Origin of the sequence: Blautia faecis (assembly GCF_027662325.1) — a bacterium.
In the GTDB taxonomy this organism is placed as follows: domain Bacteria; phylum Bacillota; class Clostridia; order Lachnospirales; family Lachnospiraceae; genus Blautia_A; species Blautia_A faecis.
In genome coordinates, this window is the sequence record NZ_JAQDKY010000025.1 from 1 (window position 1) to 57,671 (window position 57,671).

48 protein-coding genes, 4 tRNA genes, 4 pseudogenes and 1 riboswitch (1 of these 57 running past the window's edge) are annotated in these 57,671 nt (G+C 43.1%); of the genes and pseudogenes, 32 read left to right on the forward strand and 24 right to left on the reverse strand.

Annotation, left to right across the window (positions count from 1 at the left end):
* The first annotated feature begins 41 nt into the window (after nucleotides 1-41).
* From PGQ38_RS12005 to PGQ38_RS12015, 3 genes are all read left to right on the forward strand, one after another.
* Nucleotides 42-115: transfer RNA gene (locus PGQ38_RS12005), tRNA-Met, on the forward strand.
* A 5-nt stretch (nucleotides 116-120) separates the two neighbouring features.
* Nucleotides 121-193: transfer RNA gene (locus tag PGQ38_RS12010), tRNA-Phe, on the forward strand.
* Nucleotides 194-264: 71 nt separating this feature from the next.
* Nucleotides 265-337 (forward strand) — tRNA-Lys (locus PGQ38_RS12015).
* A 329-nt stretch (nucleotides 338-666) separates the two neighbouring features.
* On the opposite strand, the gene yedF is transcribed toward PGQ38_RS12015, so the two are convergent.
* The 4 genes and pseudogenes from yedF to PGQ38_RS12030 all read right to left on the reverse strand — a co-directional run bounded on the left by yedF (nucleotide 667) and on the right by PGQ38_RS12030 (nucleotide 3,876).
* On the reverse strand, nucleotides 667-1,293 hold the full coding sequence (yedF, locus tag PGQ38_RS12020) for a sulfurtransferase-like selenium metabolism protein YedF (RefSeq protein ID WP_173717493.1): 627 nt from the start codon (nucleotides 1,291-1,293) through the stop codon (nucleotides 667-669).
* 73 nt (nucleotides 1,294-1,366) lie between these two features.
* Nucleotides 1,367-1,576, reverse strand: a pseudogene (locus PGQ38_RS20045) (DUF6783 domain-containing protein).
* 46 nt (nucleotides 1,577-1,622) lie between these two features.
* On the reverse strand, nucleotides 1,623-1,859 hold the full coding sequence (locus tag PGQ38_RS12025) for a putative Se/S carrier protein (RefSeq protein ID WP_118583176.1): 237 nt from the start codon (nucleotides 1,857-1,859) through the stop codon (nucleotides 1,623-1,625).
* Between the two features lie 73 nt (nucleotides 1,860-1,932).
* Nucleotides 1,933-3,876, reverse strand: a complete 1,944-nt coding sequence (locus tag PGQ38_RS12030; protein ID WP_173717492.1) for a serine hydrolase domain-containing protein — start codon at nucleotides 3,874-3,876, stop codon at nucleotides 1,933-1,935.
* Between the two features lie 441 nt (nucleotides 3,877-4,317).
* Between PGQ38_RS12030 and PGQ38_RS12035 the strand changes: the two genes are divergently transcribed.
* Nucleotides 4,318-4,743, forward strand: a complete 426-nt coding sequence (locus PGQ38_RS12035; protein WP_118583182.1) for a hypothetical protein — start codon at nucleotides 4,318-4,320, stop codon at nucleotides 4,741-4,743.
* A gap of 201 nt (nucleotides 4,744-4,944) precedes the next feature.
* On the opposite strand, the gene PGQ38_RS12040 is transcribed toward PGQ38_RS12035, so the two are convergent.
* Nucleotides 4,945-6,135 (reverse strand): metallophosphoesterase, encoded by a 1,191-nt coding sequence (locus PGQ38_RS12040; RefSeq protein WP_173717491.1) that lies wholly within the window; start codon nucleotides 6,133-6,135, stop codon nucleotides 4,945-4,947.
* 239 nt (nucleotides 6,136-6,374) lie between these two features.
* On the opposite strand from PGQ38_RS12040, the gene PGQ38_RS12045 reads away from it, so the two are divergent.
* Complete coding sequence (locus PGQ38_RS12045) at nucleotides 6,375-7,340, forward strand: SpoIID/LytB domain-containing protein (RefSeq protein ID WP_173717490.1); 966 nt, start codon at nucleotides 6,375-6,377, stop codon at nucleotides 7,338-7,340.
* Nucleotides 7,341-7,547: 207 nt separating this feature from the next.
* Nucleotides 7,548-8,210 (forward strand): PAQR family membrane homeostasis protein TrhA, encoded by a 663-nt coding sequence (trhA, locus tag PGQ38_RS12050; protein WP_118583187.1) that lies wholly within the window; start codon nucleotides 7,548-7,550, stop codon nucleotides 8,208-8,210.
* Nucleotides 8,211-8,284: 74 nt separating this feature from the next.
* On the opposite strand, the gene PGQ38_RS12055 is transcribed toward trhA, so the two are convergent.
* Both PGQ38_RS12055 and PGQ38_RS12060 read right to left on the reverse strand, forming a co-directional pair.
* Entirely contained in the window at nucleotides 8,285-8,527 is a 243-nt protein-coding gene (locus PGQ38_RS12055; RefSeq protein WP_148463437.1) for a GIY-YIG nuclease family protein, read from the reverse strand.
* 535 nt (nucleotides 8,528-9,062) lie between these two features.
* Nucleotides 9,063-9,920 (reverse strand): M23 family metallopeptidase, encoded by an 858-nt coding sequence (locus tag PGQ38_RS12060; protein ID WP_118583191.1) that lies wholly within the window; start codon nucleotides 9,918-9,920, stop codon nucleotides 9,063-9,065.
* Nucleotides 9,921-10,213: 293 nt separating this feature from the next.
* Between PGQ38_RS12060 and PGQ38_RS12065 the strand changes: the two genes are divergently transcribed.
* The gene (locus tag PGQ38_RS12065) at nucleotides 10,214-10,621 is read left to right on the forward strand and encodes a hypothetical protein (RefSeq protein WP_226837975.1); all 408 of its coding nucleotides are present in this window, start codon (nucleotides 10,214-10,216) and stop codon (nucleotides 10,619-10,621) included.
* A 153-nt stretch (nucleotides 10,622-10,774) separates the two neighbouring features.
* Here the strand turns inward: PGQ38_RS12065 and spoVT are convergent, their stop codons facing one another.
* Entirely contained in the window at nucleotides 10,775-11,323 is a 549-nt protein-coding gene (spoVT, locus tag PGQ38_RS12070) for a stage V sporulation protein T (RefSeq protein WP_270431895.1), read from the reverse strand.
* 430 nt (nucleotides 11,324-11,753) lie between these two features.
* Here spoVT and PGQ38_RS12075 point away from each other — a divergent pair, with 430 nt between their 5' ends.
* Entirely contained in the window at nucleotides 11,754-13,178 is a 1,425-nt protein-coding gene (locus PGQ38_RS12075) for a GGDEF domain-containing protein (RefSeq protein WP_270431897.1), read from the forward strand.
* A 125-nt stretch (nucleotides 13,179-13,303) separates the two neighbouring features.
* On the opposite strand, the gene PGQ38_RS12080 is transcribed toward PGQ38_RS12075, so the two are convergent.
* The 3 genes from PGQ38_RS12080 to PGQ38_RS12090 all read right to left on the reverse strand — a co-directional run bounded on the left by PGQ38_RS12080 (nucleotide 13,304) and on the right by PGQ38_RS12090 (nucleotide 16,191).
* Nucleotides 13,304-13,852 (reverse strand): transcription repressor NadR, encoded by a 549-nt coding sequence (locus tag PGQ38_RS12080; protein ID WP_148463441.1) that lies wholly within the window; start codon nucleotides 13,850-13,852, stop codon nucleotides 13,304-13,306.
* Nucleotides 13,853-14,003: 151 nt separating this feature from the next.
* Nucleotides 14,004-14,861, reverse strand: coding sequence for a carboxylating nicotinate-nucleotide diphosphorylase (nadC, locus tag PGQ38_RS12085; RefSeq protein ID WP_270431899.1), 858 nt, complete (start codon nucleotides 14,859-14,861; stop codon nucleotides 14,004-14,006).
* On the reverse strand, nucleotides 14,854-16,191 hold the full coding sequence (locus PGQ38_RS12090; RefSeq protein ID WP_270431901.1) for an L-aspartate oxidase: 1,338 nt from the start codon (nucleotides 16,189-16,191) through the stop codon (nucleotides 14,854-14,856). Before PGQ38_RS12090 ends, nadC begins: the two co-directional genes overlap by 8 nt.
* A gap of 354 nt (nucleotides 16,192-16,545) precedes the next feature.
* Between PGQ38_RS12090 and nadA the strand changes: the two genes are divergently transcribed.
* The gene (nadA, locus tag PGQ38_RS12095; protein WP_207741802.1) at nucleotides 16,546-17,466 is read left to right on the forward strand and encodes a quinolinate synthase NadA; all 921 of its coding nucleotides are present in this window, start codon (nucleotides 16,546-16,548) and stop codon (nucleotides 17,464-17,466) included.
* Nucleotides 17,467-17,582: 116 nt separating this feature from the next.
* Here the strand turns inward: nadA and PGQ38_RS12100 are convergent, their stop codons facing one another.
* Both PGQ38_RS12100 and PGQ38_RS12105 read right to left on the reverse strand, forming a co-directional pair.
* Nucleotides 17,583-18,884: a sensor histidine kinase gene (locus PGQ38_RS12100; protein ID WP_270431906.1), complete on the reverse strand. Its 1,302-nt coding sequence runs from the start codon at nucleotides 18,882-18,884 to the stop codon at nucleotides 17,583-17,585.
* A gap of 12 nt (nucleotides 18,885-18,896) precedes the next feature.
* On the reverse strand, nucleotides 18,897-19,637 hold the full coding sequence (locus PGQ38_RS12105; RefSeq protein WP_118583205.1) for a LytR/AlgR family response regulator transcription factor: 741 nt from the start codon (nucleotides 19,635-19,637) through the stop codon (nucleotides 18,897-18,899).
* Between the two features lie 260 nt (nucleotides 19,638-19,897).
* Here PGQ38_RS12105 and PGQ38_RS12110 point away from each other — a divergent pair, with 260 nt between their 5' ends.
* Complete coding sequence (locus tag PGQ38_RS12110) at nucleotides 19,898-22,876, forward strand: glycoside hydrolase family 3 protein (RefSeq protein ID WP_270431908.1); 2,979 nt, start codon at nucleotides 19,898-19,900, stop codon at nucleotides 22,874-22,876.
* Nucleotides 22,877-22,973: 97 nt separating this feature from the next.
* Here PGQ38_RS12110 and PGQ38_RS12115 read toward each other — a convergent pair.
* Nucleotides 22,974-23,405 (reverse strand): annotated as a pseudogene (locus PGQ38_RS12115) (DUF4143 domain-containing protein); the annotation flags it as partial.
* Nucleotides 23,406-23,831: 426 nt separating this feature from the next.
* On the opposite strand from PGQ38_RS12115, the gene eda reads away from it, so the two are divergent.
* Together eda and PGQ38_RS12125 are read left to right on the forward strand one after the other, a co-directional pair.
* Nucleotides 23,832-24,470 (forward strand): bifunctional 4-hydroxy-2-oxoglutarate aldolase/2-dehydro-3-deoxy-phosphogluconate aldolase, encoded by a 639-nt coding sequence (gene eda / locus PGQ38_RS12120; RefSeq protein ID WP_195391715.1) that lies wholly within the window; start codon nucleotides 23,832-23,834, stop codon nucleotides 24,468-24,470.
* A 4-nt stretch (nucleotides 24,471-24,474) separates the two neighbouring features.
* A complete protein-coding gene (locus tag PGQ38_RS12125; protein ID WP_204454067.1) occupies nucleotides 24,475-25,497 on the forward strand; it encodes a sugar kinase in 1,023 nt (340 codons plus the stop codon).
* Nucleotides 25,498-25,500: 3 nt separating this feature from the next.
* Here PGQ38_RS12125 and PGQ38_RS20725 read toward each other — a convergent pair.
* A pseudogene (locus PGQ38_RS20725) lies at nucleotides 25,501-25,578 on the reverse strand (DUF6783 domain-containing protein); the annotation flags it as partial.
* A 10-nt stretch (nucleotides 25,579-25,588) separates the two neighbouring features.
* Entirely contained in the window at nucleotides 25,589-26,716 is a 1,128-nt protein-coding gene (locus PGQ38_RS12130) for a glycerate kinase family protein (protein ID WP_270431911.1), read from the reverse strand.
* A gap of 199 nt (nucleotides 26,717-26,915) precedes the next feature.
* On the opposite strand from PGQ38_RS12130, the gene PGQ38_RS12135 reads away from it, so the two are divergent.
* The 8 genes from PGQ38_RS12135 (at nucleotide 26,916) to PGQ38_RS12170 (ending at nucleotide 33,291) form a co-directional block, all read left to right on the forward strand.
* Nucleotides 26,916-27,872 (forward strand): ketopantoate reductase family protein, encoded by a 957-nt coding sequence (locus tag PGQ38_RS12135; protein ID WP_226855546.1) that lies wholly within the window; start codon nucleotides 26,916-26,918, stop codon nucleotides 27,870-27,872.
* A 291-nt stretch (nucleotides 27,873-28,163) separates the two neighbouring features.
* Nucleotides 28,164-28,664, forward strand: coding sequence for a DUF3990 domain-containing protein (locus PGQ38_RS12140; protein ID WP_270431913.1), 501 nt, complete (start codon nucleotides 28,164-28,166; stop codon nucleotides 28,662-28,664).
* Nucleotides 28,642-29,283 (forward strand): helix-turn-helix domain-containing protein, encoded by a 642-nt coding sequence (locus PGQ38_RS12145; protein ID WP_195992626.1) that lies wholly within the window; start codon nucleotides 28,642-28,644, stop codon nucleotides 29,281-29,283. The genes PGQ38_RS12140 and PGQ38_RS12145 overlap by 23 nt, the downstream gene beginning before the upstream one ends.
* Nucleotides 29,284-29,796: 513 nt before the next feature.
* Nucleotides 29,797-31,185, forward strand: coding sequence for an alanine/glycine:cation symporter family protein (locus PGQ38_RS12150; protein WP_055174131.1), 1,389 nt, complete (start codon nucleotides 29,797-29,799; stop codon nucleotides 31,183-31,185).
* A gap of 137 nt (nucleotides 31,186-31,322) precedes the next feature.
* On the forward strand, nucleotides 31,323-31,604 hold the full coding sequence (locus PGQ38_RS12155) for a hypothetical protein (protein WP_118583217.1): 282 nt from the start codon (nucleotides 31,323-31,325) through the stop codon (nucleotides 31,602-31,604).
* Nucleotides 31,601-32,062, forward strand: a complete 462-nt coding sequence (locus PGQ38_RS12160; protein ID WP_118583219.1) for a hypothetical protein — start codon at nucleotides 31,601-31,603, stop codon at nucleotides 32,060-32,062. The genes PGQ38_RS12155 and PGQ38_RS12160 overlap by 4 nt, the downstream gene beginning before the upstream one ends.
* Nucleotides 32,063-32,692: 630 nt before the next feature.
* Nucleotides 32,693-32,971: a type II toxin-antitoxin system Phd/YefM family antitoxin gene (locus PGQ38_RS12165; protein ID WP_270431915.1), complete on the forward strand. Its 279-nt coding sequence runs from the start codon at nucleotides 32,693-32,695 to the stop codon at nucleotides 32,969-32,971.
* A 2-nt stretch (nucleotides 32,972-32,973) separates the two neighbouring features.
* On the forward strand, nucleotides 32,974-33,291 hold the full coding sequence (locus PGQ38_RS12170; protein ID WP_270431918.1) for a type II toxin-antitoxin system RelE/ParE family toxin: 318 nt from the start codon (nucleotides 32,974-32,976) through the stop codon (nucleotides 33,289-33,291).
* Between the two features lie 471 nt (nucleotides 33,292-33,762).
* Here PGQ38_RS12170 and PGQ38_RS12175 read toward each other — a convergent pair.
* Nucleotides 33,763-33,834 (reverse strand) — tRNA-Gln (locus tag PGQ38_RS12175).
* A 428-nt stretch (nucleotides 33,835-34,262) separates the two neighbouring features.
* Between PGQ38_RS12175 and PGQ38_RS12180 the strand changes: the two genes are divergently transcribed.
* From PGQ38_RS12180 to PGQ38_RS12205, 6 genes are all read left to right on the forward strand, one after another.
* Nucleotides 34,263-35,738, forward strand: coding sequence for a nicotinate phosphoribosyltransferase (locus PGQ38_RS12180; RefSeq protein WP_173719198.1), 1,476 nt, complete (start codon nucleotides 34,263-34,265; stop codon nucleotides 35,736-35,738).
* Between the two features lie 156 nt (nucleotides 35,739-35,894).
* Nucleotides 35,895-40,550, forward strand: a complete 4,656-nt coding sequence (locus tag PGQ38_RS12185; RefSeq protein WP_270431920.1) for a leucine-rich repeat protein — start codon at nucleotides 35,895-35,897, stop codon at nucleotides 40,548-40,550.
* Nucleotides 40,551-41,012: 462 nt separating this feature from the next.
* Nucleotides 41,013-42,419, forward strand: a complete 1,407-nt coding sequence (locus tag PGQ38_RS12190) for an MATE family efflux transporter (protein WP_270431922.1) — start codon at nucleotides 41,013-41,015, stop codon at nucleotides 42,417-42,419.
* A gap of 6 nt (nucleotides 42,420-42,425) precedes the next feature.
* A complete protein-coding gene (locus PGQ38_RS12195; RefSeq protein WP_270431924.1) occupies nucleotides 42,426-42,740 on the forward strand; it encodes a hypothetical protein in 315 nt (104 codons plus the stop codon).
* Nucleotides 42,731-42,943 carry a GHKL domain-containing protein gene (locus PGQ38_RS12200; RefSeq protein WP_270431926.1) on the forward strand — a complete coding sequence of 71 codons (213 nt, stop codon included), beginning with the start codon at nucleotides 42,731-42,733 and terminating at the stop codon, nucleotides 42,941-42,943. The genes PGQ38_RS12195 and PGQ38_RS12200 overlap by 10 nt, the downstream gene beginning before the upstream one ends.
* Before the next feature lie 3 nt (nucleotides 42,944-42,946).
* A complete protein-coding gene (locus PGQ38_RS12205) occupies nucleotides 42,947-43,954 on the forward strand; it encodes a GTP-binding protein (RefSeq protein WP_270431928.1) in 1,008 nt (335 codons plus the stop codon).
* Between the two features lie 74 nt (nucleotides 43,955-44,028).
* On the opposite strand, the gene PGQ38_RS12210 is transcribed toward PGQ38_RS12205, so the two are convergent.
* A complete protein-coding gene (locus PGQ38_RS12210) occupies nucleotides 44,029-45,357 on the reverse strand; it encodes an amidohydrolase family protein (RefSeq protein ID WP_270431931.1) in 1,329 nt (442 codons plus the stop codon).
* Between the two features lie 146 nt (nucleotides 45,358-45,503).
* Nucleotides 45,504-45,600, reverse strand: a riboswitch (purine riboswitch).
* A gap of 88 nt (nucleotides 45,601-45,688) precedes the next feature.
* Nucleotides 45,689-45,799, reverse strand: a pseudogene (locus PGQ38_RS21015) (DUF6783 domain-containing protein); the annotation flags it as partial.
* Between the two features lie 29 nt (nucleotides 45,800-45,828).
* On the opposite strand from PGQ38_RS21015, the gene PGQ38_RS12215 reads away from it, so the two are divergent.
* The 3 genes from PGQ38_RS12215 (at nucleotide 45,829) to PGQ38_RS12225 (ending at nucleotide 48,410) form a co-directional block, all read left to right on the forward strand.
* Complete coding sequence (locus tag PGQ38_RS12215; RefSeq protein WP_118583562.1) at nucleotides 45,829-46,539, forward strand: acyl-[acyl-carrier-protein] thioesterase; 711 nt, start codon at nucleotides 45,829-45,831, stop codon at nucleotides 46,537-46,539.
* A gap of 122 nt (nucleotides 46,540-46,661) precedes the next feature.
* On the forward strand, nucleotides 46,662-47,630 hold the full coding sequence (locus PGQ38_RS12220) for a Gfo/Idh/MocA family protein (protein ID WP_270431934.1): 969 nt from the start codon (nucleotides 46,662-46,664) through the stop codon (nucleotides 47,628-47,630).
* 81 nt (nucleotides 47,631-47,711) lie between these two features.
* Nucleotides 47,712-48,410, forward strand: coding sequence for an L-ribulose-5-phosphate 4-epimerase (locus tag PGQ38_RS12225; protein WP_118583558.1), 699 nt, complete (start codon nucleotides 47,712-47,714; stop codon nucleotides 48,408-48,410).
* 133 nt (nucleotides 48,411-48,543) lie between these two features.
* Here PGQ38_RS12225 and PGQ38_RS12230 read toward each other — a convergent pair whose 3' ends face one another.
* The 4 genes from PGQ38_RS12230 to PGQ38_RS12245 form a co-directional block, all read right to left on the reverse strand.
* The gene (locus PGQ38_RS12230) at nucleotides 48,544-50,706 is read right to left on the reverse strand and encodes a glycoside hydrolase family 3 C-terminal domain-containing protein (protein WP_173719192.1); all 2,163 of its coding nucleotides are present in this window, start codon (nucleotides 50,704-50,706) and stop codon (nucleotides 48,544-48,546) included.
* A 116-nt stretch (nucleotides 50,707-50,822) separates the two neighbouring features.
* A complete protein-coding gene (locus tag PGQ38_RS12235; protein WP_173719191.1) occupies nucleotides 50,823-51,677 on the reverse strand; it encodes a carbohydrate ABC transporter permease in 855 nt (284 codons plus the stop codon).
* A gap of 12 nt (nucleotides 51,678-51,689) precedes the next feature.
* Nucleotides 51,690-52,577: a carbohydrate ABC transporter permease gene (locus PGQ38_RS12240; RefSeq protein ID WP_118583552.1), complete on the reverse strand. Its 888-nt coding sequence runs from the start codon at nucleotides 52,575-52,577 to the stop codon at nucleotides 51,690-51,692.
* A gap of 217 nt (nucleotides 52,578-52,794) precedes the next feature.
* Nucleotides 52,795-54,087, reverse strand: a complete 1,293-nt coding sequence (locus tag PGQ38_RS12245) for an ABC transporter substrate-binding protein (protein ID WP_118583550.1) — start codon at nucleotides 54,085-54,087, stop codon at nucleotides 52,795-52,797.
* A 420-nt stretch (nucleotides 54,088-54,507) separates the two neighbouring features.
* On the opposite strand from PGQ38_RS12245, the gene PGQ38_RS12250 reads away from it, so the two are divergent.
* From PGQ38_RS12250 to PGQ38_RS12260, 3 genes are all read left to right on the forward strand, one after another.
* Complete coding sequence (locus tag PGQ38_RS12250) at nucleotides 54,508-55,392, forward strand: AraC family transcriptional regulator (protein ID WP_173719190.1); 885 nt, start codon at nucleotides 54,508-54,510, stop codon at nucleotides 55,390-55,392.
* A gap of 228 nt (nucleotides 55,393-55,620) precedes the next feature.
* The gene (locus tag PGQ38_RS12255; RefSeq protein WP_270431938.1) at nucleotides 55,621-56,475 is read left to right on the forward strand and encodes an alpha/beta hydrolase; all 855 of its coding nucleotides are present in this window, start codon (nucleotides 55,621-55,623) and stop codon (nucleotides 56,473-56,475) included.
* Between the two features lie 259 nt (nucleotides 56,476-56,734).
* Nucleotides 56,735-57,166 (forward strand): hypothetical protein, encoded by a 432-nt coding sequence (locus PGQ38_RS12260; RefSeq protein ID WP_270431941.1) that lies wholly within the window; start codon nucleotides 56,735-56,737, stop codon nucleotides 57,164-57,166.
* Nucleotides 57,167-57,611: 445 nt separating this feature from the next.
* Here PGQ38_RS12260 and PGQ38_RS12265 read toward each other — a convergent pair whose 3' ends face one another.
* On the reverse strand, nucleotides 57,612-57,671 hold the final stretch of the coding sequence (locus tag PGQ38_RS12265; protein ID WP_270431944.1) for a type II toxin-antitoxin system antitoxin. It continues 156 nt past the right edge of the window; only the last 60 of its 216 coding nucleotides appear in the window; its start codon lies off the right edge, out of view; the stop codon is at nucleotides 57,612-57,614.

Consider the following 57,671-nt stretch of genomic DNA (forward strand, 5'->3'; position numbering starts at 1 on the left):
TTCGAGTCCGATCATCGGCTTTTGGTTTTAAAAGAATATATCGCGGGATGGAGCAGTCTGGAAGCTCGTCGGGCTCATAACCCGAAGGTCATAGGTTCAAATCCTATTCCCGCTACTTATGCCCAGATAGCTCAGTTGGTAGAGCAGAGGACTGAAAATCCTCGTGTCGCTGGTTCGATTCCGGCTCTGGGCATTTTAAATGCCGAAGGTTGTTTAGAAAAAAACTTGGCGTTTAAGATGTGAAATATATGACAAATTTAATATGGAGCATTAGCTCAGTTGGTAGAGCACTTGACTTTTAATCAAGTTGTCCGGGGTTCGAATCCCCGATGCTTCACTTCATAGAATGCCGGAAATCCTTTATTTATGAGGGTTTCCGGCATTTTTATATTTTCTTATAATTCTCAAATAACTCTAATTAATCAAAAGCATATGTCCCATTTGTATCCCATTGAAAATAAGATGTCTCAGATATGTCTCATATAATAGTAAAAATCCACGCTTTAATTTTGAAATTTTCTTAAGGCCAAAAATTTGATTACTGAGAAAATTAGTGATTTTAAAGCGTGGATTTTTATTATTTAGAAGTTATTTAGAGAGTTATAGGTTTATTGTTCACTGGTAATGTTCTGCAAGGTATTTTGTGAACGGAGTAAACAGTAATTATTATGGGCGCACGATAGTTCCTGCGCTTTCCATAATTTCTACAATTTCGTACATATTAGTAACGCCACCAACTGCCAGTTTTTCTTTTAAACCATAGAAATCAAGGCAGGTACCGCAGGTGAGAATCTTTACACCCTCGGCTTCCAAAGATTTCAGATCTTCCAGGGAATCGGAGTCTTCGCAGGTAAGGGATGCTCCGGAGTTGTAGCACAGAATGATCTCTGGGAGCTGATCCTGTTTGGTGAGAGCGAAAATGAAGGATTTCATAAGAATCTTTCCAAGCTGTTCTTCACCATTTCCCATGGTATTGGCGGAAAGGACGGCTACAAGACCATGTTTCTTGGAATCCGGGGTGCAGGCTGGAACGGCAGATTCAGCTGCTGGTGTTGAGGTTGTGCTGTTTTCCGGAATCTGGAAGGTTACGGTGAAATCTTTCTTTGTTTTTTTCTCAGAAGAGACTGTAAAGCCTTTGCTGTTGCCAAATTTGGTAAGGTTCTGGACGGCAATTTCATTGTCAACGAGAATGATAAGGGTGCCGCCATTTGTCATTTCTTCGGATTCTTTCTTTGCGTTTACAACTGGGAGTGGGCAGGCCATTCCTCTTGCGTCAAATGTTTTTGTTTCCATGTAATTCCTCCTACTATCTATATTGTATTTTTTGAATTGACATTTTTCAACAGACTCTATAATACAGCAAATATTAAGTAATGGATACTCTGACACAGTAAATTTTTAATATATTGCGTGAGTAATGCTGAAAATTAATTTGTACTGCATTAGAGCCTGTTTGAAAAATCATTCCCGCAATCTGCACATCCCACTTTGCGGTATATTTCGCCCGAATTCAGTTGCCGTAGCCCGCTACGGCGCCCTCATCCGGGCGAAATCTCCCACAAATTGTGACGCACATCTTGCAGAAAGCCTTTTTCAGACACGCTCTAGAGCCTGTTTAATAATTAAATTATACACTCATATATGCCCTCTGGATCCAGGTCTTGCTCCTGAAGTAGTTTCTCAAGGGCAGTGCGGCTTGTGGGGGGCGCACACCAGGAAAGTCCGCAGCTGGCAGAGATACTTCTTGGAACCGGAATCAGTCTTCCTGGAGCACCAGTGGCTTTGCAGGATTTCTCCATGGCGATGGCGTCGGTGGTGCAGCGAAAGGTGATGATTAAGCGTTTTTCCTGGGAAATCATGGGGTACCTCCTGATTGACCGCATATTTGGTCGAAAAAAATTTTATTGCTATTAAAGTGCGATATATGGTGCATTACAAACTTTCTGTAGAATAGGAAGTGGTCGTTATTTCACTGGGTTCTGCTGAAAGTTCTCTGCAATCTGATTCATTTAAGGATGAAACTGATCCCTGTTCCGGAGCCACTTCAGCAGGTGTCACCAGATACCCATGCGAAACCGGTTCAATAGTCTGTTCCATTACCCTGTGAAGGAGCTCCAGGCCGCCTGTTCCCTTGAAGGCTCCATAGAGAAAGTTGTTGGAGATTTCTTCGGTGATGGATTCCAGACCTTCCATGATCATGCCTTTGCCTGGTGTTTCGTACCAGCGGATGAGAATTTCATCTTCAGGCAGGAAGAAAATGTTGATTTTTCTTCGAACACATTCTTCAAGGAAAGTGAAGTCCAGCTTTAGGACGGCGGTTCCGTTTTCATCTGTAGTGAAATCTCCGGAGGCTGCAATCAGATAGCTTTCCTCGTGGAGGGTAAGCCAGGATTCTTTGAATTTTCCAAGTCCGGTCGGGATGCTGTGCCATTCGCCGGATTCCAGAAAGTTTACGGAGAAATTGCCTTTTTCACAGGCGAATGAAATCTTTTGCACACCTTCCGTCATATTATTGTGGAAAATCTGGATAAACAACGGGAAAAGACCAATGCTCTGTGGAGAAAGTTCTAAAATTTTGCCATTAAGCTGCTGGGTGAACTGGTAAGGATTCGGTTCAGGAAGTCCTTTCACGTAATTCCAGGTATTCGGTCTGGCGTTAGTACTGTGGCGGAGCCCAGATGGATTTTTTTTCCAGCCGCCTTTTCGGAGGGCAGGAAGTGTCTGAGGCGCGTGAGTGCCGTTTTCAAGCTCGGCAGTCAGGCGGTTCAGGAGTGTCTGGGCACATGGGTTTTCAGGCAGAATATCTGCAGGATGAAAGTTGCGCGGAAAATGCTTGCGGATAATGTTCAGCATGACGCAGTTCTGGAAAAGTTCGTTATTTCCGGCGTTTGTGACGACTACCATGTTCATGTCAGGGTAAACGATTACATTCTGACCAAGCATTCCATTGAATTCAAAGCTGCCCGGGCGGGCTTCCATCCACAGCTGGTAGCCATAGCCGAAAGTACCTTCAATGCTTTCCTTATGCTTGGCGGTGGAGACTTCAACCCAGAATTCTGGGATAATCTGTTGACCGTTCCATTTACCTTTTTGTAGATAAAGCTGACCTAATTTTGCCATGTCTTCGGTGCAGAGGAAAAGTCCCCAGCCGCCTTTGGTAATGCCCTTAGGGCAGGTTTCCCAGAAATATCGGGTGATTCCAAGGGGAGCGAAAAGCCGTGGTTCCAGGTATTCGGTAAGTGACTGGCCGGTGCGTTCCGTGACGATGGCGGACAGAACGTAGGTATTCAGGCTGTTGTACTGGAAATTTTCCCCGGGGGTGCCGCTGATGGAAGAATTCAGGTAGCTGGTGAGCCAGTCGTTTCCAGAGACGATCCCGGATTCGTTGAAAGTGACGCCACTGGTCATTGTGAGAAGATTTTCTACAGTGACTTTAGGGCGGAAAATCTTGTTAAAGGTGTTCAGCTTTTTCTGGAAAATGTCGTAAATGTTCTCGTCCAGAGAAAGCTTGCCTTCCTCAACCAGAAGACCAATTGCCATGCCGGTGATGCTTTTGCACATGGAATGGGTCACGTGCCAGATCCGGCTGCGGTAGGGGGCAAAATTGGCCTCGCAGATGACCTTTCCATTTCGGAGAACCATGAAATGGTGCATGTCTGTATAGTGTGAAGTGTCCAGCTCCCGCAGCAGGTCGGCCAGCATGTCAGAGGAAATACCCTGGCTCTCCGGCGTGGCGCGGGGAAATGGCTGCTCGTATGGTTTGTCAAATGGAAATTTAGTTTTTTGCGGGAAGAAATCTACCCGGCTGGCTCCGTCCGTTTTTCCCAGAATAATGTTTGTAATCAGTTCTGCAACTGCAATCTGTTCTTTTGCCATAAGGTGCTCCTTTCTTTGGGAAAGCGGTAAAAGTTGTTGTTAGGGTTATTGTAGCAGTGGGGGACAAGTGTGTCAATAAGGGGTGAAATGGGGAAAATTTATAAAAAATGGTTCTATGGGTTGTATTGGCAGACATAAATATTACTAGTACATCGAAAATTAAGTATCTGCTATATTGACGCAGCAGATGAAAAATCAGACAAGTCAATATGGCAGTTACTTAATATTTGATGTACTAGACCCTGCACAATCACGAAAAGTGCGCAGTTCGCAGAGGAGTTTTTTCAAACATATTCTGGCGGCTGTTTGCTGTGAGCTGTCCGTGCAGTCTGCCGGAGGCAGAAAAAGTGCCCGAAATGGTACAAAGTTAATTGCATTAGGAGACAGCAGCGGTGATAAGCTTTTGGATTTTGGACAGGCATGACAAGAAGGAGGGCCTTTATGAGATTATTGAAAAAATATTTCAATCGGGAAAATAAATTCAGTTTGAAAGAACGTTTCAATATGGTGATGACCGTGGTGACTTGTTTTTTCATGGGAGTGATGAGTGAAAATGGACGGGGTATGCAGGGAATAAAGGGACTGATTGATGGAATCGGCGGACTGGCTGTAAGGATGAATGGATGGCTGAGTGTGGTGACTGGCTGGGAGCTGGGCGCGCATGAAGCTTATGAGATATATGAAAAAGGTATAGTGGGAAGATTTTTCCAGGGAAAGATGCTGGAAGGAATAGATGTGGTGAAGCGTGGACAGGCTTTAGTGGAAAGGGCTGGGCTGCGAGGAAGAAGGGGAAATCGGATACGGGATGTTTCACATGAGAAAGGACTGCCTTGCATGGAACGATGGGGGTGCAGAGGCAGTCCGTAGAGGCATAATCGGTTGATTTAATGTAACTATGAAACCTATATTGTCAGGTGGATATGTAATGGTTGGCTCTGTATATAAATACAGTGAAGCATGGTTGGAATGGCTTAAAATCTGAACCGGCAATATTTGAAAAATTAATTGGTAACTGTGAACTATGTTCACGAAAACATCTCGCGGTATAGCATCTGCGGAATAGTTACATTAATTGTTAAAATGAACTGTAATCGGACAGATTTCGCTGTTGGTGCCGACTCTCATGTTCGGTCCCCAGATTCCGGCTCCGGAAGTGACGATGTTGTGCATAGTTCCTTTTCGAAGGTAGCCACAGGAATTTTCCCAGAATAGATGGATAATCAGGTTTCCGGGGAAAATCTGACCGTCATGGGTGTGACCACAAAGGTCAAGGTCAACACCGGCAGCAGCTGTTTCGTCTAATTCTTTTGGCTGATGGTCAATAAAAATAATTGGTTTGTTCTGATCCAGCGATTCGGTAAGCTGGGATGGAGTGGCTCTGGAGCCTTCTACTTTTTCACAGCGGGAGGCATCCCGGCGGCCGACAATATAAAATTTGTTGTCGATCAGAACAGCTTCATCGTCTAGCAGGTGAATTCCTGCGTCTGTAAGAAATTCTTCCATTCTGGGATCGTTGTAGTTATCTTCTGTTCCGTTGAAGGTGAAACCTGCCAGGATTGGTTCGTTCAGGTCGTGATTGCCCCAGCAGGCGTAAACTCCATATTTGGACTTAATTCCTTTTAAAATTTCTTTTAATTTATCTGGTTTGGAAATGGCGTCATATTCATTATCGAAAATATCACCTGCGATACAGACTACATCTGGATTTTCAGTATTGATCTTTTTCACAATTCGTTTTGCCTGGGCGGTTCCCATGCTGTAGCCGAAATGGGTATCAGCGAGAAGGACTATTTTCAGGGAATCCATGCCGTCAACTGTTTTTTCAACGTTTATCTCATAAGGTGTAGTTTTCACATGGGTTACATGAAGGATTCCGTAAACACTGAGGCTGATGATCAGTATGGTGCAGATCAGGCCTGTGATGACGAAAGTGCTGCGGTGCCCGATAAACGGGGCATGGAATATGTATTTCAGTATCAGACGGCCAAAATCAACGACAGCGATTACCAGCAGAATATAGATGAAAGTTCCGAGAAAATAGTTACCTGTATGCTTGAGAATACGGTGCAGGTTGGCCGGCTTTTTGATGAGAAAGCCGGTGAGCAGGGCTGTTGCTAATATTATGTAAACTCCTATAAAGGAAGCGCGAAATGCCATTGTCTGAAAAAGTCTGTGACAGGCGCCCATCCATCGTATCATCCAACGGACAACGTATGCATTGATCAGGATGTATAGGGGTGCGAGAAAGAGTGCGGCCATGAAAAACCTCCGTTATATTTACTTTGAAAATTAGCAGTTACACGCTTTGTTACCGTGTCTGCGCAACAATGGGTACAGTATACTACGGTTAATAAGTTTTTGCAATTGTGCATATAATAAGGAGAAATGAGATAGACAGGAGAGCTGTTGCTTATGCGGGCAAAGCGAGAAAGATTCCTGAAACCTGGAACATCAGGTATGCCAATTATTTTTAAGCAATGGCAAAGGGCAGGAAATATATGAGAAAATGGTTTCGGAGCTTTTATTCTTCAGGGCTGTTTATTCCATTCATTTTATTACTACCGTATATGTGTACAATTGCCTTGAATGGGGCTGATAAAGCACTTTTACTGCATTCTCCGGGGGTGGAGGATATGGTTCCGCTGATGTTGATGGTACAGATGAAAGGGGATTATGCGGAGGAAGCGGTGAAAGCTCAGGCGGTGATTGCAAGGTCGGAGGTGTACAGGCGGCTGGAGGAGGGGGAAAGTGAAGGAGAAATTCTGGATGAAGTAAGTGAAAGTATCGCAGGGAAAAACAGGGAAAGAAGAGTTGAGCAAATGATAGCTGCGACAGAAGATGAAGAGGTGTTATCCTTCCGAATAGCAGAATTAAATAGTGGCAGGAGTTTTGTTGTTGGGTATGGAGGTGTCTGGAAATTACTGAGTGCGGTGGATAAGCTGCAGCAGTATGGAGCAGCGGCAGAGGCAACAGTCGGGCAGGTTCTTACATATAATGGAAAGCTGAAATTAGTTCCCTATCATGAGATCAGCAGCGGTAAAACCAGGGATGGGAAAGAGGTTTTTCACAGTGCAGATTATGGCTATCTGAAATCAGTGGAAAGTAGTCAGGACAGGGAGGCACCAGATTATGTAAACAGTACATATGTGCCTGCCAGTCAGCTTCCTGCGAAGCTGGTGGTCAAAAAGCGAGATAGTGCCGGTTATGTGACTGCGCTGACAGCTGATGGAAACTGGCTTGAGGGTGAGACTTTTCGCCAGGGCATGCATCTGGCTTCCGCAGATTTTTCAGTGCAGAAAGTAGGAAAAATGGTGCGCTTTTTATGCAAAGGAAAAGGACATGGAATTGGATTTTCCCAGTATGGGGGGAATGAGATGGCGAAGAAAGGGAGTAGCTGGGAGGAGATATTGGAGACATATTTTCCGGAGATGGAGGTTGAGGCAGTGATGGAGATGGAGAGGTGAAAAATGTTGCTGAAAATCGAAAAATTACTTTTATTATAAAAGTTTTATAAAACCCCTTGAATTTTTCAAAAAAAGTGTTATAGTATAACACATACTTGATGACGTAGTAATTAAAACTACATGGTAAAGTTTACAAAAACATTGCAGCTCAGGGGTCAAACTGATTGCTTGCAAAGTTGCTTTGGAAAAGTTCTAGGAGGTGCTATCATGAAATTTAAATTAAAAGATCCGGGAAGTGCGATTACACATGGGATTGCTTTTCTTCTGGCAGCAGTGGGAGCAGCGCCTTTATTGATTCGCTCGTCAGAGTGGAGCGATCATATTCATATTGTGGCACTGGGAGTGTTTATTCTTACGATGATGCTGCTTTATGCGGCAAGTACTCTTTATCATTCCGTTGATTCTACGGCGAAGGTGAACCGCAGACTGAAGAAGCTGGATCATATGATGATCTTTGTAATGATCGCTGGAAGCTATACGCCGGTGTGCCTGATTGTTCTTCATAACAAGATTGGATATATACTTTGCGCACTTGTGTGGGCGACAGCAATTCTGGGAATTGTATTTAAGGCATTCTGGGTGACTTGTCCGAAATGGATTTCTTCTGTGCTGTATATTGGAATGGGCTGGTTGTGTGTGCTTGCGTTCATGCCAATTATTCATGCATTGCCTAAGGCTGGATTTGGCTGGCTGCTGGCGGGGGGAATTATTTATACGATTGGCGGTGTGATCTATGCACTGAAGCTTCCCATCTTTAATGCGAAACATAAGAATTTTGGGTCACATGAGATTTTCCACGTATTTATTATGCTGGGAAGCGCGTGTCATTTTATTGTGATGTATTGTTTTGTGGCGAATATGCCGATTTGATGATATGGTAAGGTAAAATATTTTAGACAAGTTTTTTAATAACTTTTAATATTTAGAGGGAACTGTGACCTCCTTTAAAATTCCATCAGGGCTAATTTTTTCGCCCGGGTTAATTGTTTGATTGCATATTCCCGGCTCATGGCTTCTTCTTTGGTGGCGTAGCCTTCGTAGTAGACAAGAGTTACCGGACGTTTGGTTTTGGTGTATTTGGCTCCGTTTTTGCCGCTGTTGTGGGCTTTCAGGCGCTTTTCCAGACAGTTTGTCCATCCGGTGTAAAGAGTACCGTCGGCACACTGGACGATGTAGGTGTAATTCATGGGGCTCCTTTTTGGGTTGTAAGGTGAAAGTTCTTAATGTTTTACTATGAAAGTCACGGACGGCAGCCAAGAATGAGCCATGCTTGCATGAGCGAATTATTGGATATCGGACGGGCTAGAGCGTATGAGTAAGTAGGGTGATAGCCCGGATTACGAATGCGGTCGGCAGCTGTGGGAGCGCTATAGGCGCGGAACAGCTGACTTTCATATATGGTGATGTCGCCAACAGGCGACATGTCCGTTTAGGAATTAAATAAATATTTATGTAAAGGAGTATCGTCATGCTGTTAACTGGCTGACAATGCTCCTTATTTTTATAAAAAGCAATCGGTAAGCTGGTATATTATTTGCAGTCCAAAAGAATACTATAGCGTGTCAGAATGGCTACCATGGCGGGTTCCGGGCTCTTAGCTGCCTGGAAGGACTGGAAAAAGCAGGTAGGATTTAGGTACCGACTGCGGATTTTCCCACCTGCTTTATTATACGTTGTTTTTTTACTTTTGTGAATGTTGATATTTCATGGACTGAATTTTTTTTACGGCAGATACGTGATCGGGTCGATTGGTTCTCCGTCTTTTTTCATGGCGAAGTACAGGTTACTGCCTTCTTCGCTGTAATAAATGGTAGGAGCTGCGACATAGCCTATGATGGAACCTTTGGTGACGGTATCGCCTTCAGCAACGTCCAGATCAGTAAGCTGACCATAGATTGCCTGGTAGCCGTTTCCAAGCTCCATGGTGACGGTAGTGCCAGTTTGGGCATTATTTTCAATCGAATATACGGTTCCGTTTACTGCGGAAACTACAGGGGCACCTTCCACTGCTTGTACGGAAATTGCAGGGCTCAGTTTATACTGATCCAGAGTTGGGAAGTAAACACTCTGATCCATGCTGTAATCAATGAGAACATGTCCGTTTACCGGCCACTCCATTAATGTATCTTCCGAGAAGTTGATTTCCGGTCCTTTGTGCAGGGAGATCTGGGCGTTTACGCTGGTACTTTCTCCAATGTCAGAGGAGCTGGAAATATCAGCGGTATCGTTAATGTCAGCAGAATTGGTTAAGTCCACGGTATTGTCAAGGCTTGCCATGTCTGTTGCGGATGAATTATCTGATTCGTTTATCAAAGACTCACTGTCTAGGATTCCGGTATCGGAAATTCCGTCCAGATCTGCTTCTACCATGTTAGTACCTGCTTCTGCAAGGGACGAATCATCAGTTGAGTTGGCTCCATCTGCTTTGGCAGTGTCATTTTCCTTGGTGCTTTCCAATGGAAGCACTTCCTGAATATGTTCTGGTTTGTTTGCAACCTGGTAAGCGGTCACTCCGAGAACTGCCATAACTGCAAGGAGAGCGCCGTTGAAAATAAATTTTGCTGTTCTGTTTTTCCTCATATTCTTTTCACCTCTACATACATTCTGTTCACAGCTGTTGTACCTGTCTGTATTTATAGGGTGTCCAGAAAATTGGAGGTTATTCATTAATTCATGAAAATGAGAAAATTTAAATTGGTGGCACTTATATAAGCGGCATGGTATAATAGGGGAAAACATGTGCGGTGCTGTGAAAAATAAATGATGTCGGCAGCTGTGGGAGCGCCATAGGCGCGGAACAGCTGACTTTCATATATGGTGATGTCGCCGACAGGCGACATGTCCGTTAAAAAATAATTTACAGGGGGTAACTTGTGGTGAAGATTACAGAGGAGCTTTTGCAGAAAGCTGATCAGATTCCGAATTTCTCAGATGGAGTTATTATGCCGGATGGGGATTACAGATTGATTGAGGAGAAGGGCCATCTTCAGACCATGATGGCGCTTTTGCCATATCCGGAGAAGGAGATTTGGAAGATGATCCCGGAGAATGATTCGGCACTGTTCTGGATGATCGAGAAGACAGGATGTGTGCTTACAGATTATAATTCAACTGTGGGTATGGTGATGACGCGGTCGCAGAAGGAGGTTTTTGATGCACTGGTTGCCCGTGGGATTATTTCGCCGGAGTATTTTGATATTACCAGGCAGAGGCAGAAGATGCGGGATCAGGGCAAGCAGGGTAGCACTGTATCTGAAGAGAAAACAGAACAGGATTGTTGAGGTATATAAATTCGAAAACTGCTGTACCATTTAATGGACTTTGAAGAGGGGCTAAATGGATACAGCAGTTTTTTAGTTTCTGTTCACTGGCAGATTGCGGGAATAATTTTTCAAACAGGCTCTATCGAGACGTTGACTGCAGCGATAACAAAATTATTGTTCCATCTGTCGTCCAAGAAACCCGGCGGCGGTCTGCGCCAGAAGCTTTTCGCTGGCGCCGGGAATGTCTTTGTCTGTTTTTCCTATGAGGATGACACTGCCGATAGCATCTCCGGCGGCTATGATGGGCTGGATGACCTGGGATGTGGATGGAGCTGGCTGTTCATCCACCACAGGGACTTTGCCACGGTCTTTGGCACTAAGACATTTGGCTTCTCTGTCATTGATAACAGCTTCCAGCTGGCTGCTGATCAATTTTCCAATGAATTCCTTACTTCCCGGACCGGCAGCAGCTACTACCTGGTCGTGGTCAGTGATGCAGGAAAGCATGCCGGTGGAATAGGAGAGGGACTCGGCGTATTCTTTTGCAAAAAGGCTAAGCTCTCCGATTGGGGAGTATTTTTTCAGAATGATTTCACCTTCACGGTCGGTGAAAATTTCAAGTGGGGTACCTTCTTTGATTCGCAGGGTCCGACGGATTTCTTTTGGGATGACCACCCGGCCCAGATCATCTATTCTTCTTACGATTCCTGTGGCTTTCATTTATCTGTTCCTCCTGTACTTTATGATGCAATTGTGGGAAACAATTGACTTTTTTAAACACACTATAGAGCTTGTTTGTTTTGTGGGTTTCCATATTTTGTAGTGTATGGATAGTATGTGAAAATATGGGGGAATTATGCGCACGAGATGAGGTAATTTTTTTGCTCGTGACAATAAGAAGGTATCATATTCAACAGTTTTTGAAAGGCAATTAGGCGAGTATGATTGGTTTACATAACAAAAAAATCTTATGAGTTGCCGGCCAGGTTGTGAACGCTACTTCTTGTGCTTGTCACAAGAAGGTTCGTCTTTTTGTGCATCGCAAAGCGCATTACTGTGAATGGAGTGAGCAGTAACGAACGGTAATTTCGGAGAAAATTCATGCAAATTATGTATGGTTTACATATGGAAATTATGATAAAATATATTTATGAAAAAAAAAAAGCTTGTTTTTTTAGCGTTTGCAACCATTGCGATTGCATTATTGCTTGAAGCCGGAATTTTAAAGTATGTCAATGACAGTAATACATACAGGATGTCAAAAGTACTGCTGGATCGTGTTATCACCGTGCTCAATAAAAATGATGATAGTGAAAATGGACTCATCGAATCGCTAAAGGACGATTATATAGTAAGAGCAAAGGCTGTATCCTATATTATAGATGCAAAACCACAGGTGGAATATGATGTAGAAGAATTGCAGAAAATAGCAGATTTGATATTAGTAGACGAAATTCATTTGTTTGATAAAAACGGATATATCTACAGTGGTACTTTGCCTAAATACTATGGCTTCAGTTTTGACTCCGGAGAGCAGATGGAATATTTTAAGCCTATGCTTACAGATAAAAAGCTTAACATGTGTCAGGATGTTACTCCGAATACCGCTGAAGGAAAGGAACTGATGTATGCCATTACATGGAACGAAGCCGGTACCAGAATGATCCAGATCGGCATCGAACCAAAGCGTCTGCTTAAAGAACTAAAGCAAAACGAAATCTCCGCTGTAGTAAGTGATATGCCTGTTTATAAGGGAATCGAAATTTTCGTGGCAGACTCCCAGACAAAAATTGTAAAAGGTGCTACGGATTCCAGACAGATAGGCGTGAAACTGGAAGGGCTTGTTGTATCATCTGATAAAAAAAGCGGCGAGACAGATGTCCGACTCATAAGGATAGGTGGAAAACGCTGCAAATGTTTACTCAGTCAGTATGATGACTATATTGTAGCTGTAACTATAGACAGTTCCTTTTATCGGCAAGGAAATATTTTTGCGGTTCTCATAGTTGGCGTGTATCTTGTATTGGCTTCCTGCTGTATGTTCTACATGCTTTCAAGAGTTATGAAAGAAAAATATGAAAAAGAAAAACTGCTGTACATATCAAACACAGATGAACTTACAAGATGCTTTAACCGACATGCATACGAAGAAAGGATAAACAACCTTGATCTCCGCGAGGAATGGATATATATTTCCATGGATCTTAATAACCTGAAATATACAAATGATTCTCTTGGACATGCTGCAGGCGATGAACTTATATGTGCAGCGGCCGATTGTATGAGGGAAAGTTTTGGAAAGTATGGAAATGTTTACAGAATCGGAGGAGATGAGTTTGTTGTGATCATCACCGGAAATACAAAGGAATTTCAAAGCATAATAGAAAGCTTTGACCGGCGTGTTGCACAATGGCATGGGAAACTGGTGGATTCTATGACAATCTCATGGGGATATGTTTTCAGTTCTGAGAAAGAATGGGATAACATCTATGACATTGCCAAAGAAGCAGATGAAAGAATGTATAAGAACAAGGAACGCTATTACCAGGAAAGCAAAATAGTCAGACGAAGGTAACAGATTGCTTTTTCCTTATATTTTCAAATATTCTAAATACAACAGAGTTGATTGAAATTTTTTTGGAATAACAAGAACCAGGATGAGACGTGTGCTCAGCCTGGTTCTTGAACTTTTTTTTGTTTTTATTCCTGACCACCCCAGAAATCTACGGGCTCGTAGTCCTGTAATTTCGCAAGGAACCCCTTCTGCTGAAGTTCTTCCTGAATGGCATCCAGAATTTCTTCGCTTTCGGCGTCGATGGTGTGATAGTGGTAGCCGGAGGTTACATTTTTCAGAAGGCTGGATTTGCCAGTGCTGATTTCCTCCATGTAGGCGCGGATGTCGCGGCGGGATTTGATTCCCATGTCAGCTTTCAGCACGCCGTAGACCTTGTGGTAGACGAATACGTCGCGAATCTGGCCGCCGGCGTCTACGATGGTGCTTAATTCCTCTTCAACCTGATCATCTGTGTGATAAACCTTAAAAACTCTGGAATATTTCCTGTCCTCCTGGAGCAGATAGCCTTTGTTGGTGGAAAAAATGGTAGCTCCGTTGGCACGCAGGAGAGAAATATCCTGGACAATAATCTGGCGGCTTACATTTAATTCCTTAGCTAAGGTACCGCCGGAAATGGGATTATTGCTGGAAGATAGGATATTCAGAAGTTGTTTTCGTCTTTCTTCACCTTTCATTTTTTATCTCCTGTCTGCTGGTTTGTGATGAAAGTTACCTGTTACCGTGTAGAGCCTTTGTCAAACATGTTTGGGGACGTGTTGATGGCAGGAAACAGGTGACTTCCATTCTGATAATTACTGTCGGTGGGGGAGTTCAGCCGAATAGGGCTTACTCCACCGGATGAAGATTCTTCATAGATAAATCCATAATAGGAGCAGAATGTGTAAGTGCTCCGCTTGATACATAATTTACACCCAAACCAGTGAGTCTGGCAATATTTTCTTTTGTTATATTTCCGGAAACTTCAATTTCGGCACGTCCGGCAATGTAGTCGATGGATTCTTTCAGCTGTTCAGTGGTCATATTATCCAGCATGATAATGTCCGCACCAGCTTCTACTGCCTCTTTTACCATATCCAGGTTTTCTACCTCTATTTCAATTTTGCGGACAAAAGGAGCGTAGGCTTTTGCCATGGAGATGGCCTGTTTTACGCCTCCTGCGGCACCGATGTGATTGTCCTTGAGAAGAACGCCGTCGGAAAGATTATAGCGGTGGTTATTGCCGCCGCCTACACGAACGGAATATTTCTCGAAAATACGGTTGTTCGGGGTGGTTTTTCTGGTGTCAAGAAGCTTGATCCCGGTTCCCTCAAGAAGAGCTGCAACCTGGCTTGTGTAGGTGGCGATTCCGCTCATTCTCTGGAGATAGTTGAGGGCGGTTCTTTCTCCGCAAAGGAGCACACGGATATCTCCGTAAATTTTTCCCACAAGCTGTTTATTTTCTACGTGGTCTCCGTCTTTTACATAGAATTCAGTTCTGGTGGATGAATCCAGAAGTGTGAAAACACGCTCAAAAACCTGGAGTCCGCAGATGATTCCATCTTCTTTGCAGATAAGATCTACAACGCCTGGGGTGGGATTGGGCATAACGCTGTTAGTGGATACGTCTTCGCTTGTGATATCTTCTTTTAATGCGCTTAAAATGAACGGATCAACATTTAATCCGAGAGTTACCTGATCATACATATAAAAATTCCTTTCTGCCTTCTGGATTTTGGCCAAGGGTGATGGCCTGTGTGGCAAGATGGTGATAAGTTTTGGCCAGAGTCTGGATGTCCTGGTATGGGGTGAAGTCTACGTGGGAAGCAAGGTAATCAGCAACTTCGATGGCATTCTGGGGTGAAGCATTCTTAAGATCGTGCTCTGCCATATCCTGCGCTGCCCGTCTTGCGAAAACAAGGCTTTCCAGCAGGGAGTTGCTTGCCAGGCGGTTTTTGCCATGGACACCGTTGCAGGCAGCTTCTCCTACTACATAGAGATTTTCCATGGAAGAACGGCTCTGATAATCCACTTTTACGCCGCCCATGAAATAATGCTGTGCCGGAACAACCGGGATACATTCCTTGAAAACATCATAGCCCATTTCCCTGCAGTGTTCAACAATGTTTGGAAAATGGTGGCGAAGAGTTTCTGCCGGGATGGTGCGCAGGTCTTCCCAGACAAAGTCGGTGCCGTCTTTTGCCATCTGTTCGTGAATTTTCTGGGAAAGAAGATCACGGGGCAGCAGCTCGTTTACGAAACGGTTCATGTTTTTGTCGTAAAGTCTGGCACCTTCGCCACGGACAGATTCGGAAATCAGAAAGCTGCGGTCTTCCGGATGTTTGGTGTAGAAGGTGGTAGGGTGGATCTGCACGTAATCCGGGTTCTGCAGTTCAATATTATGCTTACCTGCAATAGCAAGTGCGTCGCCGGTAAGGTGGCGGAAGTTGGTGGAATGTCTGTAAAGTCCACCTACCCCTCCGCTGGCCAGAACGGTATAGGTTGCAGTAACGGTGTCAAGGGAACCATCTGGACGGCGGATCACAGCGCCGTAGCAGTGGTTGTCTTTTTCCAGAATATCAACCAGGGTGGTGTATTCCAGAAGTTCTACATTGGAAAGCTTCTGGACTTCGCGGAGCAGGGTGCTGGTGATCTCTTTTCCGGTTACATCCTCGTGGAAAATAATACGGTTGGTGGAATGGGCGCCTTCTTTGGTGTAGGCAAGACTGCCGTCTTCGTTTCGCTCGAACTGGGCACCGTAAGAAACAAGATCCCTGACAACCTCCGGGGAGGTTTTAATCATGATCTCTACGGATTTTTTGTCATTTTCGTAGTGTCCGGCTTTCATGGTGTCTTCAAAAAAGCTGTCATAGTCGGACTGTTCTTTCAGCATGCACATGCCGCCCTGGGCGAGAAAGGAATCGTTACTGGTAAGGTCGGACTTGGTGATGACGGTGATTTTTTTGTCGCGGGGAAGCTGGAGGGCACAGTAAAGACCGGAGCAGCCGCTTCCTGCGATGAGGATATCTGTTTTCATAATTGATGGTCCTTTTTTCGTGGATAAATTTGGTGTACAGAGAAATTTTGCAAAAGTAATCTGAAGCGCAGGCTTATGAAATTTCTCTGTGAATGATTACAATGGTGCGTGCGGATTCAAATTTTCCGAACGACATGCCCTGTAGTATATCACTAAACTTTACAATTGACAAGATAGCTGTAAACTTTTTTGTTGACAGTGAGGACGGCAGGTAATATAATCCTAAGAAAATGTCCGAAAAGAGTGGAGCTATTAGCAGCCAATGAGGGTAAGAAGATATTTAAGAACACATTCGGGCATACATGGAAAATTAAAGTTCCGGAATAAATGAAAACACAGGAGTGAAAAACGATTATGATGACAACAAGACAGCTGCAGGATGAAATTCTGCGTTTAAAGAAGGAAAAAGATATCTGCATTCTGGCGCATGCATACCAGAGCCATGAGATTCTGGAGGTAGCAGATTACACAGGTGATTCTTATGGACTGAGCCAGCAGGCGGCTAAGGCTCCGCAGAAGAACGTGCTGATGTGCGGCGTGCGCTTTATGGCCGAGACTGTGAAGATTCTTTCCCCAGAGAAAACAGTTTACCTTTCCAACAGTGGTGCAGGATGTCCAATGGCAGAGCAGCTGGATGTGGAGATGCTTTCCGCACTGAAAGAGTCCAATCCGGACTACACAGTTGTGGCTTATATTAATACCACTTCCGAACTGAAAACAATCTGTGATGTGTGCGTAACTTCTTCTTCTGCGTTGAAGATTGTGAACAATATCGACAATGACAAGATCCTGTTTATCCCGGACTGCAACCTTGGCGCATGGGTGGAGAAGCAGGTTCCGCAAAAAACGTTCAAGTTCGTTCACGGGGGATGTCCAACCCATCTTAGAATGTCTGTAAGAGATGTGAAAAAAGCCAGAGGCGCTCACCAGGAAGCGAAGTTACTGGTTCATCCGGAGTGTCTGCCAGAGGTTTCTGCAATGGCAGATTATATCGGAAGTACAACTGGAATTATGAAATATGCCAAGGAAAGCGATGCCAAAGAATTTATTATCGGAACAGAGAACAGCATTGTTCAGCATCTTCAGTACGAGTGCCCGGACAAGAAATTTTATCCGCTGTCAAAGGACTGCGTATGCCACAATATGAAACTGACAACCTTGATGGATGTCTATAATTGCGTCTGCGGTCAGGGCGGAGAAGAGATCAAGCTGGATGAGAATGTGAGAGTGAAGGCGAAGGCTTGTATTGATACTATGTTGACGCTGGGGGAATAAAGATATTGACATACAGTAGAAGAGATTTTGGTACGAATATCCCAAAATCTCTTCTATAATGTTATGAATTTCTTAATTACTATTCTTTTTTGGTAAAAATAAGTCTGAAAACGTATCTATAATGTCAGCATAATATCTACGACATACAGCCCATTTTCCCAGTGGTTTTGAAAGTAGCCCTGATATTTAGTGACAATGGAGCGGATTACACGCATTCCAATGCCGTGGTTGCCGGAATCTTTTTTTGATGTGATTAGAAGCGGATTGCTTTTTAATACGTCAACTGAGGAACAGTTTTTTATGGAAATATAGAGATACTGGGAATCAGTGTGGATTTGCAGCTGAATGTCGCCATTTTTTTCCTTGCGGCAGGCATCGATGGCATTATCCATAAGATTCATGAGAAGACTGCACAGGTCATTTTCTTCGATGGAAATTTCAGGTGGAAGCTGAACATCTGCCATAAATTTAATATTGGAATCCTTTGCCTCATTTGCTTTTTGAGTCAAAAGATAGTCTACAAATTTGTTCCCGGTATTAAATTCTTCCAGGCGATCATAACGCTGTGAAAGGTTATGCTCTACAAATGTTTCCAGGTCATCATATTTTTTTAGTTGAAGTTCTGCCTGCAAATAAAAAAACAGGTTTTTCATCTCATGCTTATCGCGGTGCAGTTGTTCTACAAGCGCGGCAGAGCGTTCCAGATGTTCCAGTTGAAGTGCCTGTCTTTGATTGAGCATGGAAACCTCCATGAAGTGATCAAAGTTTCGGATCATCAGATAGGAAAGATAATATACAAGTACGATTAAAAAGCACAGCACAAATTCCTGTAAAAGTCCATAAAACGACTGAACCCGGTAACTTCCCCAAATAGAGAAATAAGATAATATCTGAAGTCTGTCTGCTGTATAGATAAGAACTGGTGCGAGAAACATGAAAAACCAGTAGGAATAAGGCTGTACAGATGTACTTTTTAAGGCATGGCGCTTATAGAAAGCAGATACTGCAATGATTGCCAGATAGTATAATAATGCGGAGAAAAAATTAAAACTATATTGGCTTACATAGCTGGAAAGCATCAGTGAAAAAAGAATACCAATGCAGCCCTTTATGCTGACGAAAGTAAAAAGGCAGGAAACAAAAGTTGTCATAACATTTTTCAAATCGTAGTTCACAAAAAGCAAGGCATATAGCAGGCCACATCCGATTAACATAATGAGATAGAGATTAAATTCATCATAAAACACGTCAAACACATTAAATGGAATGGCAAAAATAATAGTAAACAGAATAATAGAAGCCCATTTGTTTATGTATTTATTTTCTTTAAAACTATAAGCGGAAACTAATGTAACCAGAAGGACGAAAAAAGTGATAACATCTTCCGGCCAGCTGACGATAATGCTTAATATTTCCATAAATAACTCCTCTTAATGCTGCATTTTCAATGAAATAAACTGAGCTCGTGTTTCAGTGATCCGATTTCTGCTTAAAGGAAGAACAGCGCCATTTTCCAATACAATCTGATTTTTTTCAATCCGGGAAATATAGCGGTGATTTACCAGATAGCTTCGATGAGGCTTTATAAATCCCTGATTGTTTAATTTGGTTTCAAAAAGGGAAAGGGTCTGGCGTAAAGAAACAGTTTCCTTGTTAGTGATAACTTTGCAGTGTTTTCCGTTTACTTCAATATATTGAATTTCGTTACAGTGAAAAGAGTAAACGGCAGTGCTTTTTTCTTCCTCTATTGTGATTGCTTTTTCTTCGTTGCGGGTCATTTCATAGATCAGATCACGGGTTAAAGGGGCAAGTTCTTCCAGAAAATGATTTTTGCGGATAAATCGAAACGGTCTCACTTCGAAAGACTGAAACACAAGCTCAGATTTGTTGCTGATAAATACGATCAGGGTTTGCAGACCAAGCTCACGTATTTTTGAGCTTAATTTTATGCCGTTTAATCCAGGCATTTCAATATCCAGAAAAAGAATATCGTAGGTGTTTCCTTTTAGAACAGACTGAAGCAGTGAATTGCCATCTGAAAACTCAGCACAGTCTGTTTGGTAATTGTGCTTTTGAAATGCTTCTATAATGTGAAGCGTCAGGTAATTTCGTATTGCCGCTTCGTCCTCTGCAATTGCAAAACGGACGGATTTGTTGATTACAGAATTCATAAGACCTCCCCATATTTATAAAACGCATTGCGTATTTGAAAAAGTTTCAAATTTTATATTCAGTATAGCACAATCCATTTCCGAACGTCATTGGAATATCTACATTTCAAGCCCTATTTTTACATTTCATGCCCCGTCCGAAACATCTGGAACCCCTATTTGACAATTGGTGCCACACTACTTCCTTTTTGAAAAAAAGTCTGTTATCTTCTCCTATACCAAAAGACATTGGGAAATGCAAAGAAAGAGAGGAAAGAACTATGAAAGAGAAGCTGAGAACAATATTTCTTAGCAGCAGTGTGTCCTTGTTGTGTTTTACATCAAAAGTAAGTGCGGCTGGCTTAGAGGTGCAGACAAGTGACGTAATAACGGTAGTAAAAAACTGTATTCCGTATGTGATCGGAATGCTTGCAGTAATTATAATTGCAATTGCAGTTGCTGTTGCTGCAAAAAAACAGGATTTAAAGAAAAAATTTATGATCAGAAAACAGTGCTTATGTGCAGGAATCCTTTCCTTTGTACTGTCCTTTAACTTAATCTGTAACGGACCCCTTAGTACGTTGCTGGATGTGCTTGTAAATCCGGTAAAAGAGGTTTCAGCAGAGACAAAAGAAGAGGCAAATAACCTGATTACAGATATTGCAGGAGAAGGTTCTGTTCTGTTAAAAAATGATGGAACCTTACCCCTTTCTTCCGACGTGAAAAACCTGAATGTATTTGGCTGGGCGTCTACCAATCCGTGTTATGGCGGAACCGGTTCAGGTGCAGTTGATACATCAAACTGCGTATCACTTCTGGATGGAATCCAGGCAGGTGGATATACTTTAAACCAGACTTTAATTGACATGTATACTTCTTACGCGGAAGAGAGGGGCGAAGCTGGAATGACAGCTGTTGATTGGACTTTGCCTGAACCTACAGCAGATTATTATACAGATGAAATTTTGGATGAAGCAAAAGAATTCTCTGATACAGCAGTGATCGTGCTTTCCCGAATTGGTGGCGAGGGAACCGATCTTCCTACTGACTTTGGAGCAAAAGATGCTGAAGGAAATAAAATTTATACATACAATGATAACAGCAGCGAATACAGCGATTTTGAAGAGGGACAGCATTACCTTGAACTTAGCCAGACTGAGAAAAATATGATAGACATTGTGTGTGAAAATTTTGCTCATGTAATTGTGATCTGCAACAGCTCAAATGCAATGGAGCTTGGGTGGGTAGAGAATTACGACCAGATCGGCAGTGTGATCAGTTGCCCAGGCGCTGGAGAAACAGGTTTCGCTGCACTGGGAAAAATCCTTAATGGAGAAGTAAATCCCTCTGGAAAACTGGCTGACACTTATGTATATGATCTGACAGCAACACCTGCATTCAACAATTTTGGTGATTTCACTTATGAAAATATGAATGAATTCGGCTGGGAAGAGGCCAATCCATTCAGCGGTGAGACAAAGCAGAACGATGTAAACTTTGTCAACTATGTTGAGAATATTTATGTTGGCTATAAATTCTATGAAACAGCATATGCAGAAGCGGAAGCTGGAAATATGGATTTTGACTATGATAAAGTAGTTCAGTATCCATTTGGCTATGGTTTATCTTACACCAGTTTTTCCCAGAAAATCGTAGATTCAAGCGAAACAGATGAGGGAATCAAGCTTACTGTCGAAGTTGAGAATACTGGTGATGTGGCAGGAAAAGATGTAGTAGAGGTTTATTATAATCCGCCATATACCAATGGCGGCATTGAAAAGTCAGCTGCTAATCTGATTGACTTTGGAAAAACAGGTGTGTTAAATTCTGGTGAGAAAGAAACTCTGGAGTTTACTATTAACAAGGAAGATATGGCATCTTATGATTATAAGAACGAAGGCTGCTATGTTCTGGATGAAGGCGACTATGAACTGAGTATTCGTTCAGATGCACATACGATTCTGGATACTGTAGAGTATAATGTGCCTGAAACCATCGTTTATGATGAGGACAATGCAAGAGAATCTGATCAGCAGACTGCAACAAATCAGTTTGATTTTGCAGAAGGAGATGGTGTTGTTTATCTGAGCAGAGAAAATGGCTTCGAGAATTACGATGAGGCAACAGCAGCTCCGATTGATTTCACAATGGATGAGGATAGAAAAGCAAATTATCAGAATATCACCAATTATGATATTGATAGTATGAATGATAATTCAGAGGAAATGCCAACTACAGGCGCTGATAATAAAATTAAGCTTGGTGCCCTCAGAGGAAAAGATTATGATGACGAAATGTGGGACAGCCTTTTGGATGAGCTTTCTATTGAGGATATGACCACATTGATTGCAGGCGGTGGTTATCAGACAACTGCAATTGATTCCATTGATAAAGCAGCAACAACGGACAATGATGGTCCGGCAACTATTTACAACAACTATACGGGAGCAACCGGAAGTGCATTTACAACAGAGGTTATGCTTGCAAATACCTGGAATAAGGATATTGCTTATGAAATGGGTAAGAGCGTAGGAAAAGAAGCAGACGAGATGGATGTTTCAGGATGGTATGCACCTGCAATGAATATTCACAGAACTGCTTTTGGCGGAAGAAACTTTGAGTACTATTCAGAGGACAGCGTACTTTCTGGAATTATGGCAGCAAATGAGATCAAAGGTGCTGATGAGTATGGCGTATACAGTTATGTGAAGCATTTTGCCCTGAATGACCAGGAGACAAACCGAATTTACCAGCTTTGCCTGTGGAGTACAGAGCAGGCAATCCGAGAGACTTATTTGAAGGCATTTGAGATTGCTGTAAAAGAAGGTCATACAGGTGCAGTAATGGATGCACATTGTTTTATTGGTGATAAGTGGGTCGGCGCAAGCAGTGAGCTGAATAACACAGTCCTTAGAGATGAGTGGGGCTTCCAGGGCTTTGTTTCTACAGATATGTTTGCTGGATATGGCTATTATGATGCGGATATAGCAATCCGTTCCGGTGTGGACAGTATGTTGAATCCAATGAATTCCCCAGACGCAACTGTAACGGATACACAGAGCGCTACTTCTGTGAATGCAATGCGTAAAGCCTGCCACAACATTTTATACACAGTGGTAAACAGCAGAGCATATAATGAGGAGAATGCATATTTTATGGTTCTTTGGAAGAAGATCCTGATTATGCTCGATGTGTTGGCAGCAGTTATTCTTGTTGTGATTGAGATACTTACAGTGAGAAAATATCGTAAGATCAAATAAAATGTTTTAATAATGATAAGGTCCTGCACCTGTGGAGAAATCTTCAGGGCAGGATCTTTTGTGCTTCCACAGCAGAAGGAATTCGGCAAAATGGGGGAATAATACCCACATCAACATTGTAACCGCGCATGCGAAGCTCATTATAGATGACATTTTCCATAGAATGAGTCTGTTCAAACTGGCGGAAATTGATCCTTGCATTGCGGAGTCCTAAATCTGTAAAATAATATTTTTTCGGCGTTTCGATATATGCTTTTCCCTTAATGTTATAACGACCGGCTGCTTCAATTAGAAAAGAATCTTCAAAATAATCCAGATATTTCTTTATAGTACTGGAAGTTATTTTGGATTTTTTTACTGTTCTGAAGGTGTTTTTCAGTTTTTCATCCATATTGTCTTTTCGGAGATAACCGTTTAGAACGGATTCGAAACAATCCAACATTTGCACTTCGTCCAGGAGAAGATAATACATTTTATCGTCTACAATCTGAGTACGAATGTAAGCCATAAATTTCTCTGGATCTACACCTCCTTGTAGAAGAGATTTTTGGTAATATATGTAAAATCTCTTTTAGAAAGTTCGTGCTTCGCTGAAAGATAGCCAGCCGTTTCGGCAGACTTTTTTCTTCATCTGCAACTGTCATCATACGTTTTCACACAAAGCAAAAGACTATAGTTGCAGGAAACTTGCAAAAAAGAACTGCCAAAATGGAAAAATAACCTAAAATTGAAGGAAATAATTGGTAGTAATTACATATTGCAAATAGAGTATGGTGAGATATATTATAAGCACATCAGATGAATTTTATAATAAAAAAGAAATATCTGCTAAAAAATGGAGGTTATCTGTTAAAAATAAAAAAATGGTATGATGAATTTGATGCGTTCGAAAAACGCTCATGTCTATTGTTAGACAGGATTTTCGTAGTAATTAAGTGGTGAAAAAGGAGAAAGTATGAACACAGTATTGGAAAAAATTAAAAAAATGGGAATTGTACCGGTTGTAGTAATTGAAAATGAGAAAGATGCAGTGTCGCTGGCAGATGCACTTTGTAATGGCGGACTTGCCTGCGCAGAAGTAACTTTCAGAACTGCAGCAGCAGGTGAAGCTATCCACCTCATGAAAGAGGCACATCCAGAAATGCTAGTGGGTGCAGGAACCGTACTCACTGTAGAGCAGGTAGACCGTGCTGTTCAGGCAGGTGCTGAATTTATTGTAAGCCCTGGTTTTGACCCGGAAATTGTCGATTACTGTATTGAGAAAAAGATTCCGGTGCTTCCAGGCTGCATTACACCATCTGAAGCTGCACGGGCAGTACGCAGAGGTCTTTCTGTAATCAAATTTTTCCCGGCGGAGCAGGCTGGTGGACTGGCATTTATTAAGGCAATGGCAGCACCGTATACTTCCTTAAGTTTTATGCCAACAGGCGGAATCAATCCGGAGAATGTAAAGAAATATCTGGAATACGATCGTATTTTTGCCTGTGGAGGAAGCTGGATGGTAAAAGGCAAACTGATCGCAGAAGGCAGGTTTGACGAAATTGAGAAGCTGACCAGAGAAGCCGCAGAAATCGTAAAGAATATAAGAGGATAATAAAATGGGAAAAAAATTTGATATGCTGGCATTAGGCGAAGTGCTTCTTCGTTTATCACCAGAAGGAAACGAACGTTTAACCCAGGGTACCAGGTTTGAGAAACAGCTGGGTGGGGCAGAATTAAATGTAGCTGTTGGCGCAGCCAATCTGGGGCTTACTACAGGTGTTATTTCCAAGATTCCCTCTCACGCCATTGGAAATTATGCGAAAAGGGAGATTAGAAGAAACGGTGTTGACACGGATTATCTGGCTGGAGATGACAGTGCAGATTCCAGACTGGGAATTTACTATTACGAATATGGTGCAGATCCTCGTAAACCTCAGGTGGTTTACGACCGCAAGTATTCTTCTGTGAATAAATTATCTTTAGAAGATTTTCCAGAAGAAATGTATGAAAATACAAGATGCTTCCATACCAGCGGAATCACCTTGGGACTTGGCGGTCCGGTAAGGGAAAATGCTATTGAAATGATGAAAAAATTCAAAGAAAAAGGTGCATTGATCTCATTTGATGTAAATTTCAGGGGGAATTTGTGGACTGGAGATGAGGCAAGAGACTGCATTACAAAGATTTTGCCCATTGTAGATATCTTTTTCTGCTCAGAATCCACAGCTAATCTCACATTTGGAAAAACAGGGGATATAAAAGAAATCCTGAAAAGTTTTTCTGATGAATATGATATTGCTGTAGTTGCAGCAACCCAGAGAATCGTGCATAGTCCAAAGTCTCATACTTTTGGTTCCGTAATTTATGAGAAAAAAACAGACAGCTATTATGAAGAAAAACCTTATGAGAAAATTGAGGTTGTAGATAGAATCGGAAGCGGAGATGCGTATATTTCCGGTTTCTTATACGGATTATTAAAAGAAAATGGAAACTGTCAGGATGCGTTGGAGTATGGAAATGCAGCCAGTGCTATGAAAAATACCGTCAGTGGGGATATGTTATGGACAGACCCTCAGGAAATTCAACAGACAATCGAGATGCATCATAGTATAGGACAGGATTTTGAAATGAAGCGTTAGATAGCCAGTAGAGCGTGTTTGAAAAATTATTCCCGCAATCTGCACGCCCCACTTTGCGGTATATCCAGAGCAGGAAAAGATTAATTACGCTTTAAAGCAGCCGGAACACCTGCTCGGCAGTGGCAGTCATATTGGCTTTTGCAGTGGCTGAATCCATAGCTTCCGCAAGTGTGCAGATATTTCGTAAAATTGGGAAAAAAGCATCAATTCCCTCTTTATTGCAGGCGGCGGCTTCCTTTGTGACACTTCCGGCAAATGCGATAACCTTTGCATGGTGTTTTTTTGCCAGTTTCGCCACGCCTACAGGGGCTTTTCCCATGGCTGTCTGAAAATCCAGGCGGCCTTCACCGGTGACTACCACGTCCGCATCAGAAAGTTCCTGCTCCAGTCCTACAGCATTCAAAATCAGTTCGATCCCAGGCGTCAGCGTCGCCCCCAGGTAGGAGAGAAAGGCGAAGCCAAGCCCTCCGGCAGCACCGGCACCAGGGGTATTGCAGTAATCCGTTCCCAGAGCTTGGGAAGTGATTTGGGCAAAATGTGCCATATCTTCATCTAATTGCTTTTTCTGATTTTCTGTCACACCTTTTTGCGGACCGTAAACATATGTGGAACCAATTTCACCGCAAAGAGGGTTATTCACATCGCATGCCACCTGAATATGAGCTTCTCTTAAAAGCGGATTCAGGCCGGAAATGTCGATTCTGGAAACCTTCGCCAGTGCCTGTCCGCCTTCGCCTGCATCCACATCATTTTCATCCAAAAAACGTACGCCAAGAGCTTTTAACATACCGATGCCGCCGTCGTTGGTGGCGCTTCCGCCGATTCCAATGATAAAATTGCGGCAACCCTTCTGGAGGGCATGGTTTATCATTTCGCCCACACCGTAGCTGGTAGCAAGAAGAGGATCCTTTGCATCATCTGGAACCAGTGTGATTCCGGCAGCGGAAGCCATTTCCATGACAGCGGTATTGCTGTCTTTCAGATATCCATAATGAGCCTTGACCGGAGTGTGCATGGGTCCGGTGACGGTCAGATCGATCCGCTCTCCGTTCATGCCTTCGATCAAGGCGTCCGTAGTGCCCTCTCCGCCGTCTGCGAGAGGTTTTACGATGACTTCTGCATCCGGCTTTGCCCGAAGAACTCCTTCCCTGATGGCCATTCCGGCTTCTATTGAGCTTAAGCTTCCCTTTAAAGAATCAATTGCGATGACAACCTTCATATGAAAAAATCCCCCAAAAAATAAATGGTAAAATATGTTGCGAAAAGATTTTCACTCTTATGTCTGTTTAAAGGATAAATCGCCTGGATTGTGGAGTCAAGTAGAAAAAAGCAAGAATTTTTGTATGGAGTTTTTATCAGATAATGATAAAATAGTAATATCTGTCTAGAAGGGAAAATATACATGGGAGGTTAAGACAATGAAGATAAAAACAGTTGCAGTTCTTGGCGCAGGTGCGGTTGGGTCTTATGTGATATGGGGGCTTTCCAGGCGGAAGGATATCCGGCTGGGAGTTCTTGCAGAGGGTAAGCGTGCGGAGAAATTGAAAAAAGGCTGCACGATCAATGATGAGGTTTATCATCCGGAAGTATGGACACCCCAGGAAGCAAAAGGGGTAGACCTGCTGATCGTGTCTTTGAAATATGGAGCGCTGCCAGGTGCAATGGACAGCATCCGCCAGGTTACAGGAGAGAATACCACGGTCATGAGTCTTATGAACGGCGTGGACAGTGAGAAATTGATTTCCGATGAAATTGGAGCTTCCCATGTGATCTATTCGGTAATAAAAGTTGCTTCCCATAAAGAGGAAAATGGATATTGTTTTAACCCGGAAACCACCATTGGCATTATTTTCGGAGAGCCTTGCGCACCCTATGACAGTGAACGTGTGCAGGCCATTGAGGCTCTTTTTGCAGATACCGGACTGCATTATCGCTCTACAGAATATATCAGGGAAGAAATGTGGAGCAAATTCCGGCTGAATGTATGCAATAATCTGCCCCAGGCAATTCTAGGGGCAGGAGTTGGCTGTTACCAGGACAGCGTTCATATGAAAGCAATCAGCGACGGACTTAGAAGAGAACTGGAAGCCATTGCTTCTGCAAAAGGAATCGATATAAGTAAGGCTGCTGCATCCTCTGGACATGGAAGTGCCGTTCCCCCATCAGCCAGATATTCCACATTGCAGGATCTGGATGCGGGACGCCATACGGAGATTGATATGTTCTCAGGCGCGTTGGTCCGCATGGGGCGGGAACTTGGGATTCCTACGCCGTATAATGAATATACCTACCATATGATAAAAGCTTTGGAAGAGAAAAATGATGGGAAGTTTGACTATAGCAAAGAGGATGGAGAAGTAACCTGTTCCAGGTAAAGAATTACAGCTATTGAGAGGCGTAAAAATGAACAATAAATGGCTTGATTTTGCAATCCGTATTCAAAGCATCGGCTGCACTCTCTTGTATCCACAGAGGCGGCTGGAGTCGAGAAAGCACATGAAGAAAAATGACGACATTATTGCATTTGTTAAAACAAAATGTTCGTAGTTTTTTGAGTGATTATAGAAGAATGGAAGAGACTGGAAATTTGAATTCTGGTCTCTTTTTTTATATCTTCAAATCTGTAACAAGGTGTAAATATTTAGATATGCTCATAGAAGGGAGAATTGGAACCAGAGCAGGTTCGGAACATTATGGACAGCATGATAAGAAAATTGTATGACATGGAACTGGAAGAACAGGGACGGAGCGACTGGCAGAATGGAAGCATTGCAGAAGAGGGGAAAAGATATCTGAAAGAACATTTTTTGCTGGATATTTCAGAATATGATGTGATCATAGGATATCGGGCAGATGATTCTTATTTTTCGTTTGCACAGGATTTTGTGGCAGGGGTAATCTCGTTACAGAAGCTTTCGGAAGCTATGCAGCTTGGGAAACTTGGTGAGCAGATTGTGTTGAAAAGTCCGCAGGCATTTGAAAAAATCCAATATGTAAAAAGTGAACCGGTTGACATGCAGGCGTACTATATAAAGAAAATAGAGCGGGAGCGTGCCGCCAGAAAAGAATATCGAATGAGTAAACGACAGAAAGCAGATTTAAACGAACTGTTTATATTGGATATTATGCGAGAGGAAATGGAAAATGATGATCCACGCTTATTCTGAAGATTATTTGAATAATGCACAAAAAATACTTGGAGATATGATGGATTATGCGGTAAATACGTATGAGTTTTCTCCGAATCAGTTTTATGAGATGTTTCTGGTATCGGATGTGTCAATGCAGTTTCAGACAGGAAATCCGACTTATGTGGCAGGAAAGACCGGGTGTGAACTGGTAAAAGAAGTAATTCGGAAATCAGGTCTGTTGATTCCAGAACTGGAAGATGAAATGTATCTGGATAAATCTCCGGAGTACTGGTGTGGTTGGGCACTGGCCTATTATCAATGGTACACAGGGCGAAGCTTCATAAAAATCTATCATGCGGTCTCAATCGAAGAGATTTTAAACATGTATCCAGTTTATCACGAAATGGATATTTCCAGATTTGTAGAAACCATAAATGAAAAATGGGATCAGTACTATGTGGAAACCAATTTGAAGCGGCTTCGGATGTTATCCGGTCTGTCCCAGAGCGAGCTGGCAAAGAGGAGTGGTGTGGCACTTCGTCAGATCCAGCTTTTTGAACAGCGTCAGAGGGATATCAACCATACAAGGGCGATTGATGTGTTAAGTCTGGCAAGAGAAATCGGCTGTAAAAGTGAAGAACTGCTGGAAATTTAAAAGATGTAGTAATACGAAAAAAGGGGATGTGAAATAAGTCCCCGCGCCGCAACTCTCGGGTTTTCTGTGAACTTTGTTCACAAAAAACACCTCGCGGAATGTTACCAGTGAACCAATGGTATTTAGATAATGCAAACAATACTTGATGAAATTCCATGTTAAACGATGCTGTAGGCTTCAAACATAGTTGAAAGCTTGATTGCCAGTAAATAAACTATTTATTTTCAACGACAAATAAGATGATGTGATTTTATTAAAAGGAAGAGTTTCGCCGGCGGATATGAATATGGCGGTAGAGGAAGCAAGAAAGTTTACACTGGATATATGTGAACAGTTTTGGTAAGGTGAAAGATTTAATTATTTAAAGTTTTTGACTTTAAACCCTAAAAGTACTTGCGTTTAAAGGTTAATATGGGCTATACTATTATGGTATCTGTCCGGGAATCAGGCTGTTGTAGATGACGTGAGCAGCATGTATCCCGGATGTTGTGAGTATGGAAGAGGGTTTAAAGTATGATAGTTACTCTGATTGAGAAAGTATATAGTTTTCTGTGGGGAGATCTGGTGCAGATTCCACTGCCGGGCGGCAGCACTCTGGGGATTTCGCTTCTGATTATATTACTGATTCCTACAGGAATTTATTTTACGGTTCGGACGCGTTTTCTGCCGATTCGCCTGTTCCCGGATATGGTGCAGGCACTGGTTGAGAAGAAACAAGAAAAAAACAGTCTGTCTTCATTTCAGACACTGATCGTTTCGACGGCAACCCGTGTCGGTATGGGAAATCTGGTCGGTGTTGTTGCGGCAATTTCGGCAGGCGGCGCCGGTGCGGTTTTCTGGATGTGGGTGACGGCAATTATCGGTTCATCAACAGCTTTTATAGAAGCGACACTGGCACAGCTTTATAAAGAAAAAGATCCGCTGTACGGAGGTTACCGCGGCGGTCCGGCGTATTATATTCATGCATATGTAGAAGAAAAACAGAAGAAAAAGAGAAACAAAGTGGTGATTTCTGTGTTGTTTGCAATCTCCGGTCTGATCTGCTGGTGCGGTATCAGTCAAGTGATCAGCAATTCTGTTGTTTCTTCATTTAAAAATGCATTTTCCATTCCGCCGATCTATATGACGGTAGTACTTGTTGCTGTGGCTGCTGTGATAGTGCTTCGTAAAGATGCGACAGTTAAGATCCTGGATATGGTAGTGCCGGTCATGGCGGTATGCTATTTTGCAATCACGATTCTGATCATTGTGATGAATCTTGGAAGTTTGCCGGGTGTTTTTGCAAGAATTTTTGAGGAAGCATTTGGATTCCGACAGGCAGCAGCCGGCGGTTTTGGCGCAGTCCTAATGAATGGAATCAAACGTGGACTGTTTTCGAATGAAGCAGGTTCCGGATCTGCTCCGTGTGCGGCAGCAGCGGCAGAATGTGACCAGCCGGTCAAAGCCGGATTGGTACAGGCGCTCGGGGTATTTGTGGATACGATTGTGATCTGCAGCTGTACAGCATTTATCATGCTGCTTGCGCCGGAAGAAAAAGTTACAGGACTTTCCGGAATGGATCTTCTGCAGACAGCAATGGAACATCATCTTGGCCGTTTTGGTGTGATCTTTATTGCGGCGACGCTGTTTTTATTCAGTTTTTCGACGTTTCTGGGCATCCTTTTTTATGCGAGATGCAATGTTGCATATCTTTTCGGAGATAACTGGGCTTCACAGACTGCATACAAAGTACTGGCGCTTGTGATGCTGTTCATCGGCGGCCTTGCAGCATATACATTTGTGTGGGATCTTGGTGATGTTGGAATCGGACTGATGACGATCTTTAATATCATCATTCTTTACCCACAGGGTGAGAAGGCTCTGAAAGAACTGAAAGAATACGAAAAAGAAAAAAGAAAATGAAAAACACAAAGAGGAAGCATTTGAAACTATGTCTGTTGTTATTGTTTATGGTTCTGGGATGTTTTGCGATAACCAATGTCAGGACGACAACGGTGCAGGCATCATCGCGGACGTTCAAATCAAATGGCAGAACCTATATGGAAAAGCATAATGACAATACACTTAATACGGTATTGTATCAAAAAGTTTCCGGACGTTACAAACAGGTTGCGAAATCGTCAAGATATCTCATCTACAGATTTTCTTATGGAAAGAAATTGTATTTTTCAAGTGCTGACGATGAAGGAACAGGTATTACCTGCACATATACGAAAGGCAAAAATGGATTTAAACTTGAACGAAGCAAGATGGTACTGACAGAACGCAGTGGAAGATATGCAGTCGGATATATCTGTATGATCGTGTATACAATTTTATGATCCCGTTTGTGGATGTTGTTTACGACGGGGATGATTATGAATTTGAAATTTCCCTTGAGCCAAAGGATCCGTGCTGCTTTGGATTTAAAGTAGTATATCATAACGGTTCATTTTTACTCCTGCAGAATATTGAGTCAATAGACATCTCCTGTGTCCCGGGAATGGAATATATTGAAAACGATGAAGAACTGTATGACCGTGAACCGTTTACGGTAGAAGTTGGAAATACAGAAGACATTGATAAAATCGCAGATATTCTCCGTGAGCTTGGAGACCATTATCTGGAAGAAGATGTAGCATCTATTCCGTTATCACTCACTGCTTATATGAAAGTCACATCTTTTAATCCAGTTGTATATGAAGTTTGCTACATGGATAAAGAAAGAAAACAGAGGACAGTAGAAGAGGAGAAACTTCGAAAAGAAGCAGTACAGGAACTTCTGATATACCAGGGGTAATTTTCGAACATTTTTTGGGGATGTGAAAAAACTCAATCGAGTTTTTTCACATCCCCTTTTTTCACGTTCAAATATATCAGAGAAAGGAAAGCACCTGTATATCAGCAGATCAGCGGTACAGGGCAAAGGCGCTAGAGAATGATAAAAGAGGCTGAACGCTATCTGGACTATGCGTGGGTTGATTGGGAGTATAGGAAATGAGCTAAAAGTGATGGAGAAGAGAACAAAAAATATTTTCGAGTAAAGATCAATCGAATACCACCATATTACCCTATAAACGCAGCTTACGACTTTGAAGAGGATGTGTGGGCTTACTCAGACAAGGGAGCAGAAAATAAAGTAAAAGGGCAGTATAAGAAATGTTACGGAAGCCATGTTATAGAAAAAGTTATAGAAGTGTCTAAGGCTGATTTCCGTGGAGACAAAAAAGTTGTGATGTAAGAGAAGAAGAGAAAATTCTATGTTCAATTACTACTGGGGATGTCGAAATGAGGTATTAATCGACATCCCCTTTTGGGGTGCTAGAACAAATGAAGAATTCTAAAATTTATGAATGGAATTGACTAAGAAGTTGAAAGTATAGACATTAAATGATATAATTTTCATATATAACAACAGGAGGTGCGTATTATGTTTGCTATGCAGGAAACTATCAGACCATCAGCAGATTTAAGAAATCATTATAATGAAATTTCCAAGCAGTGCCGTGAGGGAAAAGAAGCTGTTATCATAACTGTAAATGGAAGAGGCGATACAGTGTCTCTGTCCTATGAAGAGTACAAGAACATGAAATCAAGAATCGAATTGCTTGAAATCCTTGCTGAAGCAGAAGATGATGTAAAGAATGGTCGCGTTGCGCCAATCAGTGAAACCTTTGATGATTTACGTGCTATGCTGCAGGAGGGCTGAGTTTGAAATACAATATTGTTCGTACTGATACCGCAGATGCTGGTCTGCGAAAGATTGTATTATATATTTCGCAGAATTTTGGCAATGATGTAGCCTTGAAAAAGTTAGACGAAATAGAAGATCGTATACGACAGCTGGGAGAAAATCCAGATCTTGGAATTGATCCAAGATACCTGGTATTAAAGCGTCAGGGCTATAAGGTATTGATTCTTGAAAAAGACCTTGTATTTTATAAAGTTAATGAAGCCCGAAAGGAAGTTATTATATATGCTGTCGTAGACCAGAGACAGGATTATTTGAACATTATCCGAGGGCTGTGAGGCAAACGCCGAAATATAACTGACCAAGTAAGTCAATTAAGGTTCGCCTTCGGACAGAAGAATAAGTGGTGGGAGTACTAAAATGGATTTGTGCACTTGAAGCGTGGAAACTGTCTTGATTATGAGGCGAAAATATCACAAAAGTAAACATAATTTTTTGTGCAAAAGGTAGAAAAAGTAGAATTTTGTCGATTTTTAGCCGATTTTCTTCATTTTTCCTGTTTTCAGCACCTTTTGGCAGCAACGTCATTTTAAATTGACCTATAATCGCTCCCAAATTGACCTATCACATCTGAAAACCACCGAAAATGCAGTAAAAATCAGTAAGGAAAATAAGAAGAAAATTACCTATCGGAGTCATGAAAAAAGAATCTCAGAAAAATTTTAAAAGTCCCGCAAAGCCAGTAAATACGCGCCTTCCGGGACTTTCATAACATGAAAAAAGCACCTCATCCGAGGTGCTCCACTTAGCAGGGCTACAAGGATTCGAACCTTGAAATGACGGAGTCAGAGTCCGTTGCCTTACCATTTGGCGATAGCCCTATGTGTCTTAGCAAGGCGTTTCTCGCTTGCGACATGTTGTATTATATATCAATGCATATATAAAAGTCAACCCCTTTTTTCAAATTTTTTTAAAAATTTATTCAATTTCTGTGAAGCCTTGATTTTTCGGGGAAAAATTAAGATTTCGCTTTTCTTTTTCCTGTGCATTTTGAGATGAATGTGTTATAATCAAGCAAAATATACGGAATCGCATAGGTCGCTGGCGGGAAGCTTTTGGAGTTTTTCGACACACTCTAAGATAGTAGTGCCAGAAACTTTTTTACTTTATAAGAAATTACTTCGCTTTGTTCCTGTGAGTCTATGGTTACCGTATAAAATTTTTATAATTAAACAGCCTGTCTGGAGCCTGTTTAAAATTATTCAGGTAATTGGTTCTCAGACTGGCCTCATTAATAAGGAGAATAAACATGAGAGCAAATAACCTGACTCTGCTCACGGATCTCTATGAACTTACCATGATGCAGGGGTATTTTAAGAACCCAACTGACCAGACTGTCGTATTCGACATGTTTTACCGTGATAACCCATGCGGAGGCGGTTTTGCTATCTGTGCAGGACTGGAGCAGGTAATTGAATATATTGAGAATCTGAGATTTACAGACGCAGATATCGAATATCTTCGCGGTCTTTCCATTTTTGAGGAGGATTTTCTGGAATATCTTCGCTCCTTCCATTTTACCGGCGATATTTATGCCATCCCGGAAGGCACTGTTATTTTCCCAAGAGAGCCAATGGTGAAAGTGGTAGCACCGATTATGGAAGCTCAGCTTGTGGAAACTGCGATTTTGAACATTATGAACCATCAGAGCCTGATTGCTACTAAGGCAGCACGTGTCTGCTATGCGGCGAAAGGTGACGGAATCATGGAGTTCGGTCTTCGCCGTGCCCAGGGACCGGATGCCGGTATTTTTGGAGCCCGTGCAGCTGTGATCGGTGGTTGTGTCGGAACCTCCTGCGTGCTTACTGGCCAAATGTTTGACGTGCCAGTGCTTGGAACCCATGCACATTCCTGGATCATGAGCTTCCCGGATGAGTATACTGCATTCAAGACATACGCAAGAATGTATCCGGATGCATGTATCCTTCTGGTAGACACTTACGACGTGCTGAAATCCGGTGTTCCCAATGCAATCCGTGTATTTGAGGAAATGCGGGAGGAAGGCATTGAGCTGAAAAAATATGGTATCCGTATCGACAGCGGTGACCTTGCTTACCTTTCCAAAGAGGCATATAAAATGTTATCGGCAGCTGGTTTTGATGATGCGACCATTTCTGCATCCAGTGACCTTGACGAATATCTGATTGAGAGCCTGAAAGCCCAGGATGCCAAGATCAATTCCTGGGGCGTTGGAACACGTCTGATCACTTCCAATGATAATCCGGCATTTGGTGGTGTATACAAGCTGGCAGCAGTGAAAAATCCTGAGACAGGTGAATTTGTTCCGAAGATCAAGCTTTCTGAGAACACCGCTAAGGTAACAAACCCTGGAAACAAGACAGTATATCGTATTTACAGCAAGTCCACAGGAAAGATTAAAGCTGATTTGATCTGTCTTGCTGACGAGAAGCTGAACCCAGATGAAACTATGGTAGTATTTGACCCGGTTGACACCTGGAAAAAAACTAAGATTCTGGGTGGTACTTACGAGGTTCGTGAGCTTCTGGTTCCGGTTATTAAGGAGGGAAAACGCGTTTATACGTCTCCTTCAGTAATGGAACTTCGCGCAATCTGCCAGAAAGAACAGAGCACTCTCTGGGACGAGTCCAGACGATTCTCCAACCCACAGAAGGTTTATGTGGATCTTTCTCCGAAGCTTTTTGAGGTGAAGAGAGAGCTGATTGAGGAGATGAGCCGTAAGGATCTGGAGTTTGAGGAAGAGTAATTTAATAAGAAAATAAATGGGGCGATGTATCAGCGGAAACGATACATTCGCCCCATTTTTTGTTGAAATTAACCGGAAAAGTGCAGAAAAAAACATAGTGTACAGAATGTAAAAATGGTAAACTGTAGGAAAGAAAATTTTTTACAGGAGGAGTGTATGAAAAAAAGAAAATCCATTGGTCTGTGGGTGGGAATCTGTCTTCTGTTTCTGGGAATATTTGGCAGTGTAAACGTTTTAGCTGCAGTGACAGAGGGAAAAGCAGGAGAAACACTTACTGGGGAGTATGCAGTGATTATTAATACGGATACATCTGATTCGAGGAGTGCAGGCACACTAATCTTTGGTGACAGTGGAAGTACTGCATCCGCTTCAAGTGGAAGTGAGCTTCCCGCAGCTCAAAGCCTGGCTGGGCTGAATGCAGGGAGCACCAGCTCAGTCACTGCACTGAATGAAAAAAGCGCCATTTCGTCCATTACATCTGCAGATGAGACTGACGATGGTATATCCGTCCAGGCAGCGACTACCACTTATGCAATAGGAGAAGAGAAATATATTTACAGAAGCAATGGCAGCGGCAAGACCTATATATGCATTGGAATTGGTGAACATTGCTATATCTGGATGGACAAAAATATGAAAGCGGATTATGATGCCGCTGGAAAAACATCTCTCATAGCATCAGACATGGCGAGTATTTATGACAGACAGCCCTATCAAATCCTGAAAACACTGGCAGGAGGCGATCTTCCCTGGGAAGATGGATCCGGCAAGCTCTCTATTGTGCTGGAAACCTTAAGCGGCGCAAGTGGTCAGTTTCAGTATGATGAGGGAATTACAGCAATCCATATCAACACTCCGGCGGCAGCATCCTATGTCTCCGGTGAAATGACCAGAAGAAACGGTCTGCTGGTTCACGAGGGACAGCACGCAGTATTCTGGCTGAAAACAAAATTCAATGCCTCCGAGAAATATATGTGGATAAACGAAGGTCTTGCAGTAACGGTCATGGATTATCTGTGGGGCGGTACGGACACAAATGGCTGGATGAACGGAATTGCAGGAAGTACCGCTATTCGTAACGGCTCTTCCTTGATGTATAAGAGTTATCGCGATGATATTGCCCAGGACTATGGAATGCCATACCTGTTTGTCAGATACGTAATTGACCGTATGGCAGGAAGCTATGAGCCTATGGCTGTGTTGCCGAGATTTTATACAGTAGATGCTTCCTCCCTTACCTGTGAAGCTTATCTGGAGAAGGTAACAGGAATTCCGTTTAAAACACTTCTTTCAGATTTTTATACAGCTGTGGCAGCAGGAGAAGCTTCTGGTATATACAGTTTTCCAGGTGATCGGATAGCGGCAAAAAAGGCATCTGCATTTCCGGTATTTTCCGGAGACAGTGGCTCAAAATATTCCATTCCGGCAGCTTCCGCGATCCTTGTGAAACTGAAGGATGGAAAATTTACAGTCCCATCTGATGGGGAAAGCGGAATTGTTTATCGTGTAATAGGAAGCCGGACTTCATTTGTGAAACCAGCTGGCGGAAATGGTACAAGCAGCAGTCCTTATCAGATTGATTCTCTGGATGATCTGAATTTGATCGAGGAAAATCAGGGCGCATATTATCAGCTGACCTCAGATATCCAGACACAGGGAAGAATTAATTTTACCATCTCTTATTTTGGTGGAACGCTGGACGGAAACGGACATACGATCTATGGATTGAAGAAGCCTCTGATAGCCATGAATCAGGGAAAAATTAGAAATCTGCGTGTAGTTGCAGATTTTAATGATGATATGCAGAACGTGCAGGGCGTCATCACACAGTACAATGAAGGAAATATTGAAGACTGTATGGTGACAGGAATGATTAGCGGATATATGGGCGGAAACGGAGCTGTTGTATATCCGGAATTTGGCGGAATTGCAGGTGAAAATGCACTTGCCGGAATTATTTTTGGCTGTACATCAAAGCTGAATGTTAATTTGACAATGGCTCCTATGAAAAGCTGGGTAGGTGGAATTGCAGGTCTGAACATTGGTACTATAAGCAAGTGTGTCAGCACCGGTACGATTCGTGTTACCCAGACAAACGGAAATGAATATCCGGTCTATGTGGGCGGAATTGCGGGAGAAATCCAGAAGTTTGGGGGCATGGGCGGTGTGCTCAAAGAATGCCTCCATGCAGGAAAAATCACAGTAACTGCAGCAAACAACCGTGTAGGACAGATGTGTGGAACTGCTGCTGATAATGTACTCAGCTCTTCTTACGGTTTAAGCGGACATGTGCTGAACTGTTATGGAAAGAGTGGAGAGGGGAATTTTGTCGGCGGAACTGATGCTTCCATTGGAACAGGTGGACTTCTCACAGAGGCACAGATGAAAGATCCCAAATCTTACGTGGGCTGGGAGTTTGGAACTGACTGGAAGATTTCAGAGGATGGTTTGCCAGAGCGGGTGGAGAATCCGGAGATTACTTCATTGGAGGTAAAAAACAACTGGACTTCCTGCTACGTGGGAGAAAAACCGTGGTATTGGGGCAGGCTTTTGATAAATGGTACAACTTATTCTGAGATTACAGCCGATATGATAAGCGGCTTTGACAGTTCTGCTGAAGGAACTACTCATGTTTATGTAGAATATAAGGGGAAACAGGTTGGCTATTCAATGGAAGTTGTTGCGCCGAAAACCAGTGATATCAGCAGCATTGTAATATCAGGACAGCCGAAGAAATCTTATGTGGAAGGAGATATATTTAATCCATCCAGAGCCAGCATGTATGCAACGATTGGTGATCGTGCAGCTTATATTTATAGTGGATTTACCTATGACAAAACAGGCCCACTGAAAACCTCGGATACTAAGGTTACTTTTGATTACTTTGGAGTAAAAATACCGTGGGCGATTACGGTTGCAGCGAATGCACCAGCGGCCTTGACTATGCTTGCAGCTCCTGAGAAACTGAATTATGTAGCTGGAGATAAACTCGATCTGACTGGAGTGAAGCTTCAGATTACATATAGCAATGGAAAAGTATCGCCGGTTATTACAGGGGCTGATCTGAATACTTATGGAATACATTTGGCGCTTGGAAGTGGAAGCGGTTCATCGGCTGTGATTGATAATGGCAGAATAACAGAGTCATCAGATAATGGAAAAGATCTTATTGCTTATGTGTCTGATAAGCTGCCGGGAGAATATGGTGCCGTGATCGCTGTGCTTGGAACAATGAGCGTAACAGAACCATTGGCGATTACAGATACTGAGCTGTACGCAGTTACAGGAACTGGAAAAGAGCAGTGGATATATTCAGGCTTTGTTACTGGTGGAAGTGGTAAGTATGAAACTCAGGTTGTTTCTGAGAATTTACCGGCTGGTTTAACTGTCTTTGCGATTCCTGGCGGAGGCTCTTATGGAAGTAAATATTTTACTTTTTCCGGAACTGTCACTGCACCAGTGGGAATTTATGAGTCACAGTATAAAATTGTGGATACAGGAACAAAGACAATTTTGCCAGTCACAATAAAAATTATAGTGACGGCTTCTAATGAGGCAAGATTTTATAGTTTTGTACTTAACAAGGCGTTTAATTCCCAGTTAAAAGAGGATGTTGTTGGGAAAATTGATAATGAGAACCGTAAGATTACGCTGCGGTTGCCAAAAGGAACTGATGTTACCAGGCTGGCACCGAATATTGATTATGGTTCTGGTACAGGAACAGCGGTAGCGGATGAGTTTACCAGTGGCAGATCTCATGATTTTACAAATCCGGTACAGTATGTTCTGACAGCGCCAGATGGCGTAACGAAGATAACATATACGGTTACAGTTGTTTTTTACGATGAAACGCAGGGTGGTTCCGGGGAAACTGAGCATACGCATACCTGGGATGCCGGAGTTATAACGAAAGAGGCTACCATTTCGAGTACAGGAATTAAGACATATACCTGTACTGTGTGCCAGAGCAAACGCGAAGAGGAAATTCCGAAGTTGGTTGTTTTACCGACGAATACGCCAGTACCGACAAATACGCCAGTACCGACAAGCACGCCAGTACCAACGGCAACGCCGACGAATACGCCAGTACCGACAAACACGCCGGTGCCAACGGCAACGCCGACGAATACGCCAGTACCGACGAACACGCCGGTACCAACGGCAACGCCGACGAACACACCAGTACCGACGAACACGCCGGTGCCAACGGCAACGCCGACAAACACGCCGGTACCAACGGCAACGCCGACAAATACGCCAGTGCCAACGACAACGCCGACAAACACACCTGCGCCGACTGGATATAAAGTGGGCACAACAGTGAAACATCCAGCGACAAACGGATATTATAAAGTTACCGCCACCGACACAGTAGAGTATATAAAACCGATAAAGAAAAAAGTAAGCACTGTCACAATTCCAGACAGCGTAAATCTAAAGGGCGCGAATTACAAAGTAACCTCAATAGCCTCCAAAGCATTCAAGAGCAATAAATACCTGAAAAAGGCTATTATAGGAAACAATGTAATCCAGATTAAGAGCTATGCCTTTTATAAGTGCACGAAACTCTCTTACGTACAAATCGGCGGCTCAGTAAAAGCTATCGGAAAACAAAGCTTTTATGGCTGCAAAAAGTTAAACGAAATGAGAATCTACACCTCCCGCCTGAAAGCCAAATACGTAGGCTCCAATGCCTTCAAAGGCACTCCATCCAGGATGAAAGTCTACGTCCCCAGGAAAAAGGCAAAGAGCTACAAAACGGTTTTGGTAAAACGAGGCATAAGCAAAAAGATTGTAATAAAGAAGATGTAGTATTTGTTTGTGTTATGGGGAGGTTTTCGAAGAAAGCTGGATCTTCAAACATCGAAAAAGCAATAGGCGGATCAAATTAATGTAACAAGAGAATATATAAGGGACTGTAATAGATGCGTGCTGCGTATGAAGTGACATTCATCTGTTATAGTCCCTTTTCTCTTGACATTTTTCCACGTAATGTGCAAAATAAACCTATAAAGTTCAAACAATTTCAGGAGAAATTATATCATGAGACAGGAGTTTTTACACTTAAAGGCACCGGAAAACTGGAGTTAGAAGACACTTTCCGGCCAGGATGCCCTACGCAGCAGTAACCCATTCTGCATAAAAACAACCTTCTAAAATGGGGACTGTCTGAATGTCGAAGATTACCAGATTTCCATAAGAAATGGAACAATTTGTACTGACAGAACAAGAGTATTATAAAAATATGAATTAAAAAGAAAGTTGTGAAACAAAATGAAACGAATTGATTTTGAAAATGGCACGGTAACCAGAAACATTTTCAGCGCTGCAATCCCCATGCTGGTGGCGCAGATACTCAGTCTTTTATATAATATTGTAGACAGAATCTATATCGCCAGAATCCCTGAAGTGGGAACTACGGCGCTTGGCGCAGTCGGCTTATGTTTCCCGCTAATCGTGATTATCACTGCCTTCGCCAATCTGTTCGGCAGTGGTGGCGCGCCTGTTTTTTCCATAAACAGGGGCAAGAAAGACAACCAGAAAGCGCAGGAGGTGATGAATACTTCCTTTACTATGGTGTGCGGAAGCGGGATCATTCTGATGATAACAGGTATGCTTTTTGCAAGACCTCTGCTGGTACTTTTTGGAGCATCTGAGGATGCTTTGGTTTATGCATATCCCTACATGATGATCTACCTGATCGGAACGGTTCCATCCATGATCGCCACAGGAATGAACCCATTTATCAATGCACAGGGATACGCGACAACTGGCATGCTTTCTGTAGCAATTGGTGCAGTCGCCAATCTGATCCTGGATCCATTATTCATTTTTGTGCTTGGTTTCGGAATCAAAGGAGCTGCCATTGCGACTGTTCTTTCCCAGTTCCTATCAGCTGCTTATGTACTACTTTTTCTTGAAAAAAGAGCGGAAATGAAAGCTCGGCTTTTGAAAAAAACAGAGCTGAAAAGCTGCAAAGAGAATGCAAAAAACATTGTCAGTCTTGGTACTGCAGGCTTCATTATGCAGCTGACAAACAGCCTGGTAACCATCTGCTGCAACAATGTTCTGGGGGTCACCGGAGGGGATGTTTACATATCCGTTATGACTATCGTATCCAGTGTCCGTCAGATGGTAGAGACGCCGATTTATGCTATAAATGAAGGAACATCACCTATTCTGAGCTATAATTATGGGGCAAAAAGACCGAAGCTTGTCCGCAAGGCAATGGTCACTCTGGCAGTAATGGTTCTGGTTTATACAGCAGTAATGTGGAACGTGATTATCTTTGTTCCGGATTATCTGATTGCCATTTTCAGCTCCGATAAGCTCTTGATAAAGGATGCAGTTCCGGCACTGAAAACCTACTTTGCAGCCTTTATTTTTATGGATCTGCAGTACATTGGACAGACTGTTTTCAAGTCTTTAAATAAGAAAAAACAGGCCATTTTCTTCTCGCTTTTGAGAAAAGTTTTTATTGTAGTTCCGTTGACATACCTGCTTCCCTACGTGTTTAAAATGGGAACTCACGGAGTATTCCTGGCAGAGCCGGTATCTAATGTAATTGGCGGAAGCCTTTGTTTCGTTACAATGCTGCTGACTATATTGCCGGAATTAAAGAGGCTGGAAAAGAAAAACGGAGAGGCAGACCGCCTCTCGGGGGACTTTAAAACGAGGTAAAAATATATGGAAAATACAATTATAATCGCAATTGTAAGTTTTCTCTGTATCCTGGCTCATGTCCCCACTCTGATCCTGCGAATTGTTCCGTTTCACGAAAAAATCTCAGATAAAGACAGGATCAGACTGACTGTAATCTATGCAATTGGTCTGGCTGTGGACTTCGGAATCTGCATGTGGGTGGGAAATTACCGGGAAATTGACGTGCCGTTTTATAAGATAAATCTGATTGCTTTCTGTATTGTAATGGCTGCTGTAAATATCTGGCTTGTCCCTGGATTATTGAAGTTGCTACGGAGAAGAAACACGACATGCTTCTGATTACGGTAGACAATTCTTTTGATGGAATATTATTCCAGGAAAATGGGAAAATTTACTCAAAAAAACGGCAAAACAAACAGGAAGGAATCGGCATTCTTTCCATGAAAAAACTTTGCGAAAAACATGGCGGAGCCAGTCACTTCGAAGCGGTCGGCAACAGGTTCCAGGCCAGCTTTATATTGAAAAGTGAGGTTGAAGATTAAAAAATGGTTAAAGTTGATTTAATTACAGGCTTTCTTGGCTCAGGAAAAACGACTTTCATAAAGAAATATGCTGCATGGCTGATGAGTCAGGGGCAGAATATTGGAATTCTGGAGAATGATTTTGGTGCAGTGAATGTGGACATGATGCTGCTTCATGATCTGGAAGGTGAGAACTGCGAGCTGGAAATGGTTTCAGGTGGATGTGATGCGGACTGCCACAGAAGACGTTTCAAGACCAAGCTGATCGCAATGGGAATGTGCGGATATGACAGAGTTCTCATTGAGCCTTCCGGGATTTTTGATGTGGATGAGTTTTTCGATGCCCTTTATGAAGAGCCGTTGGATAAGTGGTATCAGATTGGAAATGTGATTACCATTCTGGATGCCAGACTGGAGGAGAAGCTGCAGCCACAGGCAGAGTATATTCTGGCTTCAGAGGCGGCTGATGCAGGTTGTATTGTTCTGAGCAAGAGCCAGGAGGCATCTGAGGAAGAGATTAGTGGAACTGTGAAACATCTGAATCGCGCACTGGAAAGCGTGAAATGCAAACGACGTTTTACAGAAAATGAGATACTGAATAAGAATTGGGAAAAGTTTACAGATGAGGATTTTCAGAGGATTTTCAACAGCGGGTATGTGATGGAAGATTTCGAGAAACAGTGTTTTGATGAGAAAGAAGGGTTCCAGTCATTGTATTTTATGGAGCTGAAGATTTCCGAGACACAGTTGGAGAAAGCAGCGCATCAGATTCTGGATGATCCGGAATGTGGGGATGTTTTCCGAATTAAGGGCTTTGTGAAATTAGAAGAAAATGCTGCCGCGGTAACCGAAAACGAAAAAATGAATTCGGGCTCCGCTCAGAAAGTGTCCGCCGACAATAACTGGCTGGAATTAAACGCCACCCGTAAAGAATTTTCCCTAAGGCCCATTTCCGCAGGCCAGGAAGTCGTGATCGTGATCGGGGAGAATATGAATGAGGCGCGGATACGGGAGTATCTGGGGACAGAATAATTTATGCGAGCGATGAGCAAAAGGAAAAACCTCTGGTCGAAGATTGATTTCCTGACTAGAGGTTTTTTAGCTTTTTAAATTACTTTCCGTCCCTGTACATATTTCCCAACCAAATTGCGGTCGTCGGACAGATAAACAAGCCTTTCCAGTCTGTCACGGGTGGAGATTTCCTGAGGATGACGGATATTGCTGTCGTCCAGAATCATGGCGTCGAATTCATAGCCTTTTTCGAAGCTGCCGACTTTTCCGAAGAAGGAGCCACCACCGATCGTGGCCATGTAAAAAGCTTCTTCCAGAGTAACCGGGGCCTGGGTCTGGTCCATCAGGCGCCAGCGGAGCTTGGAAACCTGGATGGCATCGGCAATTGCGCGGAACATGGAAAGGGAAAATCCACCGGCAACATCAGTTCCAAGACCTACGTGAAGTCCCATGTCAAGATAACGGCGGATGGGAGCGATTCCGGAAGCAATGTCGGTGTTGGATTCCGGGCAATGGGCGATGTAAACACCCTGGTCTTTGATCATCTGGATTTCCTCATCTGTGGAATGAACACAGTGGGCCATGATAGTAGGGCATGTATTGCTGCTTGCAGAAGCAGGATTGGAGACTTCTTCATTTGCTGCAGGTTTCGTTCCAAACAATCCAAACATATCATACGCATCCCCATAAAATCTGCTTGTGGGACAAAGCTCCTTTACCCATGCAATTTCCCCGAAATTTTCAGACAGATGAGACTGAATTGGAATGTGGTATTCCCGCTGGATTTTTCCCAGCTCGGTCATCAGCTCATCCGTACAGGATGGGGTAAAACGTGGGGTAAGGATCGGGTAGGTGTGGTCGTAACGTCCCTTGATTTCTTCCAGCCACTGGCGTGTATCCTGTGCAGAAGCCTGTGCACTTTTCTCCTGAAGTTCCGGTGCTCCATTGCGATCCATATTTACTTTTCCAACCATAGTTGTCAGGCCGCTTTCCTCCAGCATGTCCATGAGAAGCTCCGTTGCCGGACGGTGCAAGGTGGCGAAAATGCAGGCTCTGGTGGTGAAGCTGTGCTTTAAGTCATCCACGAAAATGGAGTAAGCCTTTTTCGCATAGGACAGGTCAGCGTACTTGGCTTCCTGTGGGAAAGTGATGGTGTTCAGCCAGTCCAGCAGCTCCAGATCCATGCCGGTTCCGCGGTAAGCGTACTGGGGAGCGTGCAGATGAAGGTCAGTGAATCCTGGGATGATCAGTCGATCACCCATGTCTTCTACCGGAATGTCCTTATATTCTGCCGGAAGCTGGGAAAAAATACCAGCACAGAGACTGTTTTCACAGACTACATAAGAGTTTTCATGAAAAACAAGTTTTTTCTGATTCTTGCTGTAACAAATTGTACCTTTCAAAGCAAACAAATCTTTTTTCATATCAGACCATCCTTTCTGCCAGAGGCGAGGCAAAGTAAAACTCCGGGATAGTTTGCGGCTGAGAACGTACTGCCGGAAACATGCAAAATGTGATTTCGGGCTGATTCAGCAATAAAAAAACCACCCGGAAAATGCCATACCTACATACCTCTTCGCATGCAGCTTATAGACAACTATTAGGGTAGTTGGTAGAAACGTCCAACCAGATTATGGACATATATAAGCGTTTGCTGTTTTTATTTATACCTTTATTGTACATGGTAAAGGGTGCAGAATCAAGGGGATTTTCACAAAAAAAATCTACATTTTCATATCTTTATTGCTGGATTTGTTATATAATGAAGTAAAATTTGCGGACAAGAAAATAGAGCGTGTTTGAAAAAGGCTTTCTGCAAAATCTCCCACAAAGTGGGGCGTGCAGATTGCGGGAATGATTTTTTAAACAGGCTCTAGAATGGAGATTGACATAACATGAGTTACAGTTTTAAAGGCCGTGTCAGATACAGTGAAATAGGCGAAGATGGTTGCCTGACTCTTCCTGGAATTCAGAATTATTATCAGGATTGCTGCACCTTTCAATCTGAGAATATAGGGCAGGGAATGGAGGCGCTGGAGGAACGCCAGAGAGCCTGGGTATTGTCATCCTGGCAGATTGTGGTGAACCGATATCCGGGATTGGGAGAGACGGTTGTGGCATCAACGGCGCCATATGGCTTCAAAGGCTTTCTTGGAATGCGTAACTTCACTCTGAAAACAGAAGATGGAGAGCTTTTATCCTATGCAAACAGTATCTGGACCAATATTGATACAGAGACCGGTCTGCCGGCCAGACTTACAGACGAAGACACCAGAGGATACGAACTGGATGAAAAGCTGGAGATGGATTATGCGCCCCGTAAGATTGCCCTTCCGGAAGGGATGGAAGCCCAGGAGCCTTTTGCAATACAGAAACATCATCTGGACACCCATCACCATGTTAATAATTGCCAGTATATCCGCATGGGGGCAGACTATCTGCCAGAAGGCTTTGAAATCCGCCAGATGAGGGCAGAATATAAGAAGCAGGCACTGCTTGGAGACGTTTTTTATCCGGCAGTGAAGCTGGAAGCGGGAAAGGTTACGGTTGCGCTTTCCGCGGAAAATGGCGAACCTTATGCGATTGTAGAGTTTATGTCTGCATGAGATAAGACTATATGAATATCATGTGAGCGAAATAACCGTATCGCTTTAGCGACATCTCCATACGGGAAAGTCAGCTGAGAACAGCGAAGCAGGAGATTTTATTAGAAAGGCGGTTTACATAAATGAAAATTGGAATACTTGGAGCTGGAGGAATTGCAGTTCAGATGGCGAAAACGGTAGCTGGAATGAAGGATGTGGAGAATTACGCAGTGGCAGCCAGAAGCTTTGAACGGGCGCAGGCTTTTGCCGAGAAATACGGTTTTTCCAAGGCTTATGGCTCTTATGAGGAAATGCTTGCAGACCCGCAGGTGGATCTGGTTTATATTGCAACCCCTCATTCCCATCATTATCTTCATGCAAAGATGTGCCTGGAGGCAGGAAAAAATGTGCTTTGTGAAAAGGCGTTTACTGTAAATGCAGACCAGGCAAGAAAGCTTTTTGCCCTGGCGAAAGAGAAAAACCTGCTGATCACAGAGGCAATCTGGACCAGATATATGCCATCCGGAAAGATGATCGATGATATTATTTCAAGCGGTGTGATCGGTGAGGTGACAGCTGTTACAGCCAATCTGAACTATGCCATCAGTGAGGTGGAACGTATCCGTAAGCCGGAGCTGGCAGGCGGTGCGCTTCTGGATGTTGGTGTTTATACCATTAATTTCGCAAGCATGGTTCTTGGGGATAAGTTGAAGGATGTACAGGCAACTGCTATTTTCCGTGAAGGTGTGGATATGCTGGATACGATTGCTATGGTATTTGAAGGCGACCGCATGGCTACCTTGCAGTGTGGTGCCCGTGAAATTTCTGACAGAATGGGAAGTATTTTTGGAACCAAAGGTTATATTCAGGTGCAGAATATTAATAATCCGGAGAAAATCACAGTGTTTGACAAGGAGCATAAGGAGGTTGCAGCTTATTTGCCTCCGGCACAGATCACAGGCTATGAGTATGAGGTTGAGGCCTGCGCCAGAGCAATCGCACAGGGCGAAAAGGAATGCCCGGAAATGCCTCATGATGAGACTGTGCGTGTGATGGAGATTATGGATGGAATCAGGAAATCCTGGGGCTATGAGATTCCGCTTTATGAGTGATGAAATGTTATGAAAACTATAAGATACAAGTTTTTATGAAAAATATAAGATATTTGCATGTATAAAAAGGAGGATACAGCTATGCTTGAAAAATTAAAAGAAGAAGTTTACAAAGCAAATATGGACCTGCCGAAATACGGCCTGGTTACTTTTACCTGGGGAAATGTAAGTGGAATTGATCGTGAAAAAGGTCTTTTCGTAATCAAGCCAAGTGGTGTGGAATATGAGAAACTGACACCGGAAGATATGGTAGTTGTAGACCTGGAAGGTAATAAAGTAGAAGGTAAATATAACCCATCATCTGATACTCCGACTCATGTAGTTCTGTACAATGCTTTCCCGAAGATCGGTGGAATCGTACATACGCATTCCTCCTGGGCTACCAGCTGGGCACAGGCCGGCCGCGCAATTCCATGCTATGGAACCACTCATGCTGATTATATTTACGGTGAGGTTCCATGCGTCCGTAATCTGGATAAGAGTGAGATTGCGGAAGCTTATGAGAAGAATACTGGTATTCTCATTGCCGACTATTTCAAGAAGAGAGATTATGAGGCTGTTCCGGCTGTTCTTTGCAAGAATCATGGTCCTTTCACATGGGGCAAGGATGCGCACGAGGCAGTGCATAATGCAGTAGTTCTGGAAGAGGTTGCCAAGATGGCTTCCCGCTGTGAGCTGATCAATCCGAATGTGAAACCTGCTCCGCAGGAGCTTCAGGATAAGCATTACTATAGAAAACATGGTGCAAATGCTTATTATGGACAGGAAAATATTGAGTGAAAACTGAGATGAATTGCGTGACCGCTGTTTGTACCTTGAGATAGGTATGAATGGCGGTTACTTAATATTCGATGCTTTTAAAGGAGGAAAAATATAAGACGAACGACTAAGATAGTCGTTCGCCTTATAAAGATTATTTACTATATTCAATTTCCACTGGTTTCACACCTGCAAGTTCCATACTTCTCTTGTCCGGCTGTGTACAGCCAACGTAAATATGGAAGTGGCTGCCGTCCTCTGTTCTTGCTCCAGTTTCATCTACTACGGTGAAGGCTTTTGGAGCAATGGAAAGTGTGACGGTTTTTGTTTCGCCTGCTTTCAGGAAAACAGGAGTGAAAGCAGCAAGCTCCGGGTTTGGAACGGCCAGAGAAGAATCTGCATTCTTTATGTAAAGCTGAACCACATCCCGGGTATCAATTGCGCCCTGGTTGGTGACAGTGGCCTGGATTGTAACTGGTGCTGCTGTGGTATTAGTGCCGCTTTCGAAACCTGCCTTGCCGGAAACACTTGTACCATTTGTGTCGGCTGCGCTGTTTTCACTGACAACTGCATCTGTCACTACTACCTTTCCATAAGTCAATCCATATCCAAATGGGAACTGCGCCTTATTCTCCATATAGCGGTAAGTACGTCCCTTCATGGCATAATCTGTAAAATCCGGAAGCTCTTCCAGGGTATTGTAGAAGGTCACTGGTAATTTGCCGGATGGGGAGACATCTCCGAACAGTACTCTTGCGGCGGCTTTTCCACCTTCAGCACCTGGGTACCACAGAACCATCACTGCATCAAAATGTTCTTCTGCATAAGAAAGATCAATGTCACTTCCTGCCATCAAGCAAAGAACAACCGGTTTGCCGGATTCAGCCATGGCTTCCATCAGATCCAGCTGAACCTGTGGAAGCTGCAAGGTCTCTTTGTCACCGGAAGCATAGCTGTTTCCGGTATCTCCTTCTTCACCTTCCAGTGTTTCATCAAGCCCCACGCAGAGAATTACGATATCGCTGTTTTCTGCAATGATTTTCGCTTCCGCAAGTCTGTCCTGAGTAAAAGCAAGATGCTCGGTGCGGTCGCGGAAAAGGTCACATCCTACAGAGGCAAGCACACGTACATCATCTCCAAGGTAATCCTGAATACCTTCCTGGATCGTGCAGTAGCGGGAAGCTGTACCGTGATAATTGCCTACCAGAGCCTTACGGCTGTCTGCATTTGGTCCAACGATTCCAACTGTTTTGATCTTCTCTTTGTTCAAAGGCAGGATCCCATTGTTTTTCAGAAGTACAAAGCTTTCTTCAGCAGCTTTTTGGGAAAGTGCCAGATGGGCAGGTGACTCCACCTCAGAATAAGGAATTTTGTCGTATTCCGTTTCTTCAAATAATCCCAGCAGATATCTGGTAGTGAAAAGGCGGATGGCGGATTCCGTGATGGTATCCTCGGAGATCAGTCCTTTTTCATAAGCTTTCAAAATGTGAAGATAAGTGTTTCCGCAGTTCAGATCGCAGCCATTGTTCAGTGCTAATGCAGCCGACTCTGCCGGGGTGCTGGTTACCATATGATGCTCGTGGAAATCCTTGATGGCCCAGCAGTCGGAAACGAAATATCCCTGGAAGCCCCAGTCGCCGCGAAGTATTTTCTGAAGGGAAGGACTTCCGCAGCAGGGCTCTCCGTTGGTGCGATTGTAGGCACCCATGAAGCCTTCCACGTCCGCTTCTCTGGTTAAAGCTTCAAATGCTGGGAGGTAAGTTTCTTCCATATCCTTCGGAGTTGCGATTGCGTCAAATTCATGGCGGATGGCCTCCGGACCGGAATGGACTGCAAAGTGCTTGGCGCAGGCAGCGGCTTTCATAACTTTGCCATCGCCCTGGAGCCCTTTTACAAAAGAGACTCCCAACTCTTTCGTAAGGTAAGGATCTTCACCGTAAGTTTCATGTCCCCGTCCCCATCTTGGATCACGGAAAATATTTACGTTTGGCGACCAGAAGGTAAGACCTTTGTAAATGTCACGGTCTTCTTCCTGGGAATATGCATTGTATTTGGCACGACCTTCGGTAGCAATGGTATCTGCAATTTGTCCCAGAAGTTCGGTGTCAAAAGTGGCGCCAAGTCCAATTGCCTGCGGGAAAATTGTGGCCTGTCCGGCGCGGGCAACTCCGTGGAGCGCTTCATTCCACCAGTTGTAGGCGGGGATGCCAAGCCGCTTGATTGCAGGTGCGTCATAGCGTAGCTGACTTGCTTTTTCCTCTAAGGTCATCTGGCTGACCAGTTCGGTCGCTTTTTTTCTAGCCTTTTTTCTATCCATAATGTTTCTCCTTGTTGCGAATTCATGGTGACTGTAAAACATTGAGCCATATAAGGTTTGTGACCCACAAATAGCAGGTTACGTTGTAAAGCGAGTGTGAGTTTTCGGGCTGCATATCATCCTTTTACTGCACCTGTGGTAAGACCTTCTACGATCTGGTTACTGAACAGTGAGTAAACAACAACGGTAGGTGCGATTGCGATAATGATCGCAGCAAACATCTGCACATAGTTGGTTGCGTAAGGACCAACGAAATAGGTCAGTGTAACCGGCAGTGTCTTTTTCATAGGATCAGAGATAAATACCATGGCAAGAAGCAGCTCGTTCCAGTTGTTGATGAAGGTCATCAGACCGGATACGAAGAAACCGGTTCTGCAAAGTGGCAGTGCGATCCGGAAAAAGCATCCGTAGATTCCGCAGCCGTCAATGGCAGCAGCCTCGAACATTTCTCCTGGCATGGAACGGAAAAATCCGGTAAGCAGGAAAATGGTCATTGGCAGGGAAAAAGTGATGTAAGGAATCATTAGTCCGCCCTGTGAATTGGTAAGGCCAAGCTTTGCAAATCTTACAAAAAGAGGAATCAGAACACAATGTACTGGAACCATCATTCCGATGAGGAAGAAGGTGTGCATAAATTCTGATAATTTCCAGCGCATTCTGGCGATGGCGAAAGCGGCCATAGCGCCGAAGAACAGGCTGACGATCAGCGTGACACCGCAGACCAGAACAGAGTTTACCAGCGCAGTACCAAGTTTTCCCATCTGCCAGGCCTGCTGATAGTTTTCGAAATGGAACACATCCGGCAGGGAAAATGGTGCTGACATAACGCCAGCGTTATCTTTCAAAGATACGGATAACATCCACAGAAGTGGTGCCAGATAAACAACTGCCAGGATCACCAGCAGGATATAAACCACTACGATTACCGGTTTTACCGGCTTTTTTGTAGCTTTTACTTTTACGTTGCTCATTTTCCCACCTCCTTATGACTCGTAAGTTTCGACTTTGATGACTTTCTTTACCAGAAGAGTTACCAGCAGGCAGAGCACCAGGAGCACCACGGAAATGGCGCTGGCGTAGCCATATTTGAAATAGTTGAAACCTTCTGCGTAAAGCTCAGTTGCAAGGACTTCTGTTCTGTGGTTCGGACCACCCTGGGTCATGTTGTAAACCAGGTCGAAGAATTTCAGGGAACCAATACAGTTCAGGGAAAGGGAAGTAATCATCATTGGTTTGATCAGCGGAAGGGTAATGTAGCGGAATGCTTTTACCTTTGACGCACCGTCTATATAGGAAGCTTCATAAATGTCACGGGAAATTCCGGTGATCTGTGCCATATAAAGCATCATGTTCTGACCAAGGTACTGCCACAGGGCAACAAATGCGATAACCCACATGGGAAGTACAATAAATCCGGTAGAGTCCATCAGCCACAGAGGTCCTTCAATGCCGAATTTGGCAAGAAGATTGTTGATACCGATTCTCGGATTGAAAAGGAAAGACCAGAGAAGTCCAAGTGCTGCTGAGGAAAGTACGCATGGAAGATAATAAATGTTCTTGAAAATGTTGCGGCCTTTCGGGATGTTGGTGAGCATAACAGCAAGTAAAAGACCGAAGATCTGCTGTGTGACTGCTGAAAAGATCATGAAAAAGATGGAGTTTTTCAGGGCAATACGGAATGTGGCGTCACCGAAAAACAGTTTCTTATAGTTTTTTAATCCCACAAATTCAGGGGGTGTAAGTGCTGCGTAATCGCAGAGTGAGTAGTAAACCATTTGTATCGTCGGGATGATCAGGACCAGAAGGAACATGATCAGCGCCGGGGCGATAAATACGAAAATGGCTTTTTTGTCGCGCAGAATTTTATCCATAATATCTCCTTCCGTCAAATGTGTGCGGTTTTACTACTAAAGAAAACCGAATGATAGCAAAGAATAAGCCGTTGTCTGCATGAGTATCGTATTGATTTTGGTGGGCTCGCTGACTGGCGATAACCTTTTTAGTAAAAAGACTGCCGCGGAACATGCCTTAGTCCGTTCCGCGGCAGCCATGTGCCTGGGTTTATAACTTATTTTTATAAGGGAGGATTTATTCCCAAACGTTCTCCTCATAGAATGTCTGTACGGTCTGGAATGCTTCTTCAGGTGTCTGGTTGCCAAGGAAGATATCAACCATTGCGTTATCGAAGCAGTCACCAGCTTCTACAGATGCAAGGGACTCATTGTAGAATCCGAATGTACCAGTTGCCTTTGCCATGATATCCTGAACGTATTTCAGCTGTGCAGGAGCTTTGTCATAGTCGATATCAAGGTCTTTGATGATTGGGAACTTGCCGCCGACTTCTGCTGTGTATTTCTGAGCTGTTTCGTCTGTGAACATCTTCATAAGAGCGATAGCTGCGTCCTGATGCTCTGTTGTGGAGCTCATCAGAAGGTTATCAGTTTTAACAATCATACGGTTCGGGTCGTTAGCACCGTCGATTCCAGGGAACTGGAAGACACCACATTTGGACTCGAAGTCTGGATTGTTGCCGTTGATCTGTGCGATTGCCCAGGAACCCTGAACCAGCATAGCTGCTTCGCCGTTATAGAAAGCTGCTGTAGCCTGGTCATTGGAATCTCCGGCTGCTGTAGCCTGGAAATACTGGGAAAGGTCTTTTAACTTGGTGCCTGCTTCAATGCAGTTCTCATCGGTCCAGTTAGCGGTATGGTCTGCGATAGCTGCAAGGTCAACGCCCTGACGGTCACACAGATAACCGGCGATCATGGATAAGCACCATGCGGTACCAGCGGAGCAGGAGATTGGTGTGTAGCCGGCATCCTGAAGCTTCTGGCATGCAGCGATCAGTTCGTCGTATGTGGTAGGAACTTCTACGCCAGCATCTGCGAACATCTCGGTGTTATAGTAAACGCAGGCTGCTGCGAAGTTGGTAGGAACTGCCATGATCTTTCCGTCATAAGTCATTCTTTCGAAAATACCATCTGTAAAGGATGCGTACCAGTCAGCTTCCTGATTCTCAAGGATATCGGTAAGGTCAGCTGCTGCACCTGCATTTACATATACGTCCATGTTTGGACCAGGGTTGCAGATGTAAACATCCGGTGTCTGTCCGGCTGCGATCAGTGCGTTCAGCTTGCCATCGTACTCTTCCAGGTTGGTGGTGATCGGAGTTACGTGATATTTGCCATCGTACTCTTCGTTGAAACGATCAATGACTTCTTTGTAACCTTTGGAAATAAGATCTTCCGTAGCTTCCAGGTCATCCCAGAACATCCATGTGATTTCTTCAACATCATCAGCATAAACCGGTACAGATGTAACCAGTGTTCCAGCTGCCATTGCTGCAGCCATTAATATTGAAAGTGCTCGTTTCTTGTTCATATTGAACCTCCTTTTAAAAATTTAGATCTCGTATTTGGTAATTCTTACTATAGCAGAGATTGCCTGGGTTTTCTTTCTAATTCTTGTTTGTTTACTATCAATTATTGCTATCTAAAATTGTACAAAAACAAGTACATGTCAAAGTATATAATTTAAAACATAGAAAATTATGCAATATATACAAAGATAAACGATACTTATTTAGATTTAAAATATAAATTTGGCTATATATTGATAAAAAAAGAAACATTTGATACAATACAAACATATTGAAAAACGCAATATTTGAGAACTAAATGACAATATTTGATACTGACCGTCGGAAAATGATATATGTTGGGAAAATTCAAACATGCTCTGGTAAAAGGGTGAAACTCAGGAGCATTATAATAAGAATATACAGGGAAGGAGCATGGGGAAATGATACATAAGCTTAGTGGAATACATGAAACAGTAGATTTCCGGGAGGATGAGCAGGTTTGTCTCTATTATAATGATGAATACGAGAATTACCCACCGCACTGGCATACCTCCTTCGAGGTACTTATGCCAATCGTAAATGGCTATAAGGCACTGTGCGGTGGAAAGGAATACAATCTGCGTGAGGGGGATGTGCTGATTATCGGTCCGTGTATGCTTCATGAGCTTTTTGCTCCGGAAAGCGGAGAGCGGATTATTTTTCAGCCGTGTCTGAACAATATTTCTACCAAGGAGCTGAACTTGCTTACTATGATTATAACCCCGGCTACTTTGATTACACCGGAGGGGTATCCGCAGATTTATGAAAAAGTAAAAACGCTTATGCTGGAAATCAAAGAGGAATATTTCGGTGAGTCTCCCTATCTGGAAACTATGATTATTTCGAAATTCCTTGAGATTCTTACATGCGTTGGAAGACAGCGTGTAAATGCACATACTGTAGCGGGACAGCAGAAAGAAAACGGAGCAAACAGCAGGCAGAAGGAATATGTGGAGAAGTTTATCCTGGTTACAGATTATATTAACAATCATTTTGCGGAAGATTTGAGCCTGGAGGGAGTGGCTTCCCAGGCAGGATTCAGTAAGTATCATTTTTCCAGGTTGTTTAAGCAGTATACAGATTCTACTTTTTATAAGTATTTGAATCAGAAGAGAATTGAATTTGCAAAAACGTTGCTGCAGGATCCGGGAGTGAGTGTGACGGAGGTGGCATTTAAGTCAGGGTTTTCCAGTCTGTCGGCGTTTCTTCGGATGTTTAAGCTGATGAATAATTGTACGCCTACGGAGTTCAGGGAGATGTATGACAGGAAGAAGATGGGGAACTAGAGCGTGTTTGAAAAAGCAGGTGTCAATTTTATTTAGGTATTGATTTCTTATAGGAAGAAAATTATTATGGCATTAGAGCCTGTTTGAAAAAGCATTATTGCAAACTGCACGCCAAAATTGTGACGTACGTCTTACAGAAAGCTTTTTTCCAAACATGCTTTAGGGGATAAGCTGGTTATTCCTGACATTATAAAATGAACGAAATATATACAACAGGAGGTTCGCGAAATGATTCACGAAAAAATAGAGATTCAATTAAAAGATTCTGAGTTTAAAGCAAATTTATTTACATATTTCCTGGACAATTCACCTGAAATCGATCCGGAGAGAAAAAGACCGGTTGTGCTGATCTGTCCTGGCGGCGGCTATCAGATGACTTCTGACAGAGAGGCAGAAGCTCTTGCCGTCAGATTTATGGCAATGGGCTATCATGCTGCGATTTTGCGCTACAGCGTTGCTCCGGCACGTTTCCCGGAGGCGCTTCTTCAGCTGGCTACAGCAGTTGCAATGCTCCGTGAAAATGCAGAAAAATGGCATATTGATACAGAGAAGATCGTAATCCAGGGTTCTTCTGCTGGTGGACATCTGGCGGCAAGCCTTGGTGTATTCTGGAACAAGCCCTTTGTTGCAGAAGCTTTGGGCATGGACTCCGAAAAGTTTCGCCCCAATGGGCTTATGCTCAGCTATCCGGTAATCACTTCTGGCGAGAAAGCACATAAGGGTTCTTTTGAAAGCGTTCTGGGAGAGGATTATGCAGATGAAGAGAAACGCAGATTCCTGTCCCTGGAATATAATGTTACGAAGGATACCCCGTCGACTTTTCTGTGGCATACAGCACCGGATGATACTGTACCGGTAGAGAACTCCCTGCTGTTTTTCCAGGCACTTCACGCTCTGGATATTCCGGCAGAATTGCATATTTATCCAGTGGGCAGTCATGGTCTGGGACTTGCCACTGCAGAAACAGCATGCCCCAATGGCTATGGAATCCAGGCAGAATGTGAGAGCTGGATTCAGCTTGCCGGTGACTGGATGAAGCACCTGTTTGAAGCGAAGGAAGTCGTAAAGGCACCTTGGGAATAAAAAGATGGGGTGTTGGTGAAATTTCCACAGTTGGTAAGAATATGAAAGTAATAGAAAATATAGATTAGGTGAGTAGAAGCTTTAAAGTCCGTTGCCTTGGGGATTCCCAGACAGTGGACTTTTTTCCTGTTCTGAAATGTGTTGCTGCAAATCATGCGTGGCGTGATTATAGCACAGAACAAAATGTACTTCAAGTATTGTTTTTACATTATTTTGCTGATATACTTTTTTTATCTTAAATATACGGGAGGTGAAAGAAATGTTGACGAAAGAAGATCTACAGGCGATTGCAGGATTGCTGGTGCCCATTGAGACACGGATTGGGAATTTGGAAAGCCGTTTCGATAATTTGGAAAGCCGTTTCGACAGCTTAGAAACTCGCGTTGACAACTTCGAAAGCGAAACCAAGAGGCGCTTTGAGAATCTGGAAGCGAACTTGCGCAGCGTAGACAAGCATGTATGTGAATTGGATGCATCAGTATCAGAATTGCAAAGAAGTGTAAAAGAACTCTGGCTTCATGTGGAGAACACTACAGACTGGAAGCTTCAAGTTGTAGCAGAGAATCATTCCAATCTTTTACAAAAGCTGGAAGAACAACAAAAGAAATGGGAAACGCAGGAAAGACTTTTATTTTACGTGAACAAACATGAGAAAGACATCACTGCGATAAAGCAGAGGCTGTGTATGTAATTGACAGAACCACCCATACATAAGAATGGCTGTAGAAATACTCTCAGAAAAAATGAAATATAAAATGCATCAGAAAAACGTAATAGAAAAACAAAATAGAAAAACGAAACAGAAAAATACATATAGAGAAAGCAAATTGCAAGTAATATATCATTTTATAGAATTATAGAAATACTAAAATACAAAAGATAAATTAACACAAAGAACGAAGAAAATAAGCTTAACAATTATAATTATAAGCGTTAAATACCATACAAAACAGAATTGGTGTTCAGAGCATTCAGAAAGTCATTACCCTCTGTGCACGAATAGATAAAAGCGGGGAGTACAGCACTGTTGTTATAACATCTGTACTCCCTGATTTGTTTAAAATGTAAAAAATTTGTATTGTTTTATAATTGTCGATGGTGGGTTTGGCAAGTAGAAGGGCTTTTCATGTTGGAAATCATGAGATATCCAGTTCCGGCGGCTCATCCATGGTGTCGGAAACATATTTCCCATTCTT

Coding starts and splice junctions, on each gene's coding strand:
- yedF (WP_173717493.1), bottom strand. CDS start 1,293: ATGGAAACAAAAACATTTGACGCAAGAGGAATGGCCTGCCCACTCCCA.
- PGQ38_RS12235 (WP_173719191.1), bottom strand. CDS start 51,677: ATGAGCAACGTAAAAGTAAAAGCTACAAAAAAGCCGGTAAAACCGGTA.
- PGQ38_RS12220 (WP_270431934.1), top strand. CDS start 46,662: ATGAAAATTGGAATACTTGGAGCTGGAGGAATTGCAGTTCAGATGGCG.
- PGQ38_RS12045 (WP_173717490.1), top strand. CDS start 6,375: ATGAGAAAATGGTTTCGGAGCTTTTATTCTTCAGGGCTGTTTATTCCA.
- PGQ38_RS12060 (WP_118583191.1), bottom strand. CDS start 9,920: ATGAGGAAAAACAGAACAGCAAAATTTATTTTCAACGGCGCTCTCCTT.
- PGQ38_RS12185 (WP_270431920.1), top strand. CDS start 35,895: ATGAAAAAAAGAAAATCCATTGGTCTGTGGGTGGGAATCTGTCTTCTG.
- PGQ38_RS12135 (WP_226855546.1), top strand. CDS start 26,916: ATGAAGATAAAAACAGTTGCAGTTCTTGGCGCAGGTGCGGTTGGGTCT.
- PGQ38_RS12150 (WP_055174131.1), top strand. CDS start 29,797: ATGATAGTTACTCTGATTGAGAAAGTATATAGTTTTCTGTGGGGAGAT.
- PGQ38_RS12105 (WP_118583205.1), bottom strand. CDS start 19,637: ATGAATTCTGTAATCAACAAATCCGTCCGTTTTGCAATTGCAGAGGAC.
- PGQ38_RS12225 (WP_118583558.1), top strand. CDS start 47,712: ATGCTTGAAAAATTAAAAGAAGAAGTTTACAAAGCAAATATGGACCTG.
- PGQ38_RS12055 (WP_148463437.1), bottom strand. CDS start 8,527: ATGAATTACACCTACATCGTCCAGTGTGCCGACGGTACTCTTTACACC.
- PGQ38_RS12145 (WP_195992626.1), top strand. CDS start 28,642: ATGATGATCCACGCTTATTCTGAAGATTATTTGAATAATGCACAAAAA.
- PGQ38_RS12245 (WP_118583550.1), bottom strand. CDS start 54,087: ATGAACAAGAAACGAGCACTTTCAATATTAATGGCTGCAGCAATGGCA.
- trhA (WP_118583187.1), top strand. CDS start 7,548: ATGAAATTTAAATTAAAAGATCCGGGAAGTGCGATTACACATGGGATT.
- nadC (WP_270431899.1), bottom strand. CDS start 14,861: ATGTATGATCAGGTAACTCTCGGATTAAATGTTGATCCGTTCATTTTA.
- PGQ38_RS12075 (WP_270431897.1), top strand. CDS start 11,754: ATGAAAAAAAAAAAGCTTGTTTTTTTAGCGTTTGCAACCATTGCGATT.
- PGQ38_RS12090 (WP_270431901.1), bottom strand. CDS start 16,191: ATGAAAACAGATATCCTCATCGCAGGAAGCGGCTGCTCCGGTCTTTAC.
- spoVT (WP_270431895.1), bottom strand. CDS start 11,323: ATGAAAGCCACAGGAATCGTAAGAAGAATAGATGATCTGGGCCGGGTG.
- PGQ38_RS12260 (WP_270431941.1), top strand. CDS start 56,735: ATGTTGACGAAAGAAGATCTACAGGCGATTGCAGGATTGCTGGTGCCC.
- PGQ38_RS12035 (WP_118583182.1), top strand. CDS start 4,318: ATGAGATTATTGAAAAAATATTTCAATCGGGAAAATAAATTCAGTTTG.
- PGQ38_RS12210 (WP_270431931.1), bottom strand. CDS start 45,357: ATGAAAAAAGATTTGTTTGCTTTGAAAGGTACAATTTGTTACAGCAAG.
- PGQ38_RS12110 (WP_270431908.1), top strand. CDS start 19,898: ATGAAAGAGAAGCTGAGAACAATATTTCTTAGCAGCAGTGTGTCCTTG.
- PGQ38_RS12215 (WP_118583562.1), top strand. CDS start 45,829: ATGAGTTACAGTTTTAAAGGCCGTGTCAGATACAGTGAAATAGGCGAA.
- PGQ38_RS12230 (WP_173719192.1), bottom strand. CDS start 50,706: ATGGATAGAAAAAAGGCTAGAAAAAAAGCGACCGAACTGGTCAGCCAG.
- PGQ38_RS12080 (WP_148463441.1), bottom strand. CDS start 13,852: ATGAAAGGTGAAGAAAGACGAAAACAACTTCTGAATATCCTATCTTCC.
- PGQ38_RS12165 (WP_270431915.1), top strand. CDS start 32,693: ATGTTTGCTATGCAGGAAACTATCAGACCATCAGCAGATTTAAGAAAT.
- nadA (WP_207741802.1), top strand. CDS start 16,546: ATGATGACAACAAGACAGCTGCAGGATGAAATTCTGCGTTTAAAGAAG.
- PGQ38_RS12255 (WP_270431938.1), top strand. CDS start 55,621: ATGATTCACGAAAAAATAGAGATTCAATTAAAAGATTCTGAGTTTAAA.
- PGQ38_RS12100 (WP_270431906.1), bottom strand. CDS start 18,884: ATGGAAATATTAAGCATTATCGTCAGCTGGCCGGAAGATGTTATCACT.
- PGQ38_RS12040 (WP_173717491.1), bottom strand. CDS start 6,135: ATGGCCGCACTCTTTCTCGCACCCCTATACATCCTGATCAATGCATAC.
- PGQ38_RS12180 (WP_173719198.1), top strand. CDS start 34,263: ATGAGAGCAAATAACCTGACTCTGCTCACGGATCTCTATGAACTTACC.
- PGQ38_RS12205 (WP_270431928.1), top strand. CDS start 42,947: ATGGTTAAAGTTGATTTAATTACAGGCTTTCTTGGCTCAGGAAAAACG.
- PGQ38_RS12160 (WP_118583219.1), top strand. CDS start 31,601: ATGATCCCGTTTGTGGATGTTGTTTACGACGGGGATGATTATGAATTT.
- PGQ38_RS12025 (WP_118583176.1), bottom strand. CDS start 1,859: ATGATTTCCCAGGAAAAACGCTTAATCATCACCTTTCGCTGCACCACC.
- PGQ38_RS12190 (WP_270431922.1), top strand. CDS start 41,013: ATGAAACGAATTGATTTTGAAAATGGCACGGTAACCAGAAACATTTTC.
- eda (WP_195391715.1), top strand. CDS start 23,832: ATGAACACAGTATTGGAAAAAATTAAAAAAATGGGAATTGTACCGGTT.
- PGQ38_RS12195 (WP_270431924.1), top strand. CDS start 42,426: ATGGAAAATACAATTATAATCGCAATTGTAAGTTTTCTCTGTATCCTG.
- PGQ38_RS12130 (WP_270431911.1), bottom strand. CDS start 26,716: ATGAAGGTTGTCATCGCAATTGATTCTTTAAAGGGAAGCTTAAGCTCA.
- PGQ38_RS12125 (WP_204454067.1), top strand. CDS start 24,475: ATGGGAAAAAAATTTGATATGCTGGCATTAGGCGAAGTGCTTCTTCGT.
- PGQ38_RS12155 (WP_118583217.1), top strand. CDS start 31,323: ATGGAAAAGCATAATGACAATACACTTAATACGGTATTGTATCAAAAA.
- PGQ38_RS12250 (WP_173719190.1), top strand. CDS start 54,508: ATGATACATAAGCTTAGTGGAATACATGAAACAGTAGATTTCCGGGAG.
- PGQ38_RS12030 (WP_173717492.1), bottom strand. CDS start 3,876: ATGGCAAAAGAACAGATTGCAGTTGCAGAACTGATTACAAACATTATT.
- PGQ38_RS12200 (WP_270431926.1), top strand. CDS start 42,731: ATGCTTCTGATTACGGTAGACAATTCTTTTGATGGAATATTATTCCAG.
- PGQ38_RS12240 (WP_118583552.1), bottom strand. CDS start 52,577: ATGGATAAAATTCTGCGCGACAAAAAAGCCATTTTCGTATTTATCGCC.